The sequence below is a fragment of the Ancylobacter tetraedralis genome (genome assembly GCF_014195655.1).
Lineage (GTDB): Bacteria > Pseudomonadota > Alphaproteobacteria > Rhizobiales > Xanthobacteraceae > Ancylobacter > Ancylobacter tetraedralis.
In genome coordinates this window covers 230433-288103 of the sequence record NZ_JACICD010000006.1, presented here as the reverse complement: position 1 = coordinate 288103, position 57671 = coordinate 230433, and the positions used below count along the sequence as shown (strand labels likewise).

At 64.3% G+C, this 57671-nt stretch carries 46 protein-coding genes and 1 pseudogene; 30 read left to right on the top strand and 17 right to left on the bottom strand.

Annotated elements, in window-relative coordinates; genetic code table 11:
- Window positions 1–15 precede the first annotated feature (15 nt).
- The 6 genes from FHS55_RS16675 to FHS55_RS16650 all read right to left on the bottom strand — a co-directional run bounded on the left by FHS55_RS16675 (window position 16) and on the right by FHS55_RS16650 (window position 9671).
- Window positions 16–3666 (bottom strand): ABC transporter ATP-binding protein/permease, encoded by a 3651-nt coding sequence (locus tag FHS55_RS16675; RefSeq protein ID WP_183190899.1) that lies wholly within the window; start codon window positions 3664–3666, stop codon window positions 16–18.
- 80 nt (window positions 3667–3746) lie between these two features.
- A complete protein-coding gene (locus FHS55_RS16670; RefSeq protein WP_183190898.1) occupies window positions 3747–5192 on the bottom strand; it encodes an ATP-binding cassette domain-containing protein in 1446 nt (481 codons plus the stop codon).
- Window positions 5193–6050, bottom strand: coding sequence for an ABC transporter permease (locus FHS55_RS16665; protein WP_183190897.1), 858 nt, complete (start codon window positions 6048–6050; stop codon window positions 5193–5195).
- Complete coding sequence (locus FHS55_RS16660) at window positions 6047–7024, bottom strand: ABC transporter permease (RefSeq protein WP_183190896.1); 978 nt, start codon at window positions 7022–7024, stop codon at window positions 6047–6049. The genes FHS55_RS16665 and FHS55_RS16660 overlap by 4 nt, the downstream gene beginning before the upstream one ends.
- The gene (locus FHS55_RS16655) at window positions 7012–8571 is read right to left on the bottom strand and encodes an ABC transporter substrate-binding protein (RefSeq protein WP_183190895.1); all 1560 of its coding nucleotides are present in this window, start codon (window positions 8569–8571) and stop codon (window positions 7012–7014) included. The genes FHS55_RS16660 and FHS55_RS16655 overlap by 13 nt, the downstream gene beginning before the upstream one ends.
- A 257-nt stretch (window positions 8572–8828) precedes the next feature.
- Entirely contained in the window at window positions 8829–9671 is an 843-nt protein-coding gene (locus tag FHS55_RS16650; protein WP_183190894.1) for a MurR/RpiR family transcriptional regulator, read from the bottom strand.
- A gap of 1288 nt (window positions 9672–10959) precedes the next feature.
- Here FHS55_RS16650 and FHS55_RS16645 point away from each other — a divergent pair.
- Window positions 10960–11103, top strand: coding sequence for a hypothetical protein (locus FHS55_RS16645; RefSeq protein ID WP_183190893.1), 144 nt, complete (start codon window positions 10960–10962; stop codon window positions 11101–11103).
- A 342-nt stretch (window positions 11104–11445) separates the two neighbouring features.
- The gene (locus FHS55_RS16640; protein WP_183190892.1) at window positions 11446–11616 is read left to right on the top strand and encodes a hypothetical protein; all 171 of its coding nucleotides are present in this window, start codon (window positions 11446–11448) and stop codon (window positions 11614–11616) included.
- 275 nt (window positions 11617–11891) lie between these two features.
- Here FHS55_RS16640 and FHS55_RS16635 read toward each other — a convergent pair whose 3' ends face one another.
- From FHS55_RS16635 to FHS55_RS16620, 4 genes are all read right to left on the bottom strand, one after another.
- Window positions 11892–12986 (bottom strand): linear amide C-N hydrolase, encoded by a 1095-nt coding sequence (locus tag FHS55_RS16635; RefSeq protein ID WP_183190891.1) that lies wholly within the window; start codon window positions 12984–12986, stop codon window positions 11892–11894.
- Between the two features lie 339 nt (window positions 12987–13325).
- Window positions 13326–14285 (bottom strand): transporter YfdV, encoded by a 960-nt coding sequence (yfdV, locus tag FHS55_RS16630; RefSeq protein ID WP_183190890.1) that lies wholly within the window; start codon window positions 14283–14285, stop codon window positions 13326–13328.
- A gap of 145 nt (window positions 14286–14430) precedes the next feature.
- The gene (locus FHS55_RS16625; protein ID WP_183190889.1) at window positions 14431–15564 is read right to left on the bottom strand and encodes a cupin domain-containing protein; all 1134 of its coding nucleotides are present in this window, start codon (window positions 15562–15564) and stop codon (window positions 14431–14433) included.
- Window positions 15565–15702: 138 nt separating this feature from the next.
- Window positions 15703–16308, bottom strand: coding sequence for a hypothetical protein (locus FHS55_RS16620; RefSeq protein WP_343056210.1), 606 nt, complete (start codon window positions 16306–16308; stop codon window positions 15703–15705).
- Window positions 16309–16536: 228 nt separating this feature from the next.
- Here FHS55_RS16620 and FHS55_RS16615 point away from each other — a divergent pair, with 228 nt between their 5' ends.
- A complete protein-coding gene (locus FHS55_RS16615) occupies window positions 16537–16956 on the top strand; it encodes an aspartate-alanine antiporter-like transporter (RefSeq protein ID WP_246340205.1) in 420 nt (139 codons plus the stop codon).
- On the opposite strand, the gene FHS55_RS16610 is transcribed toward FHS55_RS16615, so the two are convergent.
- The 4 genes from FHS55_RS16610 to FHS55_RS16595 all read right to left on the bottom strand — a co-directional run bounded on the left by FHS55_RS16610 (window position 16937) and on the right by FHS55_RS16595 (window position 22648).
- Window positions 16937–17806, bottom strand: a complete 870-nt coding sequence (locus tag FHS55_RS16610; protein WP_183190888.1) for an efflux RND transporter periplasmic adaptor subunit — start codon at window positions 17804–17806, stop codon at window positions 16937–16939. The two genes, FHS55_RS16615 and FHS55_RS16610, sit on opposite strands and share 20 nt — an antisense overlap.
- Window positions 17803–18036: a DUF1656 domain-containing protein gene (locus FHS55_RS16605; RefSeq protein WP_183190887.1), complete on the bottom strand. Its 234-nt coding sequence runs from the start codon at window positions 18034–18036 to the stop codon at window positions 17803–17805. Before FHS55_RS16605 ends, FHS55_RS16610 begins: the two co-directional genes overlap by 4 nt.
- Entirely contained in the window at window positions 18033–20183 is a 2151-nt protein-coding gene (locus FHS55_RS16600; protein ID WP_183190886.1) for an FUSC family protein, read from the bottom strand. Before FHS55_RS16600 ends, FHS55_RS16605 begins: the two co-directional genes overlap by 4 nt.
- A 170-nt stretch (window positions 20184–20353) precedes the next feature.
- A complete protein-coding gene (locus FHS55_RS16595; protein ID WP_183190885.1) occupies window positions 20354–22648 on the bottom strand; it encodes an FdhF/YdeP family oxidoreductase in 2295 nt (764 codons plus the stop codon).
- Between the two features lie 434 nt (window positions 22649–23082).
- Here FHS55_RS16595 and FHS55_RS16590 point away from each other — a divergent pair, with 434 nt between their 5' ends.
- The 5 genes from FHS55_RS16590 to FHS55_RS16570 all read left to right on the top strand — a co-directional run bounded on the left by FHS55_RS16590 (window position 23083) and on the right by FHS55_RS16570 (window position 28389).
- Complete coding sequence (locus FHS55_RS16590; RefSeq protein WP_343056209.1) at window positions 23083–23961, top strand: ubiquinol oxidase subunit II; 879 nt, start codon at window positions 23083–23085, stop codon at window positions 23959–23961.
- Entirely contained in the window at window positions 23958–26087 is a 2130-nt protein-coding gene (locus FHS55_RS16585) for a cbb3-type cytochrome c oxidase subunit I (protein ID WP_183190884.1), read from the top strand. The genes FHS55_RS16590 and FHS55_RS16585 overlap by 4 nt, the downstream gene beginning before the upstream one ends.
- Window positions 26084–26716, top strand: coding sequence for a cytochrome c oxidase subunit 3 (locus FHS55_RS16580; RefSeq protein WP_183190883.1), 633 nt, complete (start codon window positions 26084–26086; stop codon window positions 26714–26716). Before FHS55_RS16585 ends, FHS55_RS16580 begins: the two co-directional genes overlap by 4 nt.
- Window positions 26713–27057 carry a cytochrome o ubiquinol oxidase subunit IV gene (cyoD, locus tag FHS55_RS16575; RefSeq protein ID WP_183190882.1) on the top strand — a complete coding sequence of 115 codons (345 nt, stop codon included), beginning with the start codon at window positions 26713–26715 and terminating at the stop codon, window positions 27055–27057. Before FHS55_RS16580 ends, cyoD begins: the two co-directional genes overlap by 4 nt.
- A gap of 171 nt (window positions 27058–27228) precedes the next feature.
- Window positions 27229–28389, top strand: a complete 1161-nt coding sequence (locus FHS55_RS16570) for a helix-turn-helix transcriptional regulator (RefSeq protein WP_183190881.1) — start codon at window positions 27229–27231, stop codon at window positions 28387–28389.
- 203 nt (window positions 28390–28592) lie between these two features.
- Here FHS55_RS16570 and FHS55_RS16565 read toward each other — a convergent pair whose 3' ends face one another.
- Window positions 28593–29468: a LysR family transcriptional regulator gene (locus FHS55_RS16565; RefSeq protein ID WP_183190880.1), complete on the bottom strand. Its 876-nt coding sequence runs from the start codon at window positions 29466–29468 to the stop codon at window positions 28593–28595.
- Window positions 29469–30236: 768 nt separating this feature from the next.
- On the opposite strand from FHS55_RS16565, the gene FHS55_RS16560 reads away from it, so the two are divergent.
- The 12 genes from FHS55_RS16560 (at window position 30237) to FHS55_RS16505 (ending at window position 40361) form a co-directional block, all read left to right on the top strand.
- The gene (locus tag FHS55_RS16560; protein WP_183190879.1) at window positions 30237–30539 is read left to right on the top strand and encodes an urease subunit gamma; all 303 of its coding nucleotides are present in this window, start codon (window positions 30237–30239) and stop codon (window positions 30537–30539) included.
- A 20-nt stretch (window positions 30540–30559) separates the two neighbouring features.
- The gene (locus FHS55_RS16555; RefSeq protein WP_183190878.1) at window positions 30560–30970 is read left to right on the top strand and encodes an urease subunit beta; all 411 of its coding nucleotides are present in this window, start codon (window positions 30560–30562) and stop codon (window positions 30968–30970) included.
- Between the two features lie 33 nt (window positions 30971–31003).
- A complete protein-coding gene (locus FHS55_RS16550; RefSeq protein WP_183190877.1) occupies window positions 31004–32722 on the top strand; it encodes an urease subunit alpha in 1719 nt (572 codons plus the stop codon).
- Window positions 32723–32783: 61 nt separating this feature from the next.
- Window positions 32784–33167: a fluoride efflux transporter FluC gene (locus tag FHS55_RS16545; RefSeq protein WP_183190876.1), complete on the top strand. Its 384-nt coding sequence runs from the start codon at window positions 32784–32786 to the stop codon at window positions 33165–33167.
- Between the two features lie 9 nt (window positions 33168–33176).
- Entirely contained in the window at window positions 33177–33560 is a 384-nt protein-coding gene (locus FHS55_RS16540) for a CrcB family protein (RefSeq protein WP_183190875.1), read from the top strand.
- A gap of 24 nt (window positions 33561–33584) precedes the next feature.
- Window positions 33585–34259, top strand: coding sequence for an urease accessory protein UreE (locus tag FHS55_RS16535; RefSeq protein ID WP_183190874.1), 675 nt, complete (start codon window positions 33585–33587; stop codon window positions 34257–34259).
- 41 nt (window positions 34260–34300) lie between these two features.
- Window positions 34301–34981 carry an urease accessory UreF family protein gene (locus FHS55_RS16530; RefSeq protein ID WP_183190971.1) on the top strand — a complete coding sequence of 227 codons (681 nt, stop codon included), beginning with the start codon at window positions 34301–34303 and terminating at the stop codon, window positions 34979–34981.
- Window positions 34982–35008: 27 nt separating this feature from the next.
- Window positions 35009–35656: an urease accessory protein UreG gene (gene ureG / locus FHS55_RS16525; protein ID WP_183190873.1), complete on the top strand. Its 648-nt coding sequence runs from the start codon at window positions 35009–35011 to the stop codon at window positions 35654–35656.
- A gap of 3 nt (window positions 35657–35659) precedes the next feature.
- Window positions 35660–36595, top strand: a complete 936-nt coding sequence (locus FHS55_RS16520; RefSeq protein ID WP_183190872.1) for an urease accessory protein UreD — start codon at window positions 35660–35662, stop codon at window positions 36593–36595.
- A 16-nt stretch (window positions 36596–36611) separates the two neighbouring features.
- Window positions 36612–37625 (top strand): urea transporter, encoded by a 1014-nt coding sequence (gene yut / locus FHS55_RS16515; RefSeq protein WP_183190871.1) that lies wholly within the window; start codon window positions 36612–36614, stop codon window positions 37623–37625.
- Between the two features lie 125 nt (window positions 37626–37750).
- Window positions 37751–38992, top strand: coding sequence for an ammonium transporter (locus tag FHS55_RS16510; RefSeq protein ID WP_183190870.1), 1242 nt, complete (start codon window positions 37751–37753; stop codon window positions 38990–38992).
- 130 nt (window positions 38993–39122) lie between these two features.
- Entirely contained in the window at window positions 39123–40361 is a 1239-nt protein-coding gene (locus FHS55_RS16505; protein WP_183190869.1) for an ArsB/NhaD family transporter, read from the top strand.
- 436 nt (window positions 40362–40797) lie between these two features.
- On the opposite strand, the gene aspT is transcribed toward FHS55_RS16505, so the two are convergent.
- Window positions 40798–42480 carry an aspartate-alanine antiporter gene (aspT, locus tag FHS55_RS16500; protein ID WP_183190868.1) on the bottom strand — a complete coding sequence of 561 codons (1683 nt, stop codon included), beginning with the start codon at window positions 42478–42480 and terminating at the stop codon, window positions 40798–40800.
- A gap of 351 nt (window positions 42481–42831) precedes the next feature.
- Between aspT and FHS55_RS23510 the strand changes: the two are divergent.
- From FHS55_RS23510 to FHS55_RS16455, 10 genes and pseudogenes are all read left to right on the top strand, one after another.
- Window positions 42832–43317 (top strand): annotated as a pseudogene (locus FHS55_RS23510) (transposase family protein); the annotation flags it as partial.
- Window positions 43300–45441 (top strand): sensor histidine kinase, encoded by a 2142-nt coding sequence (locus FHS55_RS23835; RefSeq protein ID WP_343056221.1) that lies wholly within the window; start codon window positions 43300–43302, stop codon window positions 45439–45441. The pseudogene FHS55_RS23510 and the gene FHS55_RS23835, both read left to right, overlap by 18 nt.
- Window positions 45438–46085 (top strand): response regulator transcription factor, encoded by a 648-nt coding sequence (locus tag FHS55_RS16490; RefSeq protein ID WP_183190867.1) that lies wholly within the window; start codon window positions 45438–45440, stop codon window positions 46083–46085. The genes FHS55_RS23835 and FHS55_RS16490 overlap by 4 nt, the downstream gene beginning before the upstream one ends.
- Before the next feature lie 74 nt (window positions 46086–46159).
- Window positions 46160–46558, top strand: a complete 399-nt coding sequence (locus FHS55_RS16485; protein WP_183190866.1) for a response regulator transcription factor — start codon at window positions 46160–46162, stop codon at window positions 46556–46558.
- 80 nt (window positions 46559–46638) lie between these two features.
- Window positions 46639–47403 (top strand): sulfatase-like hydrolase/transferase, encoded by a 765-nt coding sequence (locus FHS55_RS16480; RefSeq protein WP_343056208.1) that lies wholly within the window; start codon window positions 46639–46641, stop codon window positions 47401–47403.
- A complete protein-coding gene (locus FHS55_RS16475; RefSeq protein ID WP_183190864.1) occupies window positions 47400–48446 on the top strand; it encodes an HAD family hydrolase in 1047 nt (348 codons plus the stop codon). Before FHS55_RS16480 ends, FHS55_RS16475 begins: the two co-directional genes overlap by 4 nt.
- A 104-nt stretch (window positions 48447–48550) precedes the next feature.
- Window positions 48551–50092 carry an arylsulfatase gene (locus FHS55_RS16470; protein WP_246340218.1) on the top strand — a complete coding sequence of 514 codons (1542 nt, stop codon included), beginning with the start codon at window positions 48551–48553 and terminating at the stop codon, window positions 50090–50092.
- Between the two features lie 77 nt (window positions 50093–50169).
- A complete protein-coding gene (locus tag FHS55_RS16465; RefSeq protein ID WP_183190862.1) occupies window positions 50170–52533 on the top strand; it encodes a tetratricopeptide repeat protein in 2364 nt (787 codons plus the stop codon).
- A gap of 243 nt (window positions 52534–52776) precedes the next feature.
- Window positions 52777–55302 carry an arylsulfatase gene (locus tag FHS55_RS16460; protein ID WP_425485825.1) on the top strand — a complete coding sequence of 842 codons (2526 nt, stop codon included), beginning with the start codon at window positions 52777–52779 and terminating at the stop codon, window positions 55300–55302.
- Between the two features lie 159 nt (window positions 55303–55461).
- Entirely contained in the window at window positions 55462–56259 is a 798-nt protein-coding gene (locus FHS55_RS16455) for a hypothetical protein (RefSeq protein WP_246340203.1), read from the top strand.
- Window positions 56260–56886: 627 nt separating this feature from the next.
- Here the strand turns inward: FHS55_RS16455 and FHS55_RS16450 are convergent.
- Window positions 56887–57321, bottom strand: a complete 435-nt coding sequence (locus FHS55_RS16450; protein ID WP_183190861.1) for a lipid-binding SYLF domain-containing protein — start codon at window positions 57319–57321, stop codon at window positions 56887–56889.
- Window positions 57322–57671 lie beyond the last annotated feature (350 nt).

Sequence of the window (57671 nt, the reverse complement as noted above, 5' to 3'; positions counted from 1 at the left end):
TCATCAACGCCTCGGTCATCCGCGTCTCGTGGAACCTACCGAGCCGGCCTGGGAGCGGGCCTCAGCCGCGCGAGGACACAACGGGCGCATATGTCCGATCGGGCCCGCCGCCTGATGCGCGACCAACCGGGCATAGAACCCCTGCTGCCGTATAAGGTCGTCATGGGTCCCCATCTCGACGATCCGTCCGTCATGCATCACCAGAATCGCATCGGCCGCCCGGATCGTGGAAAGGCGGTGAGCAATGATGATCGTCGTCCGATCGAGCATCAGCTGGTCGAGGGCCGCGCGCACATGCGCTTCGCTGGAGGCGTCGAGATGGGAGGTCGCCTCATCGAGGATCAGGACGGGAGCGTTTTTGAGGAATGCCCTGGCGATCGAGATACGTTGACGCTGCCCGCCCGAAAGCTGGACGCCCCGCTCGCCGACATGGGTATCGAAACCGTTCGGCAGCGACGCTACGAAATCCGCCAATGCAGCCCGCTGAATGGCGAGGTCGAGCGCCGCCTGGGTCGCGTCGGGATGTGCAAGGCGAATGTTCTCCACCAGGGTTGCGTTGAAGAGATAGGTGTCCTGGGCGACGAGTGCGATGTGCCGGCGCAGATCGTCGAGCTTGACATCGCGCAGATCATGCCCGTCGATGGTGATCCGCCCCTCCTGAGGATCCCAGAACCTCAACAGCAGGTTGGCGATCGTTGATTTTCCCGCTCCGGATGATCCCACGAGGGCGATCCGCGCGCCTGCCGGCACATCGAGGTTTATGTGCTGAAGAACCCGGGGGCCTGCTGGATCATAGGCGAACGACACGTCGTGAAAAGTAAGCCGTGCGCCTCCCGCCGTTTGCGGCAGCCGTTCGGGTCCATCGGTAACCGGGATGGGTTCGGCGTACACGGCGTGAATGCGCCGGGTGGAGGCGATGGAGTCGGCCAGCTGCCGGGCTGCCTGGGCGAGTTCGGATACGGGGACGAATGCGGCGGAGGACAGCAGCGCGACCAGCGGCAGCCAGGCTGGGTCGAAGGCATGGGTGTTGATCAACAGCGCCGCCGTAGCCAGAACCGCCGCCGCGCCGAGTGTGGCAACGGCTTCCTGCTTGGCAACCTGAAAGGACAGGTCGGCATTGAGGTCGACACGCGATCGCTGATAGGCGGCAATCTGATCCTGGAAAACCATCCGGCGCGCCCCAACGGCGCGGAAGGCAATGAGCTCACTCATGCCCTGCACCGTGTCGACCACGAAGGCATTCAATCCGCCCAACTGCGCGCGGGCCCGGCTTCCCAGGGCATCGACCCTTCGCCTGTCGAAAACAGGCGCCAAAGCGGCATAGGCGAGGAATGGGAGCAGCGTGAGTGCCGTGGGCCACGCGATGAGCGACAGGGCCACTAGAACGCTCACCGGCACAAGCAGTGCCACGATGGCGGGCGCCACGACATGGGCGAAGAAATACTCGACCGTCTCGACATCCTGGGTCCCTAGAGAGACAAGGTCGCCCGAGCGGCGCTTCAGGAGATAGGCCGGGGCGAGCTTGTCGAGAGCGCGGTAGAGATCGACCCGCATCTGCGCGAGCAGCCGGTAGGCCATGTCGTGCGACCGCCAGGACTCGTTCCATTGCAGGAAGGCTGCGAGCGGCACCAAAGCCGCCATCCCGGCGATATAGAAGCCGAAGGGAGAGCCCGTCTTGATGGAAGCCACGATCAGCGCGCTCAGCGTGCTGACGCCGACAAGGGCATAGACGCGTCCGACACCGGACGCGACCGTGAGGATGAGTTGCCGACGCCACGGCACAATGAGATTGAACAGCGTCGCCAATGTCTGGAACGGGCTCAGCCCGGCCGCGATCCTCTCACCCTCGGTCATCTGCGGCGTCACCGAAGCCTCGCGTTCGGCGACGCAGTGATTTTCGTGTGACGCTGCGACCAGGTCGGCGCTGATCACACGGTCGATGTGACTGAGCTCGACCTGTTCCGCCATCAGCTTCTTATAGGGCCCGTCGCGGCCGATCAGTTCGGCATGTGTGCCGCTGTCGGCGATGCGGCCGTCCGACATCACGATGATCCGGTGTGCGTCGATCACGCTCGAGAGCCGGTGAGCCAGCACGATTGTCGTTCGCGTCCTCGCGAGATCGTCAAGTTCCGCCTGAATGAGGTTTTCGTTTTCGGCGTCGACCGATGACAAGGCCTCATCAAGAATGAGGATCGGAGCGTCGCGCAGGATCGCGCGCGCGATCGCGATGCGCTGGCGCTGTCCACCCGACAGCCTCAATCCCCGCTCGCCAATGACGGTACTGTACCCGTGCGGCAGGCGGGAGATGAAGCCATGCGCATTGGCCGCGCGTGCCGCGGCCTCGACTTGATCGCGCGTGGCGTCCGCACGGGCGATGCGGATATTGTCCTCGACCGAGCCGTAGAAGAGATAGGTGTCCTGCTGCACGACCGCGAACTGGTCGCGGATGTGATCGGCCGACAAGGTCGTGACGTCACGACCGCCGATCTGGACGGTTCCGGAATCGGGATCGTAGAAGCGCAGTAGCAGTTTCACGATCGTCGACTTGCCCGAACCGCTATAGCCGACGATGCCGATGCGCTCTCCCGCCTGGATCGCGAACGTGATGCCCTTAAGCGCCTCGCCGCGTTCATCGGAATAGCCAAACCGGACATCCCTGAAGGCAATCGATGCCGCGATGTCGGGCGTGGCAGGCGTCTCGAGCGGAGGCTTCGGCGGCTCCGCCTGCAGCAGGGCCTTGATGCCCGAAGCGGCGGCATTGGCCATCATGCCTCGATGAAGCAGCGATCGCAGGTCACGCAGGGGACGAAAGACTTCTGTTCCCGCCATCAGTACGATCAACAACGCCTCGATGGTCATCTGGCCATGGCTGACACGCCATGCGCCAAGCGAGATGGCCGCCGCCGCCCCGCCGGCGATGGCAAGGTCGGTGAGCGCGCGGCTCATCAGGCTGGCCTGCAGCACGAATAGGGTGCTTTCCGCCAGTTGCTGGGCCTTTTTGGCGAGACGATCGCCGAAGGCGGCGCTCTGGCCGAAGGCTTTCAGGGTAGGCAGGCCCTGAACGGCATCGAGGAAATCCTCGCCGAAGGCCTTGAAGGAACGCACGCGCCGCAGCGTCGATTCCTCCCCCATGCGCTTGAGCACCACAGGAAGGATCAGGGCGAGCACCGCCGCTGCCGAAATCACGGCGGCCACGGGAATGTCCCAGAAAGACAGGACGACAAAGAGAAGCACCGGCGCCAGAACCGCGATCGCTACCTGTGGAAGGAACTGACCGAAAAAGGTCTGCAACTGCTCGACGCCGTCGATGGTCGACAGGGCGATGCTTCCCGTGCGATGCCCGGCAAGCCAGGCCGGCCCCAGCCGTACGATCTGGTCATAGATGTCGAGACGCAGGCGATCTTGGATCCGGGAGGACGTGGCATGGGCGACGCGCGCCCTTGCGTATTCCAGGCCCATCCGTGCGAGAATCACGGCTACCAACGCCCCCGCAGCCTCGGCCAGCCCGGAAATGGCCGCTCCCTCGAAAAGGCGGGCGATCATCCAGCCGAGCAGGATGAAGCGGGCAACACCCAGCGCCAGGGAGAGAAAACCGAGCAGGATGGCGGCGGCGATCCGGGTACGAAACCCTTTGGTCGCCGCCCAGAGTTGAGCGTCGAAATGCATGGCTGTTCCGGTCAGACAGGCGATAGTAGTATATACTACGATCGCTCCGCGATAAGGTCCATATCGTAGTTATAGCTACGTTATGCCGTTGGAGCTTGAGGGGATCGCGTGACATCGCGCAGCCGGGCAGGACCGGTGTCCTGTGCTTCCAGCAGCATGCGCCGGTCCGCGATCGCATGAGCCAGATCGAGGTCGTGGGTGATCAGCAGGACGGCCAGTTCATCGATGTCGGCTATTGCGCGCAGATGCCGGATCACCTGCTCTTGAACCGGCGGGTCGAGACGTGATGTCGGCTCGTCGGCGATGAGCATTCTCGGCTTGAGGGCCAGTATCCGGGCAAGCGCCAGTCGTTGCGCCTCGCCGCCGCTAATCTGATGCGGTCGTCGCCCAAGCACGTCATCGCGTAGGCCGAAGCGTTGCATCAAGGCTGGCATCTGCCGCAGAGCTCCCTCGCCACCTGCGAGATACCGCATGTCCTCAAGGCTTCGCCCAACCGCCTGCCATGGCGAGAACACGCGGGTCGGGTCCTGATGCAGCTTCTGCAGCGCCGATCGCCCCTCCGCCTGCGGCCGACGGATGGTGCCCCCGAGCGGCCGTGTCAGCCCAAGCAACGTTCGGCCGAGCGTCGTCTTTCCGATCCCGCTTCTGCCGAGCAGCGCGGTGATGTGACCGGCGTGGCAATGAAAGGTCAGCTCATCGGCCAGCACCGTGTCGTCGATGCCGATCCGCAGCCGTTCTGCCTCCACCGTCTTGCCGGTGTACGATCGCCGATAGGGGCGCGCCGGCCAGCACGACGGGTCGCTTGCCACATAGCGGCGGGCATAGTCGGTAGATGGAGACGCAAGCACGCGTGCCGCCGGCCCGTTCTCGACAATCCTGCGTTCGTCGAGGAATGCCACCTGATCGGCGAGTGCGCGCACCAGGGCGATGTCGTGTGTGATCAGCAGGATGGCCCGGCCACTGGTGCGCAGCGTATCGAACACGCCGGCGACGACATGGCGACGGTCGACGTCGAGCCCCTTTGTCGGCTCATCCGCTAGGATGATGCCGGCGCGGGTGACCGACGCGATCGCCGCCATCACCCGCTGCGCCATGCCGCCCGACAGTTCGAACGGGCGCTTGCGGTGATGGTGTGGATCGACCTGCATGGCCGAAAGGGCGGCGCAGGCCTCCGCGCGGGGCCGACGCCCCCGGATCTGCTCGGCGACCTGAGCGTCGGCGCGCAGAAGCGGAGCCAGAGCGTTCAGCGGCTCCTGCGGCAGCAGGAATAGGTCCTTCGACCAAAGGGAGCGCAAACCGTCCCGGTCGGCGGCATCGAGGCTCCGGCCATTCACGACGATCCGGCCGGACACCGACACCCCGCGGGGGATCAGTCCCATGATGGCGCTGGCGACCAGACTTTTGCCGCTCCCCGTCTCGCCCAGAATGGCGAGGATCTCTCCGGACGACACGCTGAGGGTGACATTGTCGACGATAGCCCGGCCTTCCGTGGCAATTGTCAGGTTTTCGACGACAAGGCTCTTCACTCAAGCGATCTCCTCGATCCCCTGATGTCGGGCACTGTAGTATTCGCCGATCACGGTGGCCGACAGAGTGCAGATCAGGATAGCGCCGGCGGGTGCCAGCACCATGTGGGGCGATGTGCGGAAATAGGTCATGGTGCCCGCAATCATCGAGCCCCATTCGGCATCAGGGGGCCGAAGTCCGAGGCCGAGGAAGCCGACGGACGAAATCGTCAGGACATTCGCGCCCACCGTGAGCGCGCCCAGCGACGTCAGATAAGGCATGATCGCCGGCATCACATGCGCGCGGAAGATATAGCCAGGACGAAAGCCAAGCAGCCGCGATGCCTCGACATGGTCCGCCGCTAGTTCTTTCGACGCGACTGCCGCGGTGAGGCGCGCGAAGCCAGGCCATTGCGACATCCACAGCCCGAACAGGATGGCCCCAATGCCCCCGCCCAGAAGGCCGGACACGAGGATGACGAACAACAGGCTCGGGCAGGCAAGGATGACGTCGGAAAGCCGCATGACCACCTGCCGGACCCACCCCCCGTGGAATGCCGAGATGAATCCAAGCAACAGCCCTGTCGCCAACGAGGCCAGCACGCCGACGACGGCAATGCCCAGGGATATGCGCGCACCGGCAACAAGGCGCGCCGCGATCGACCGGCCAAGGTCGTCGGCGCCCAGCACGTATGCGGCCGATGGTGGAGCATAGGCGGCGGCAAGGTCCTGCCGGTTCGGGTTCGTTGTAAGGAGCCATGGTCCGAAGAGCGCGACCAGCAGCGTGATTGCCAGCGGCAGAAAGCCGAAGACCGAGACAAAGCCCGGCGGCCACCGCCGTACTCTGCCGGGCGACGACGCACGCATCGGCTGCGTCATGGCCAGAGCCTCGCCGTGGAAAGCCGAGGATCGAGCAGTTGCACCATGATGTCGCTGATACCGTTTACCGCCACGACGGACACACCGATCAGCAGCCCCGCGCCCATGGCCATCGGAATGTCGGCGGCCAGCACGCTATCGATCAGTCGGGTTCCGACTCCGTCGAGATTGAAGAGCACGTCGATGACGACGAGCCCGCCGATCGTGTGCGCCACGAGAGGCCCGAAATAGGCAACGATCGGCACCAGCGTTGGCCGGAACGCATGGCGGAACACAATCCGCGGCCAGCTTTGCCCCTTGATCCGCCCGTAGGTCGGGTAAAAGTCCTGCAGCGTCCGCACGACGGCATTTCGCGCGACGCGCGAGAGATCCGGCAGCAGCGCCAGGGCGAGGGTGCAGGACGGAAGGATGGCATATCCGGGCCGATTGTTGCCCGCCGCCGGCAGCCATCTGAGAGTGATGGCAAACAAGGTGATGAGCGCGATGCCGATAAGGAAGGATGGCACAGAGGACAGGATTGCGGAGGCGAAGAGGAAGGCTCGATCGAGGATCCGATCCTGCTGCATGCCGACTGCGAAGCCGATGATGAGGCTCATGAACAGGGCAAGGCCGACACCGGTGACCGCTACGCCGGAGGTGGTTTGGAAGCTACGCCAGACGTCTGGCATGACCGGGCGACCGCTGACCATCGAGCGTCCCAGTTGCCCGGTCAGTGAGGATTCGACCCAGCGCAGATACTGAACCATAACATTCTGGTCCATGCCGGTTGCGGCGCGCGCCTGATCCACCGTCTGCAGCGAAATCCTCTCGCCATAGCGCGCCTCGGCGATCCGGAACGCCACGTCGCCCGGCGCCATCTGCACGGCAACGAACGCAAGAGTGGCGACGGCAACGGCGACCCCCGCCGCCGCGAGCACATGCCCGATGAGGACGGCGCCAAGCCCGCGAAGGCGCCGCATGGTCAATCGGCCCATTTCACGCGGTCGATCCAGAAGCTCACTTCCAGAGCATCGACCGGTACGCTGTCGAAATCCACGCGATCGGAAATCGAGACGTTGTAATCGTACCAGATCAGCGGCAGGACCGGCAGATCGCTGTTGGAAAGCGCCATCAGCTCGTCGCGCGCCGCGGCGCGATCCTCGTCCCTGGTCGCGGAAACATAGCGTTGGAGGGCGCTCTCAAGATCAGCGTTGTGGTAGTTTATGCCGCCCCAGACGGCCTGAGCCGAGGTTGCCTCAGCGTAGTCCACCAGCAGTGTCGCCACCGGATCGGGCACCGCGGCGTAATTCCGGCGGGTGAAGCCGAAGACGAAGCTGCCATTGGCGACGGATTCGAGAACAGGCGCCTGGCTACCTTTCTCCAGAACGACCTCGATGCCAACCTCGGCAAGCTGTGCCTGAATTGCCTGAGCAAGGGGGGCCATTTCCGGCTGTTTGCCCACGAAGACGGGGAACGAGAAACGCGTGCCCTTCTGGACCAGAACACCGTCCGGCCCCGGCGCCCACCCGGCCGAGGCCAGAAGACGCTTGGCTTCCGCGAGGTTGCGCTCGATCGGTGGCAGCTTCGGATCGTGCCAGTCAGGGAGCGCCGGGGAAAAAAGCTGGTTGGCCGCGGCGTCAGGGTTCTTGAAAATAGCCGTCGCGATTCCCTTGCGATCGAGAGCGATGGAAACCGCCTTTCGCTCGGCGGGGTCATCGAAACGAACATCCTTGGCATTGTAGATCGGCCCGAGGATGCGAGCGGTCTGCACCGGCTTGATACGGACACCGCCGCTCGCCGCGACGCGATCACGCAGCGCCTGCGGCAGCCCGAGCACGAGATCCACCTGCCCGGCCTCCGCCATGTTGGCGATCGTATCGGGCGAGGTGGTGCCAGTGAAATGAACACGGCCGATCCGTGCCGGTTCGCCCCAATAGTCGGGGAAGGACTCCAGATCGACCGAAGCTTTTCCCTCGATCTTGGCGACCCGGTACGGCCCGGTGCCGATGATCTGCGTCACCGAACCATCGGCAGCAAACGAAGACGGCGCAAGGATGATGGCCGGCCCATCGGTGAAAAAGTCCGGCACGAGACCGAACGGCCGGGTCAGCGTGATCTTTACCGCCCCCCCGTCGACGTCGACGGACGAGATCGGCAGTTGCGAGACCATCTCGGTGTTGTTGCGCGACTTGCGCATCAGCTCGATGGCGTCCCGGACCCGCGCCGGGGTGAGTTCGGTTCCATCATGGAAGCGCACGCCGGAGCGGATGACGAAGGTCCAGACGAGGCCGTCATCGCTCACCGACCAGCTTTCCGCCAGTTCCGGAGCCAGCTTGCCCGCAGGGGTGATCGTCACCAGCGTTTCGGCAACGCGCAATCGCCGGAAGTGATAGCTGGTATCGGCCAGCGCGAGGCTTGTGATCTCGCGCGGCGATGTAATCTGCAGGATGCGTTGATCCTCGGCCCATGCCGATCGGCCCGTCGCGACAAACGAGACGCCGAGGGCGAGGGAGGCAGTGAGGATCGTTCTTCTGGAAATCATGAGATGCTCCCCGGACTTAACTCGGGCATGCATGCGGTGCCAGAAGTGAGCCGCAGCCACGGAGGCAGGTCGCAGAGCCCGAACAGTTCCGATGAATAGTTATCGTAGTGATGACTACCATTCATGACTTACAGATTCAAGGCCACCTCCGAAATATGACTCCATTTAATGCATAAGATAGTATTTAGACTAAATCTAAAGAGAAAATATCTGCGCGATGACCGAAATGTAATCTTCGCTACATAGCGAGGTCGATTTCATTCGCCGCGCTGCAGCTGCGCGCGGAGGTCGCTCAATCGCCGGGCTGCAGCCATTGAGCGCGCCGGATCCTCTTTGGTGAGGGAGAGGACGATGGTCTCCAGCGTCAAAAGGATCGTCCCATAGAGCATCATGTTGCCCACCTCGGTCCGTGGCACCTCAAGGACGACATCAGCGCCCCGGGCCAGACGGCCGTCCGGATTGTCGGTAATCACGACAAGCCTGCCGCCGATCCGTTGAAGTTCGGTCTTGATCAGCAACGCCTCTTTGAGAGCGGTGCCATAGGCAATGAGGATGACAGCGTCATCGGGCTGGAGCCCCATGATCTGATCCGCGAAGGCGTGACCGGAATCCTCCAGCAAAAAACTCGATCGGCCGATGCGCGTCAGATGCGTGGCGGCTTGCCACGCCAACCCGCCCGGCGGCCCGCCGCCATAGAGGCCGATCCGCTTCGCCTGGTTCAGCAGGCTTACCGCGACCTCCAGATCCCGCGGCAGCGAGCGCTGCGACAGCAGGGTGAGCATGGGAGCATAGGCTTCGAGCACGAGATCAAGCGGCGCGCGTTCGCGCTCCTGCGAGAGATGATTGAGCGTGACGCCCACCTTTTCCACGGGAGTGCGGACGCCTCGATCCAGCTTCTCCGCGATCACGGCCTTGAGGTGGGGTAAGCCGTCGAACCCGAGCGACTGGATGGCACGGATCACGGTGGCGTCCGAGGCATTGATGACCGCCGCCAGATCCATGGCAGAACTCACAAGGACGGCATTCGGATGCCGCTCGACATGAGCAAGGAGCCTCTGCGCAGCGGCGCTCAGCCGCTTTCCGTGGGGTATTTCGAGCATTCTACGACCCAGTGCATTGGCTCGGCGCGGAACGCCTGCCCCGCCAATGGCGGCATTTCAATTCGCCAGACTTATGGCGCGGCGAGGACGGCGCGCGCCGCCACACTATACGATGCCCATGCCACGATAGTGTCCTTCGGCGGTCTTTCCCGGCTGCTCCAAGGAAATCAAGCTGGCACCGAGGCCATCGGCCGAGCAAGCCGGCCCGATGACGAGATACTTAACGGGGTGGAGGACGCCATCGCAACGGACCTTGGCTGCTCAACCGGAGCGGACGCGTCATCGCACCCAAGGGGCGATCAAGCTTTCGCATCCCCACTTCCTGCGTTGGCATCGCGAGCGCTGCTTCAAGCAGTGAGGCCGACGGCATCGTGACGCCGCAACTGCATCAAGCGCGCAACATCCCTGCGGATGCGCCGCGGCTCCGGCCACGGGAAATGCCGCCCCTCCGCCCCATCAGCGCCGACGGCAATCAGCGCGTCGAGCTTCGCGGAGAGGCCACGCAGAGAACTGGCGTCCGCTGCAAAGAGCATTGCAATCAGGCGCCCTTCCTCGGCGGAGGCCGCCGCCTCTTCCTGTCGGGTGACGGAATAGCCGACGGCGCGATCTGCGTCGTCCCAGCGCCGCTCTCAGGAAAATCGGTCATCTCAATGAGTTTCACGGCTGGGTGGTCGGCCAAAACGTGGTCTCGTGCCAGCAAGGCGTAGCTTTCCGCCACAGTCATATTGGCGCGCCGCGGGCCGTGCGCCTGGCGGTTGCGCCAGCAGTCCCGTCTTGGGAGGCGCACGAACTAGCGCGATTTCAAGAACATAGGTGTTCGTAGTTCCACTCTGGTCGGTGCGCCAGCAACCTCAGGGGGGGCTTTGGACGAGGCGGAAGATCGCCATTTTCGTTGCCGAAATCGTGTCATTGGTTTGCGATGGTCGCGCGTGCCCTCGGTCGCTGGCGTTGGCGCGCGGGCCGTGTGCTGCAGCTGGTATGTTCCGAGCGGCTACATAGAGCGATTTTGCTGAGGTTGGGGGCGTGGGTTCGGATCCCATCGCGGGCTCCAATTTTTCCTAAAAGAATGAGATACATAGCGAGAGCCCTTCTGGGCGCTTTTTGCTTGCTGGCGGCAGTTTGATCTGCCTCGTAAGCGCTCGGTAGGCTTGTCAGGCGAAGCCTTGGCGAGCTCCAGCGTAGCTGACGGCCCGTTCGAGGCCGCGCCGAGAACCCGGGCAGGGCGGGCGCGATGGCTGGGCCTGTGAAAATCACTTGCGACAAGGCGCCCAGCTAAAGCATCGATCGGGTGAAGGCGGTCACCGCCGCCCACGGCTGGGCGCAGTTCTGGGACATGAAGGGTTTCTCCGGCGAACGCGCATTGCCGAAGAACCCGGCCAACCCGCTGGAGATCGCATTGCTGGTCGACGGTGTCGCGCCGGACAAAATCTAGCCCATCGATGTCGATCGGGCTTGCCCCCGCCTCGACACGATCAAGCCGAACGTCCATGTCTGGTGGGAGGCTGAAGCCGCACGCGCCGGTGCCGCTGGCCCGCCAGACGGCGCTGGTTCTGGCCCGCCCGAGCATGTCGTGGTGAGCGCCGGTGCCCGCCATCTCGCAACCGCTTCGAGGGCCGCCTTACCGCCTAGCTCTATGAGGGGTCCTCCCGTCTGGTCTCGCTCGATGTCGGCGGCATCGTGCTACCTGCCCGGGTGACGGGACTGGCGGAGGTCGGGGAGGGCGCCCTGGTCGAGATCGGGTGGTCCTCCCAGCCCACCCATGTGGTGGAACCCGATGGCCGCTGACGTCCTCGGCGCGACCGCCGCTCCCCGCACGGCGGATTCCGGACCCACGGTGCCCATCACCGCCTGGCTGCACGGACGCCCGCGCCTTGCCGCGCAGCTGCTCTGCGCGCTGGCGCTGGGCTTCCTCTCGCTGCTTTATCTGGCGCTCAATCCCATCTAATTCGCAACTGGCGAGCTTAAGCTTACTCAGCGTGCGAAATATACTACGAAACAGCAACCGAATAGCGGCCGCGGCCGCCCCCTTCAGCCCATGACGCGCTATGGCCGCTATAGGCTGTCACGGATCGCGTAGGCGGGCCGGCTGATGGCACCTGAGGTCGCGGCAGCCAGGTTCTGTTGCATCTGCCTCGCATGCCGTCGAGGGTTGATCTTCGCAACTGCAGATGAGTTCGGGGCCATGGCGGATGCGGCATCGCCCCGTAACCCGCCATGCGCTCAGCTCGTGGTGAGCGCGGATGTCACATCTGCCGGATTCGCCATGAGTTTCGCCATCGGCGTCGCATTGAAGCTGTTCGTGGCCAAAGCTCCGATGTCGAGCCGAATATAGTTCATGCCGCGACTGTCCCGCACGTAGAACAGGCCGCGCGTCAGGTCCGATATGCTGGTCCAGCTGGTGAACTCGGTCGGCACCGCGTCCATCTGTTGGCCCTGCACTTCCAGATGGTCACTTCCGAGTTCCGGCGGGTCGACCGTAATTCCGCGCGGACGGTCAAAATTGTTCATGATGTGGGCGACCATCTGCACGGCCTTGTCGGGATCCGACTGTTTCTCGGCGAACTGCGCATAGAAGGCGGCGCGGACGAAGCGGTCGACCGATGTGTCGGTTCCCGGCAACCCGGCCTTGGCGATGCCGGCTCCCGGCTGCACGGCCGTATAGCGCCCGAAATTCGCGCGAGAGCGATCTATATTGTTGAGGAACGTGTAGTTGTCCAGATTGGTCAGGTGCCAGGAGAATTGCGGCGCGTTGGTCATGACGCCGACGGGGTTGTCATAGATCGAGCGAACGCCCTTGTGGAATTCGATCACGAGGCTGGCACCGTGGCTGTCGTGCACGGAATAGTGAAACGGCATTTCGAGGCCGCCGAGGATCGGCACGGGTTCGAGACATATGGGCATGTCGGCAAGTGCGGCCTTGACGGCCGCGACGGTGGAAAACTGTCCCAGCACCCATGCACCGAGGTCGGCGGCGGACAGGACGGCGCGGCTGGCCTCGACAGGAGACTGGGGCCCGGCAGCCTGCGAATAGGACTGAACCGAGAAGGACAGGCCGGCGTCGTTCAGTCCCTCGATGATCTTGAGATCGCCGACGCCGGGTGTGGTCCCGGGCGCCGGCGGCGCCGCGGGCATCGTGATGGCGATCACCGCACGCTCCGTACGCCAGCGAAGTGACGGATGCCCCTTTGCCGTCGACGAAAGGTCAAGCCCCTTCGGCAGTACGGCAAGCTGGTAGGGGAGATCGACGCTGAGTTCCAGGGTTCGTCCGAGATAGGGGCGATCACGGGCATCGCGATAGAGAAGGGAGGTGCACATCACGCAGTCCGACGGTTGAAGGGCAGTTGGCGAAGAGTGTCAGGGAATTATAGCGACGCGCCTAACGGCAAGACCAGCTGTGTCCTTGCCAAGTGCCAACACTATTGAGGCGGCGAGCTTCTTCCCGTCGCCGAGATCGAGCGGACAGCCCCAAGGTCTAGCCCCAAGGTCTAGCGCCAAGGTCTAGAGGACGAGGGATGATGCGAGAGTGGATGTGTTCGACGACATCGGGCGTTTCCACAAGGACGGCGCCGGCCTGACCTGGGCTCGCTCAACCTCGCCTTCACACAAGCGGCAGCAGGCCCTCTCGTCCGCATGGATCTCCCCCGCGGGGGCCCTTCAGCTGCCCAAAAGCCTGGCGAGATAAACCCATGTCGGTGCGGCGACGATGAAGCCGAGCACGCTCACCGCGAGGGACGAGGTACCCGTCCGCGTGTAAACTTGAAACCGGCTGGAAATGATGATGCCGGAGAAGGCGGGCGGGAGGGCGACACTCAAGACGAGCATTTGCAGGATTTGATCGTCGAGCCCGCCGGCCCAGCCCGCGAGGAGAAAGACGCCCGGCAGGAAGACGAGCTTGAAAAACGTATTATACGCGACCTCCCAGTCGAGTTCGATCGCGTAGGCGGAAAGCGTCAGCCCAGCGGCAAATACCGCGACGCTTGAATTGGCCTTGGCCAGCAGGTCGAAGGTCGGGCTTACCTCGTCGGGCACCCGGATGCCGATGACCACCAGCGCCACCGCCAGGATGGGCACCCAAACAACGGGCTCCTTCATCGCGGAAAGCAGAGCGTTGCCCTTGGGGGCCCCATCCGCACCCGCGCCGCCGCCTGCATTGAGCAGATACAGGCCGATCGGGATCGTGACCGCGTTCACCACGATGGCGACGATGGCGATCACGAGGCCGGTTTCCACGCCCGTGCCATAGAGAGGATCCAGCACGGCATAGCCGAGAAAGCCGATGGTCGGCGACCCCGCGATAAGCGCGCAGACGGCTGCCTCGGGCTTGGTCCGCCTGAAGAACCACTGGATGGTGAAATAGGAAAGCATGAAGAGCAGGACCAGGCCCACCAGCGATATGATGCTGAGCGTGGCGTTCTCCACGAGCATTGATCGGTCGGCGCGCACGATGGAAACGAACAAAGCTGCTGGCAAGGCAAAATCGAGCACGAGCTTGTTGAGTATTCGAGCATCACCCGACTTGAAGTCGTTTGCCTTTCCGGCAAAGTAGCCAAGCGCCATGACAAAAATGATGGGTATCAGGTCCGATACCAGCATCTTCGAAATAAACTCTTCCATGCGAGCTCCTTCCCGGCGCCTTTGCGTGCACGGCGTCCCTGCGTGACGGCAGAATGCTGAGGTGCCGCGCGCTCGATCGGCTCGCGGCGGGAATCAGCCGAAAGAACTGAGGCGGAGAGCCGGTCGGGCTCTCCGCCTCAGAACATCAGCCCTTGACGACAGGTTGGCGGATGGCCCTCAGCGAAGACATCAATGGATCGCCCACGTCGAGATGCCCCTTCACCAGATGCTGCGGGGTGAGGGCGAGCCAGTTGTTCAGCGAAATGTCCCTGTATTCGCTGGTGTGGAAGACGTTCAGCACACGCACGGGCTCGTCACCCGTGTTCTCGATGTAATGGGCCAGAGTCTTGGGGACATAGCCGACGTCGCCGGCCACAAAATCAAAGGTACGGGCATTGCTGACCGCGTCGAACACGGTCATTCGCGCCTTGCCGGAGATGTAGTACTGAATTTCATCGGCGTCGGGGTGCCAGTGAATCTCTCGCATCCCGCCCGGCTCGAGATCAATGAACAGAGCCGCGAGATTGGTGACGGAGAAATTGCCGGAATCGACCACGGTCGTGGCGCCGCCGGGATAGGCGGTCGGCTGAGCCGCGCCGGCACGGAAGATGTATTTGTCCGTAAAGTTCACCGCGCCGAGCTCGGCGCGCACCTGCTCGATCGGCGGAGGCACAGGCTGGCGGAAGATGTATTTCTCTCGGGCGGGAATGCCGTCGAAGGCCTCGACGGGGACGCCGAAATTCTTCGCCAGAACCTCGCGCGGAACATGGGCGAACAGCTCGGTCACCAGCAGCGTCTGGTTCTCCGAGAAATTGCCGTCATTGAACACGAGAACGAATTCGGTGCCCTCTTCGAGGCCCTGGATGGCGTGAGGGAAACCCGCCGGGGCGAGCCACAGATCGCCCGGCCCGAGATCCTCGACCAGAGTCTGGCGCTGGTCGTCGATCAGATAGAACCGAACCCGCCCCTTGAGCACGTAGGCCCACTCGGCTTCCTTGTGCCAGTGCAGTTCCCGCACCACACCGGCCGGCAGGCGCATGTTGACGATGGCGAGTTCCTTCAGCGCCCCCATTTCGCGCTGAGTCACCTCGCGCGCCCAGCCACCATCCTCAAGGCGGTTATGCGCCATGGCGAACGGAAACTTGAGGTTGGGAATGCCGCCATTGTCGGTAAGGGGCGGCACCAGGATATCGGGATTCTGCGCCTCAACCGCAGGGTTGCGAGGGCCGATTATGGTTGCGCCCTTGGTGCCGACGATGGGCTGCTTCAGATCGTCCACGGGAAAACTCCATCTATGTGACTGTCAGACGAGCACAGATGCTGCGATGGGTTCGATCCAATCGCGCCTCTGCTTGCCGCCGCAATTCCGCTGCCCGCCCCCAGGATGCAGAGCGGGGCCGCTGCGGTCGGGATGGCTTCAAAAATGATACTGGTACGCTATGCCGATCAGATTATCGGCCACCTTCCCGTTTTCCCATTCGTGCAGATAGTTGAACGAAATAGAACTCGACGTGGAAAGCCGGAAATTGAGGGCGGATCCTAGGGCGGGAGTCACGAAATCATAGTCCGCATTGAATGCGTTTCGGTAGCGATAGGTCACCACCGACCATGTCGTGACATCCGTCAACTTCCAATCGACGGAACCGTGGATCGAGTAATAGGGGAAATCGACATCGTTGCTTTGCGCACGACTGCCAATCGACGCGATTCCAACGATGGAGAAAATGTTTGAGAACTCGTGCCTGTAACCGAGGCCAGCCTGAGAGTTCAGGCGCCATCCACCGTCGCCCGACAGGTCGAAATAGTGGATTGATGAGTCCAATACGACATTGTTGTCGAATGTATGCGTGTATCCAATGCCGGTGACCGTCGACACGTTCTTGTCGAAATCGCTGGGTTCGCGCTGCGTGGCGATGCTGACGCCCAGAACATTGCTTTCACCATACACAGGAGTGATGCCTGCATAAACCAGAGGCGACATGACGGCCCCCAGGGCGATGCCGCGACGAAAGAGCCGAAACACCAGTATCGCCTCCAATTGCGCGAAAAAATTCCAACAAAACGCAGACTATAGTCGTCATGTGGATCTGAAAATTAAATGAGTGTCGATTTTTAGTATCGTATTCACGATGAAATCTATATCTCCCAAATGGGATATATTTAAACATTCCGATCGATGCATTCGCGTCGTGCGTTGTTGCGATCGCACATCCACTCCGCCCTCCGTCAGGCCGACCGGAGCGAATGGACGATGTGGAACTGGATTTCGAAAACCCTGCGTGAGCCGCCGGAAATCGCACTGTTCCTGGCGATCGCGCTGGCCTATCCGCTCGGTTATCGCGGGTTCACCCTTGGAATGGTGGCGACGACATTGCGGGTCGGCCTGCTCATCGGCCAACTCGACATCGAGATATCCCAGGCGGTCGGAAGCGTGTTCTTTCTGCTGTTCCGGTTCGCCATCGGCTACGGCGTGGGTCCTCGGTTCGTGCGCGGCCTCAGGCGCGACGGGGCATCGCAGGCGCGGGCTGAGCACCGCCTATGGTGTGGCGCGGTTTGCTGGCCACGATGTCGGCTATGGGACCGGTTTGTTCGCCGGTGCGGCGACCGTCTCTTCGGCATTGGGGCTGTCCACCAATGCCGGCCGGACGCGACTACCGGACAGGCTTTATGACCACCGTGGCCGACATGCCGGCGGCGAGGCGGACATTCGGCGGCAGCGCTTCCAGTTTGATCCGCACCGGAAGGCGCTGAGCCAGGCGGATCCAGCTGAATTGCGGATCGACACGCGCCAGCAGGCCCGCCGCATCATCAGGATTGGCTATCGCGCGGGCGAGCCCCTCCACCACACCGTCCAGCACCACGCTGCCGGCCATCAGTTCCACCTGCGCCGGCGCGCCCTCCTGGATCTGCGGGACTTTGGTCTCCTGAAAGTAGCCATAGACATAGAACGAATCCGAATCGACCAGCGCCATCACGCCGCGACCGGCGCTGGCGTAGTCACCCGCGACGGCGGTCAGATTGGTCACATAGCCGCTCACCGCCGCATGGACGCGGCTGCGGCGCATGTTGATCTCGGCGATGTTGAACTCGGCCTGCGCGACATTAAGCGCCGCCTCGGCTTCGGCGGCCGTCGTCTGCATGCGTTCGCCGGCCTCGGCGGACAAGCCGGGACTGTCTTCGCGCTGCAGGGTTAGAAAGCGCTTGGCATTCTCCTGTGCGAGGCTCAACGCCGCCGCCTTCATCGTGACATTGGCCCGGGCGAGGTTCAGCGCGGCATGAAACCGTTCGGGATCGATCTCGAAAAGCAGGTCGCCTTTTTTGACCGCCTGGTTGTCGCGCACATGGATGGTGCTGATCAGCCCCGACACGTCAGGGGCGACCTGCTGGACATCGGCGAGCACCCGGGCATCGCGAGTCCAGGGCGACAGAAGGTAGTAGTTCCAGAACTGCCACCCGGCGAAAGCGGCAATGGCGACGACGGCGGCCGTCATCGCCACCCGGATCAGCTTACCCGCGCTCATGCCGGACCTCCTGTCAGCAGCGGCAGCCCGACGCTCAACCCGACCAGCACGATCACGTAGAGCGCGGCGTCGAAGAGCGGGCGGTGCCAGACGACATCATAGAAGCCGCACCACTGCGCCAGCCGGCTCAGGGCGAGGAAAGGAATGAACGCCGCCAGCGCCCAGAACAGGATCGGCGGCAGGTAGAAGCCGAAGAAATCGAGCGTATGAAACAGTGGATTCCAAGTCATAGAAGGCGCTCATCGATACGGGCAAGGTGGAGAAAGGCGTGATCGCGCGTGAGGCTCTCTTCGAGAAAACGAAGGCTGGTCGCGGTTTCCACCACAAGGCTGGCGGCACGAGAGCCGGGCCGGCGATCGGAGGCTTCCAGTGCCGACCACATGCCGGCAAGGGCGTCTCGCGCCACATCTCGCGCCACATCTCGCGCCACATCTCGCGCCACGTCCGGCGGCGCGGTTCGCGACGATGCGGCTTCCGATGGTGCGGCTTCCGATGGTGCCGAGGACGGCCATGCCGCGAAGAGCGCGGCCAGACGCTGTAGGCCGCCCTCAATCGCCCGGCGCGCGGGTTCGGGCAGCGCCGGATCGGTCGCTACCTGCCTCAGCCGGCCGAGTTCCCGCGCCACGGAGGCGCAGGCGAGCAGGCCGCGCAGCAGGCGGTCATGCTCGGCGCGCGCCAGAGAGAGCTGGGGCAAGAGCACCTCGACCAGATGGATGATCTCGCGGGCCACCTGCGAGGGCGCGCGCTCCCCATTCGCGGCTTGCGGAAGCAGGACGCACAGCGCGCGCCGGAGAGCCTTACGGCGATGCGCCCTGGCGGTCGCCGGCACAAGGCGCGCCACCATCAGGCAAACGAACATGCCGAAGACAAGACCGAAGCAGAAATTGGCGAAGGTGAGCGGATCGGGTGTGAAGACATTGCCGGTGGCGGCGGCGGCGACATAGAAGATGGTGAACGTTCCCGCCGACCGGGCGTAGCGCGGCGTGCCGATCAGCAGGCCCGCCGGCAGCAGCACAAGAAACAGGAATGCCGCCAGCGTCTCGAAGCCTTCGAGCCAGGGATAGATGAAGGCGATGGTGAAATAGGCGCAGAAGCAGGCGGCAATTACGGCCCGCAGATACGGCCAGCCGAGCCGGGTGGGATCATCCGTGTTCACGCACTGATAGTTCATCAGGGCGAGACCGGTGATGCCCGCGATGCCTTGATCCCATTGCGTCGCATGCCAGAACACGCAGAAGACCAGGAGCCCCAGTGCGGCGCGCGTTCCCTGCAGCAGGGCCGTCGGGTGGCCGGAGGCGGCGGCGCGGCGGCGCGGCGTCGTTCCGGTGCGGCTATGCCGGAAGGCCGCCTGTTCGGCGAGGGCGAGCAGCGACAGGTCGCGCAGCATCTCGGTCGCCTGCCGGCAGACCAGGATGGCGTCCGCTCGGGTGCCGAGCGGGAGATCGTCGCTCCCTTCGATGCGGCGGGCGAGCCCGGCGAGGTCGCGGCGGATGATGGCGAGATCGGCGCGCACGCGCGCGGGATCGCGCGGCATGGCGGGGTCGGCGCCGATGCGGCCCAACGCCAGGATCGCCGGCTCAAGCGCGGCGGTCAGCGGTTCAGGCAGTGCCGTGCCGCCCTCCTGCAGGGCGGCGAGGCGCAGATGAAGCCCCCGCGCGGCGGCAAGAACGGCGAGGAACTCCCGCGTGACGCCGTCCATCGCAACGGCGTCCGCCCGCATCTCCGGGGCCTCGAACCGGGTGTAGGAGCGCAGCGCGTCGAATTTCACCAGCTTGGGAAGGATGGTCCTGCGCTCGTCCATCAGGGCCTGGCCGCGGGTGGCGGCCCGCAGGGCGAGGGCGCAGTGATCGGCCAGCGCGCGAAAGGTGCTGGCCATCAGCGCCCGCAACTGCGTGCCGGCGTGATCGGGCAGCACCAGCGCGCCCGCCAGCGTGGCGCAGGCAATGCCGATGCTGATCTCGCTCACCCGATCCACCGCGACGAGCCAGGCGCCGCCGGGGTTCGCCGCACCCTGAAAAGTGACCAGCAGCCCGGTAAAGCCGGCAAGCATGAAGCCATAGGCGGCAAAGTTGCTCGCCCGCGCGGCGCCGTAATAGCAGGCGAACGCCCAGAGCATGGCGCTGCCGACCAGAAACAGCGGGTCCTGCGAGAACAGCTTGACGGCGGCGAGAGCGTAGGCCGCGGCGAGCATCGTGCCGAGCAAGCGGAACGACCCCTTGGCGAGCGCCGCTCCGGTCGAGGACTGGGTCAGCAGGTAGACCGTCAGTATAGCCCATTGCGGCTCCTGCAGTTCCAGCCAATAAGCCAGGGCAAGGGCGGCGATGGCAGCGGTGGCCAGACGCGAGGCGAAGACGATGTTGCGCCAGTTCCGATTCAAGAGATCTTTCGGTTCACCTACGCGACGCAGTGTTTGACTAAGAGGCACTCCAGCACCTGCCTGGAATGAGGAGAGGCGTGAGGGCCATTATAGTGATCCGGCCCCGCATGAACAGGCATCCGGCCGTCCTGAGACAGGACCCAGACGGCCGGGTGCGCCCCATAGGATGATTACTCCGCCTGCCTGTCCGCGGCGAGGTGGGCCCGCAGCTTGACCGGGATCGACTTGTAGCTGGGCACACCGCATTGACGGTCATAGTCGCGCGCATCGACCAGCAGGTTCGCCTCGGGATAATAAGCCGCGACCGACCCGCGGGCGATCGGATAGGCGACGGCGGTCTGCCTGGCCAGCACCCGGTCGTCACTTGCCACCACATCCACTGTGTCGCCATGCGACAGCCCGAGGGCGGCAAGGTCGTCGGCATTGACGAACACCACGTCGCGCCGGCCGCTAATGCCACGATAGCGATCGTTCAGGCCATAGATGGTGGTGTTGTACTGGTCGTGGCTGCGCAGCGTGGTGCACACAAGCGTGCCCTCGTCGAGCCCGTCATCCTCGTCGAGAGGTGCGCCGGCAAGGAAGTTCGCCTTGCCATTGGACGTATGCCAGACGCGCTCCGCGGCGCCATTGGGCAGGCGGAAGCCGCCCGGCACCGCTATGCGGGCGTTGAAGTCGGCAAACTCCGGGAACACTTCCTCGATCTTGTCGCGGATGCGGGCGTAGTCGTTGCTCAGTCCCTCCCAGTCGATCGGACACTGGGCAAGGGTGGCGCGGGCGATGCCCGCGATGACCGCGACCTCCGAGATCAACGCATCCGAAGCCGGCTTCAACGTGCCACGGGAGGCATGAACCATGGACATCGAGTCTTCGACGGTCATCGCCTGCTGCGTTCCGGCCCGCAGATCGCGCTCCGTGCGCCCGAGACAGGGCAGGATGTAGCTGTGCGTCGCGGTGAGCAGCGCCGTGCGGTTGAGCTTGGTGATGATCTGCACATTGAGATCCAGCCCCCGGAAGGCGGCGAAGGCGACCGCCGGATCCGGCATCGCCACCGCGAAATTGCCCCCGAGCCCGATGAAAGCACGGGAAGAGCCGTCCGCCATCGCCGCCAGCGCGTCCACCGCATTGTGTCCGTGCTTGCGCGGTGCGGTAATGCCGAAGGCCGCATCGAGGCGCTCCAGGAAGGCCTCGGTGGGAATTTCGGTGATGCCGACCGTGCGGTCGCCCTGAACGTTGGAATGACCGCGCAGCGGACAGATCCCGGCGCCGGACTTGCCCATATTGCCGCGAAGCAGCAGCAGGTTGACGATCTGGCGCACATTCTCCGTGCCGTGCCGGTGCTGGGTGATACCCATGCCGTAGCAGGCGATGACACGCTCGGCGTTCCAGTAGACTTCCGCCATGCTCTCGATCGCGGCGCGGGAAAGGCCGGAGCGACGCTCGATGGCGGACCAGGACGTAGTGTCGAGGTCAGCCCTCAGATCATCGAAGCCGACCGTATGTTCGGCGATGAACGCCCTGTCCAGCAGCCCCTCGCCGCCGCCGGCCCGAAGAGCCTCGTCCGCGGCCAGCAGCGCCTTCATCATGCCCTTCAGCATCGCCACGTCGCCGCCGACCTTGACCTGATGATAGGCCGAGGCAAGGCGGGTGGAGGACAGGGTGAGCATCTCCACCGGATCTTGCGGCGCCGCGAAGCGCTCCAGCCCCCGCTCCTTCAGCGGATTGGCGACGATGATCGGCACGCCACGCTTTGCGGCGGCCCGCAGGGTGGTCAGCATCCGTGGGTGGTTGGTGCCTGGGTTGTGACCGATGCAGAAGATCGCGTCGGCATGGTCGAAATCTTCGAGCGACACGGTACCCTTGCCGATGCCGATCGACTGCGGCAGGCCGATGCTGGTCGGCTCATGGCACATATTGGAGCAGTCTGGAAAATTATTGGTACCGAAGGCCCGCGCCAGGAGCTGGTACATGAAGGCCGATTCGTTCGACGCGCGGCCCGACGTATAGAATTCCGCCCTGTCGGGATGGTCGAGCGCGTTCAGGCGGGCGGCAATGCCGGCAAAGGCTTCCTCCCACGACACCGGCACGAAATGATCCGTTGCAGCCTCGTAGCGCAGCGGGGTGGTGAGGCGGCCGGCATCCTCCAGGGCATGGTCGCTCCAGCTCCAGAGATCGGAAACCGAATGCTCGGCGAAAAAGGCCGGGCTCGCCCGCTTCCCGGTCGCCTCCCACGTCACGGCCTTGGCGCCGTTCTCGCAGAATTCGAAGGAGGACGTGTGCTTGGGGTCCGGCCAGGCGCAACCCGGGCAGTCGAAGCCGTCGGGCTGGTTCATGCGCAGCAGGGCACGCGTATTGGCGACCTCGGTCTCCATCTCCTTGCGGACGGCCTGAGCTACCGCCGCCAGCGCTTCCCATCCGCCGGCCGGTCCGGAATACGGCTTCACTCCGTCGGGCGAATTCTCGGTCATCACCGCCTCTCCCTGCGTCACGGGGCTGGCAAGGGCCCATCATTTCCGTCGCCGCCCATGAGGTCAACTAGGGCGAAAATGTGTGTCCGGTCGATCTCCCATATGGAAGATGGACGACAGCCGGCGGGTGCGGCAATACAAAATCCAGTTCGATATCAGGCCCATGGGGATTCTGGATCCAGTAATTGAGCTGTGTTGTTTTTGACGCCGTTGGCGCGTGGAGGGAATCGTCGCCTTGCGATAGCCGTCGCGATGCCGCGAATTTTCCGCAATCTGCGCCGTGCCGCACGATGATATCCGTCGCGGTTCGTGCTTTCCTACCGGCAGGGGATCGGGCGGATGCCCTTAGGTGAGGGGCCGTGCACGGAAGGGCGCGCAACAGTCGCAAGGGGGTCTGATTGAAACCGAGCGCAATAGTCGGGGTGGTTGCGGCTGTGGTCCCGGGAGCCGCCTATGCCGGCAGCTTCCTTGAACCGGCGGGGCCGATCGCCTCGGCGCAGCTGTCGCATTTCGGGGTCATCAGCGCGCTGATGCTCATCGTCATCGTGCCGATGTTCGTGGCGTTGCCGATCGTGCTGTGGCGCTACCGCCGCGGCGGCAAGGGCACGTACCGCCCGGACTGGGAGTTCAACTGGGGGCTGGAACTGCTCATCTGGGGCATTCCGGTCGCGCTGGTGGCCGCGCTCGGCACCGCCCTGTGGAAGCACACGCTGAAGAACGATCCCTACCGGCCGCTCGGCCCGGCGCCCCTGGTGGTGGAGGTCGTCTCGCTCGACTGGAAATTCCTCTTCCTCTACCCCGAACAGGGCGTGGCGACGCTCGACCTGCTCGCCTTGCCGGAAGGCCGCCCGGTCACGCTGAAGCTGACCAGCGGGACGGTGATGCAGTCCTTCATCGTTCCGCGCCTCGCCGGCCAGATCTACGCCATGGCCGGCATGCAGACGAAGCTCAATCTGATCGCCGACGCGACCGGCGATTTCGTCGGGCGCAACACCCAGTATAACGGCCTCGGCTTCGCCTCGCAGTCCTTCACCGCCCGAGTGATGAGCCCGAACGATTTCGCGGCCTGGGTGGCGGGGGCGAAGGCCCAGCCGGCCGCGCTCGACGCCGCCGGCTATGCCGCGCTGCTGGCGCCCTCCGTGGCGAACGAGCCGGTGATCTATGGCCGGTTCACGCCCGGCCTGTTCGACCAGATCATCGCCAGCTTCGCGCCCGGCATGGCCGCAGGACATTCGGGCCACGCGCCGCAGGCCGGAGCGGACGCGCCCGCCGCCCATCAGCATAACGACCACACGCCGGAGGCCGCGCAATGAACTGGGAGCTGATCTTCGGCCAGATCAAATGGACCTCCTTCGTCTTCGCCGGAGCGATCGAGAATCCCTCGCTCAGCGAATTCATCGCCTCGGGCGCGGGATCCGTCGCGGTGCTGGGCGCGCTCGCTGCCGTCATCCTGCTGACGGTCAAGGGCTGGTGGGTGCCGCTGTGGCGGGACTGGCTGACCAGCGTCGACCACAAGAAGGTCGGCATCATGTATATCGCGATCGCGCTGGTGATGTTCGCCCGCGCGGTGATCGAGGCAGCGCTGATGCGCGCCCAGCAGCTCGCCGCCACGGATAGCGGCGGCTTCCTCTCGGCGGATCATTTCGGGCAGCTGTTCAGCACCCACGGCACGATCATGATCTTCTTCGTGGCGATGCCGTTCATCACCGGGCTGATGAACTATGTCATGCCGCTGCAGATCGGCGCGCGCGACGTGTCGTTCCCCCTGCTCAACGCCATCTCGCTGATGCTGACCATGGCGGGTGCCATACTCATCATGGTCTCGCTGGTGGTCGGCCAGTTCTCCACCGGCGGCTGGAGCGCCTATCCACCCTTCACCGGCATCGAGTTCAGCCCCGGCGAGGGGGTCGACTACTGGATCTGGGCGGTGTCGCTCGGCTCCATCGGCTCGACGCTGACGGGCCTCAACTTCGCCGTGACCATCTACAAGAAGCGCTGCCCCGGCATGACGCTGTTCCGCATGCCGCTGTTCACCTGGACGACGCTGTGCACGTCGATCCTGATGATCTTCGCCATGGCGCCGCTGACCGCCGCGACGGTCATGCTCGCCCTCGACCGCTATGCCGGCTTCCATTTCTTCACGAATGGCGACGGCGGCAACATGATGAACTACGCCAACCTGTTCTGGCTGTTCGGCCACCCGGAAGTCTACATCCTCATCCTGCCCGCCTTCGGCGTCTGGTCGGAAGTGGTGGCCACCTTCTCCAGCAAGCGGATCTATGGCTACACCTCGCTGGTCTACGCCACCATGTGCATCGCCGTGCTCTCCTTCGCGGTGTGGCTGCACCACTTCTTCACCATGGGCCAGAGCGCCAATGTGAATGCCATCTTCGGCATCGCCACGATGATCATCGGCGTGCCTACGGGCGTGAAGGTCTATGACTGGCTGCTGACCATGGTCGGCGGGCGCATCCGCTTCACCACGCCGATGCTGTTCCACATCAACTTCCTGCTCACCTTCATCCTCGGTGGCATGACGGGCGTGCTGCTGGCCAATCCCGGCATCGATTTCCAGGTTCACAACACGCTGTTCCTGATCGCCCATTTCCACAACATGATCATTCCCGGCGTGCTGTTCGGCATGTTCGCGGCGGTGCAGTTCTGGTTCCCGAAGGCCTTCGGCTTCCGCCTGCATGAGGGGCTGGGCCGGGCCTCGTTCTGGTGCTTCGCGCCGGGCTTCCTGCTGGCCTTCTTCCCGCTTTACTGGCTGGGGCTGATGGGGGCGACGCGCCGCACCTACATGTGGTCGGATCCCGACTACCTGCCCTGGCTCGCCCTTGCCATGGCCGGCGCCGCGCTCATCCTCGCCGGCTTCGCGCTGATGGTGATGCAGATCGTCGTCTCGGTGCGCCAACGCGAGCCTCTCGCCGCGCCGCTGGGCGATCCCTGGGACGGGCGCGCGCTGGAATGGTCGATTCCTTCCCCGCCACCGGACTGGAACTTCGCCGTGCTACCGGAAGTGACCGCGCGCGATCCTTTCTACGAGGCCAAGAAGGCGGGCACCGCCTATCGCTCGCCGGCCGCCTATGAGGACATCGAAGTGCCGCGCAACACCGCGACCGCGCCGTTGATCGGCCTGTTCGCCTGCGCCTGGGCTTTCGGCCTCGTCTGGCACATCTGGTGGCTGGCGATTGTCTCCTTCGTGCTGATCTGGGTCGTGGTCATCGCGCGCTCCTTCGCCACCGACACGGAGGAAATCATTCCCGCCGCGACGGTGAAGGCGGCGAACGAGGCCTTCCTCGCCGCCGTTCGCTCGGCGCCGGGCGTGACCCGCGACCGCGAGATGACGTCGGAGAACCGGGGACGGGCGATTCCGGAAGGGCTGGAAGGCCGCTCCGGGGCCGTCTCTTCCGGCGCCGCTGTGGAGGTGCTGTCATGAGCCTTTCCGAACGCCTCCATCCCGGCATCAATCTCGCCGGCACCGATCCCGAAAGCCATGAGGCGGCCGAAGAGGTCCTTTTCGGCTTCTGGATCTTCCTGATGAGCGATCTGGTGCTGTTCGCAGTGCTGTTCGCGACCTATGCGGCGATGAGCGTGCAGGGCATCGCCGAAGGGCCGGGGCCGGCGCAGGTCTTCGACCTGACCGCCGCGTTCGTGGAGACGCTGCTGCTGCTCCTGTCCAGCTTCGCCTTCGGCTTCGGCATGCTGGCGATGAAGTACCGCGAAAGCCGGCGAGCCGTGCTGGGCTGGCTGCTCCTCACCGGGGGACTCGGCGCCGCCTTCGTCGGCATGGAACTGCACGATTACTACGTGATGATCACCCAGCATGCGGCCCCGCCGCAGGCGAGCGGCTTCCTCTCCGCCTATTACCTGCTCACCGGCACCCATGCGCTGCATGTGTCCTCCGGGCTGGTGTGGATGGCGATCATGGCCGTGCAGGTCGTGGTCTTCGGCTTCACCACGCCGGTGAAGCTGCGGTTGATGCGGCTTGCGCTGTTCTGGCACATGCTCGACGTGGTCTGGATCGGCATCTTTACCTTCGTCTACCTGTTCGGGGTCGCGTCATGAGCAACCGGATTCCCGCCGACCTGCCCGCCGTCGACCATGACGAAGAGGGCCGCGAGCGCCGCTCCTATGTGATCGGCCTCGTTCTCGCTTTGGTGCTGACCACGGGCGCCTTCGCGGTCGTGTGGCTTGATCTGCTGAGTGGCGCCGCCGCGCTCGGGGCATTGGGGCTGCTCGCCCTGGTTCAGGCGGTGGTGCATCTGCGCTTCTTCCTGCACATCGACCTTCAGCGCTCGCACCGCGACGACCTGCTGCTGATCCTGTTCACCGTGCTGATCCTGCTCATCATGGTGTCCGGCACCATCTGGATCCTCTACGACCAGCACATGCGCATGATGCCCTGAAAAGACGATCGGTCGCCGGAGTGGCGGGCACGCAGCGGCCACCGGCTGACGGCTCTCCGGGATCGCCGGCGCCCCTCTCCGCTCGGCGCCGTGGCTCTCATGGCCCGCCGTCCCTCCGCCGAGCGACCTGTTTTTGGACTGACACCGTGACAATAGGCGTAGGAAAGAACCATGATTGATCCCAATTTGCCGCCTTCCGGCAGCACCCCTGCTGCGATGGGCGTCGATGGAGCAATCTACAGCCTTTACGAAGCCGCCTTGAACGCAGATCGCTGGACGTCGGCCCTGGAATCGGTCGCGGCGCTGTCCATGTCGGTCGGCGCGGTCATCTTCGCGAAGGCAAAGGAGGGCTGGACCTTTCCCTCCCATTCGGCCGGCATCGCGGATGCCGTCAATTCCTATCGGCACGAGGAATGGTCTCGACGCAATCCCTGGCTCGAAGGCAGGTTGCCAGCTGGCTTTCATGCCGGCGACGTCTATACGGAACAGGACATTCTCGATTTTTCGGAATTGTCCCTGAATGCCTTCTACAGGGATTTCCTTTCCCGGTTCGACATCTCCCATGTGATGGCCTCGATCATCCACTCTGAACTGGGAAGCCCGACCAGCCTCGTCGTCTGTCGGGCCGGTTCCGTGGGCCCATTCGGGGACGAGGATCGGGAGGCGCTGCTGCTGCTGGCGCGACACCTCGAGCAGTCGCTGAGAATCACGTCGGCCTATCTGAAGGCGAAGGCGACAGGCGATACGGTCGCTCAAGCGTTTGACAGGATGGACCAACCGGCTGTCATCCTCGACGGGAAGATGCGCCCTTTGCGCGTCAACCGATCTGCCGAGCCGCTGCTCGATCGTTATTTTGTCGACAGTGACGAAGGTCTCCGGCCCACCATGCGGGCCGATGTCGACGATTTCGTTTCGACCGTTCAACGTGCACAGACGGACGGTCGTCTCGACGGTCGCCTCCCCCACCCAGCCACCGTCTCGGATCCGGAGGGGAAGAAACGTCTTGTCGTGTGGACCGCACCGCTTGTCGGAACCTCGGCAGACGCTCTCGGACTGGTGAGCCCCGAGAAGCATGTCCTCATGCTGGCGAAAGACCTTGAAAACGATCAGATCATCGATCCAACGGTCATCCGCAAGGTTTTCGGACTGACAACGGGAGAAGCACGCCTGGCCTCGCTGATCGCGAGCGGACAGAGTGTCAGGGAGGCGGCGGGGGAACTCGATATTTCGGAGGGGACGGCCCGGTTTGTCCTTAAGCGCATATTCGCGAAACTCGGCGTAAGCCGACAGGCGGAACTCGTTTCCCGGTTGAGACGGTTGCTTCTGCGGTAAGGAGCTGGCGTCTCCGCAACGGTGACTAAGCACCTGGCCTTCTCGAGATGCCGGGCGGCCGCGGATCGGCGAGAAGCCCCGTCGCTTCTCGGTGGCAATCAACCCATGGACGCCATTAGCGCCGCTGAATGAGGCCACGTGACGGGTAAATCGCGCGAAGCATCTCGCAGCGGATGTTTCGAACTCGCTACCCGGAGCCCCGCTTAAAGCCCGGCGGTCGCGCGCTTCGCCACTTCACTGAGGACGTCGCGAAAGGCGTCTGCGGCGGAGCCGACATCGGCGGAGTTGCATTCGACGACATAGGTCAGCTTGCCCAGACCCGGCAGGCCCGCCTCGGCGGGCATCTCTTCCAGAACCGTTCTCCGAAAACTCTGGCCGATCGCCATGACGCCGAGGCCCGATCGCGCGGCAGCAAGCACACCAAGCAGATTGCTGCATTCCGCCACGTCGATCCACGGACGGCGGTTTGCCACGAGCGCGCTCTCCGTCAGCGAGCGGGTGAGGCTCGGCTTGAGGTAGGAGATGAGCGGTACCGGATCCGAAGGCTTCAACAGCAAGGAGTGGTGCCCGATCCAGACCAATTGCTCCTGCCACAGCGCGGTTTGATCCGGTTCGCCATGGCTCTTGCCCAGAATCACGTCGACCTCATGCGAGCGCAGCACATCGTGAAGATGCTCGTTGCGGCCGGTGATGAACTTCAAGCCGAAATCCGGGAATTGCGTGCGGAAGATGCCGAGGACTTCCGGCAGCCGGGTTCTGGCGAACTCGTCCTCGATACCAACCTTGAGGACGCCCTTCAGCCCGGGGCGGGTAAGCCGAAGACGCGCTTCCTCGGAAAGCGCGAGAATCGACCGGGCATAAATCAGCATGGCCTCTCCATCGGGAGTGAGGCTCACCTTGCGGGTGGTGCGGTGAACGAGCCTGCGGTTGAGCCGTCTTTCGAGGCGGGCGATCCGCTGGCTGACCGTGGATTGAGAGGTTCCGACGTCCACAGCCGCGAGGCTGAAACTGCGTCTCGTCGCCACAGCATCAAACGCCCGCAACTCATCGCTATCGATGAGATTGCCCTGCTTTTGCATGTTTCCAGCCTACACGTCGCTTACTTCTTGGCCGTTATGCAGCACCGATCACATCGATGACCAGTCAATGTGGAGTGAGATTTCTCACTTATCGCGATGCGACATAAATAGCCGCCTTAGAGACATCCAATCGAATGGGTCGCCATGCCGACCTAAATATGAATGCGGGTAGGATGTTGGCGCGATGATCCCGTGAAGGGCCTCCTTGCCTGGATGTGTGGGGGGCGGTTTGTCGGGATGCCCGACTACGTCGTGCCGCCGGACGCCAATTCCACGCGCGGGAAGAAGGTGGCCGCCGGTCTGTATCCGCCTGAGCCCTTTGGGTCCCACCGGCGCAAGAGTAACGCTCCCGGGTGGTCGCAATGAGCTACCGGAGTGGGCTGCTCCCCTGCGCCCGCCGCCGGTACCCAGGGTTGTCGGGATCCGCGCGGTCGCGAAAATGCGCAATCGCAACTGCGCTGGCAGCAGTGAAATCCACAAGTTGATATATCTTATAATACCTCCATGTTCAGCTGAATTAGAGAGGGTGACATTCAAACTAAATATATAACCCGGATTAATCGCGGTGCGCGCCTCGCTCACTCTTCATTGCGGATCCTGATATTTGAGCATGCTGCTTATTTGTATCTCGGATAATTTTCTGACTGCACTAGTTAAGGCTGGTGTCGCCGTAGGGGGGGCTGCTATCAAAGTTCACGATCTCGCAGATCGAGCCGGCGTTGCCACTACGGCATGGTCGGAGGACCGCGTTCGTCGAGGAATTGGCTCATGCATTTTACGCCCAGGGAAATCGACAAGCTCCTGATCTACACGCTCGCTCAGGTCGCGCAGAAGCGTAAGGATCAGGGACTGAAACTCAATCATCCTGAAACGGTGTCGCTGATCTCGGTTGCAGCGCTGGACGGGGCGCGCGCCGGCAAGACCGTCGAAGAGGTCATGGAACTGGCCAGCAAGGCAATCACCCGCGACGACGTCATGGACGGTGTCGTGGAGATGATCCCTTATGTACAGGTCGAGGCTGTGTTTACCGATGGCAGCCGTCTCGTCACCGTGCACAATCCCATCAAGTAGCAGCGGCGAGGGTTGTCATCATGAGCAGTGACCAGAAGAAGGCTCCGGTCGGCGGGCTCGTCCTCGGCAAGGGCGATATCGAGATCAATGCCGGCTATCCAACCACGTCCTTGAAGGTTCGCAACACCGGGGACCGTCCCATTCAGGTTGGATCGCATTTCCACTTCTTCGAGGTGAATGCCTCGCTCGAATTCGACCGTGAGCAGGCGTTCGGCAAGCGGCTGAACATTCCCGCCACCACGGCCCTGCGCTTTGAACCGGGCGACGAGAAGGAGGTCGTGCTCGTCCCCTTTCAGGGCAAGCAGCGCGTGCTGGGCTTCAATGGCCTCGTCAATGGCTGGGTGGGCGATGAGAATTACGACGATTACCGCCCGCGCCTGACCGACGCCCTGGAGCGCGCGAAGCGCTACGGATTCAAGAGCAAGTCGTGATGGCCCGCAACATTCAGGTAATGGAGCTCTGAGATGGCCAAGATCTCGAGGCAGCAATATTCGGACCTCTATGGTCCCACGACCGGCGACAAGATCCGTCTCGGCGACACCGATCTCTATATCGAGATCGAGAAGGATCTGCGCGTCTATGGCGAAGAGGCCGTCTATGGCGGCGGCAAGACACTTCGCGACGGCATGGGCTACGACAACGAGCTTACCAGCGCCGCGGGCGCTCCGGATCTCGTCATCACCAATGTCACCATCGTCGACGCGGTGCAGGGTGTCATCAAGGCCGATGTCGGCATCAAGAACGGCCTGGTTTGCGCCATCGGCAAGGCCGGCAATCCGTCCACCATGTCGGGTGTCACGCCAGGCCTCGCGCTCGGACCGGGCACGGATGCGATCTCGGGCGAGCATCTCATCCTGACGGCCGGCGGCATCGACGCGCACGTCCACTACATCTCGCCGCAGCAGGCGCAGGCTGCGCTCTCCAACGGCGTCACCACCGTGTTCGGTGGCGGCATCGGGCCGAGCGACGGCACCAACGGCACCACCATCACGTCCGGCACCTGGAACATCGAGATGATGCTCCGGTCGTTCGATGCCTGGCCGGTGAATGCCGGCGTGCTCGGCAAGGGCAACGGCTCGGCGCCTGTTCCGCTCGAGGAGCAGATCCGTGCCGGCGCGATGGGCCTCAAGATCCACGAGGACTGGGGCAGCACGCCGGCCGCGATCCGCAACGCGCTCACGGTTGCGGACAATTACGACGTCCAGGTCTGCATCCACACCGACACGCTGAACGAAGCCGGCTTCGTCGAGAACACGATCGCCGCCTTCGAAGGGCGCACGATCCATACCTACCACACCGAAGGCGCCGGCGGCGGCCATGCGCCGGACATCATCCGGGTGGCGGGACTCTCGAACGTCATTCCCTCCTCGACCAACCCGACCCTGCCTTACGGGATCAACTCCCAGGCCGAGTTGTTCGACATGACGATGATCTGTCACAATCTCAGCCCGAAGATCCCGACCGACGTCGCTTTCGCCGAGAGCCGCGTGCGGGCCGAGACCATCGCGGCCGAGAACGTACTGCATGATCTCGGGGCGATCTCGATCCTCTCCAGCGACAGCCAGGCGATGGGGCGGATCGGCGAGAACTGGACGCGCACGATCCAGACCGCCGACCTGCTGAAGCAGCGCATGGGAGCCTACAAGGGCGACACGTCCGGCAACGACAATGAACGTGTCCTGCGCTTCGTCGCCAAGGTCACGATCAACCCCGCCATCGCGCAGGGCGTCGCCCATGTGATCGGTTCCGTCGAGATCGGCAAGATGGCCGACCTCGTGCTCTGGGAGCCGGCATTCTTCGGCGCCAAGCCGAAGATGGTGATCAAGGGCGGCATGATCTCCTGGGCGCTGATGGGCGATCCGAATGCCTCGCTGCCGACGCCCCAGCCGGTGATCTATCGGCCGATGTTCGGCGCGATGGGTTCGGCACTGCCCAAGACCCGCGTGACCTTCACATCGCATGCGGCCTTCGAGGCCGGCATCGTGGATCGCTACGAGCTGAAGTCGCAGGTCGTGCCGGTCTATGGCACGCGCACGATTACCAAGAGCTCGATGGTGCGCAACACCGCCCTGCCGGTGATCGAGGTCAATCCCGAGACGTTCGCCGTGACGGTCGATGGCACGCATGCCACGATCGAGCCGGCAACGCGTCTCCCGCTCAGCCAGCTCTACTTCTTCAGTTGAGCCTTGCATCGGATTGTGGAGGGGCAGCGTCCCTCCACATCAACTCGATGGCATATAGCAGATGGACGCAATCGACATCCTGTGGGTGGGGCTGGGAGGCGGGATCGGCTCCCTGCTGCGCTGGCAGGTTGGCCAGTTCATAGAGCGGCGCATTGGTACCCCGTTCAAGGTGGGGACCTTCGTCATCAATGTCTCCGGCGCCTTCGTGATCGCCTATCTCGCCGCATCGCTCTCGCTGGGATGGGAGCACCGCTACGGCGACGTCGTCTCGTCGCTGGTTTTGACGGGCGTGCTCGGCGGCTATACCACGTTCAGCACCATGCAACTCGATGCCGTGCAGATGGCGGCGGCGAGGCGGCATGCCCTCGCACTGGCCTATCTGGTTAGCTCCGTTGGTGCCGGCCTTGTCGCCGCGGCGGCCGGCGTGGCGCTGGCGAGAGTGTAGGGCGCGGCGATGTGGCTGCCGGTGGTCAACGTGTTTGTGGGTGGGGGAGTCGGGGCGATTACCCGCGAACTGTCCATGCTCATGCTGGGGCGCTACAGCTCCGCCTTTCCCATCGACATCTTCGCGGCGAATGTTCTCGCGTCGTTCCTGCTCGGTCTCATCTTCGGACTTCATCGGGCCGGTCACGCGTCGAACAACGTCACGCTGCTGGTCTCGACCGGCTTTTGCGGCGGGATGTCCACCTTTTCGACCTTCATCTACGGGGCTTATTCGGAGATGGCGACCCCCGGTCAGCTGGGCCTTTCCCTGCTTTATGTCATCGCCAGTCTCGTCATCGGCTACAGCGTTACATGGCTCGGCCTTCGCGTCGCGACGCAACTGCGTCGCGCCTGAAGCCGAGTTTCCTGGGAGACACACATGATTCTCGTCGAGAGCACGCTCGGTAATCTCCGTGATCCGGTCTGGCAGGAGCGGGCGCGGTCTGCCGCGGTCGACCTATTGGTGCTGGAGCAGTGGGAGGCACCGAAGAGCCGGCTGCGCAAGGCAACGGGTGGCGGGGTGGAACTCGCCATCTCGCTTCCGCGCTCCGAGCACCTGCAGGATGGCGACGTCCTGCACTACGACGAGGCGGCGAAGCGGATCGTCGCGGCCCGGATCGCACTCAAGGACGTCCTGGTCATCGAGCTGGAAGGCCTCGAGAAGCTGTCGCCGACCGAGATCCTGCGCACCTGTTTCGAGCTGGGTCATGGGCTTGGAAACCAGCATTGGCCGGCCGTGATCAAGGGTTCCACGGTTTATGTTCCGCTGTCCGTCGACCAGAAGGTAATGGCGTCGGTCATGCGCACCCATGCCTTCGAGCATGTGAAGACCCATTTCGCGCCGGGTGAGGAGATCGCCGCCAAGCTGGACGCCCGGGAAGTGCGCCTGCTCTTCGCCGGGGCCGACGCGACGCCGCACCATCATCACGGTGCTCCTGCCGATGGACATTCCGTCGGTCACGCGCACGGCCACGACCACGACCATGGCCACCATCATGACCATGACCATGACCATCCGCACGCCGTCGGCCACACACATGCGCCGGTGAAGTGATGACGGACGGGGGCATGGGGAAGCTTGGCAATCCTTCCGGCATGGTGCATCTGGCGCGCCTGCTGCAGTTCTCGGATTCCACGCTGCCGATCGGATCCTTTGCCTTCTCCAACGGGCTCGAATCGGCCCTGCAGACCGGCGTCGTCTCCGACCCGGAGAGCCTGCTCAGATATGTCGACCTCATCCTGCGGCAGACGGCGCGCATGGACGGCATCGCGCTGCTGCATGCCCACCGCGCCGCGCTGTCCGGCGACTACGAGGCGATCCTCATCGCGGACAGTGAACTGTTCTGCCGCCGTGTCGGCGAGGAACAGCAGCTGATGCTGACCCGCGTCGGCAAGAAATTCGCCGAGCTGGTGCTGAAGATCATGCCGTCCCCCACGCTTGAGAGCTGGCTCGACGACATCAAGGCAAATGCGACGCCGGGCTGCCTTCCCATCGGCCAGGCGATTGCGCTCGCCCATATGGGCGTCGACGAGGTCGAGGCCTTCGTCATGCATCAATATGGCATTGCCTCGATGATCCTGAGCGCGGCGCTGCGGCTCATGCGTATCGATCATATCGACACGCAGCGAATCCTGTTCACGGCGCAGGGGCGCGTCGAAGGCGATTATCAGGCCGTGCGCGATCTCTCGCTCGACGAAATGGCATCCTTCGCGCCCGTCTTCGACGTGCTCGTCGCACACCACACGACCACCCATGTCCGCCTGTTCATGAATTGAACGCGGCATCGGCAAAGGAAGCGGCTCATGAAGAAAATCACGCGTATCGGCATTGGCGGCCCGGTCGGCTCCGGCAAGACCGCGGTCATCGAGACCATCACTCCGCGGCTCATCGATCTCGGCATCAAGCCGCTGATCATCACCAACGATGTGGTGACGACCGAGGACGCCAAGCAGGTCCGCCGCACCCTGAACGGCATTCTGGTCGAGGAGAAGATCGTCGGTGTCGAGACGGGCGCCTGTCCGCACACCGCCGTGCGCGAAGACCCGTCGATGAACATCGCCGCGGTAGAGGAGCTGGAGGAGAAGTACCCCGACAGCGACGTGATCCTGATCGAGTCGGGCGGTGACAACCTCACCCTTACCTTCAGCCCGGCGCTGGCCGACTTCTATATTTACGTGATCGACGTCGCGGCGGGCGACAAGATTCCGCGCAAGAATGGCGCCGGTGTCTGCCAGTCCGACATTCTCGTCATCAACAAGAAGGACCTCGCCCCCTATGTCGGCGCGAGCCTTGAGGTCATGGACCGCGATTCCAGGCTGATGCGCGGCAAGAAGCCGTTCATCTTCACCAACTGCAAGACCGGCGAAGGCATCGATGAGCTGATCCGTCTCATCCTCGACATGGCGCTGTTCGACGTGAAGGTAACGCCGCCCGCCAAGGTGGATGCCTGAGGCATGGCGCTCCACGAGCAACTCCGTCGCCTCGACGCGGCGCGCGAACTGCGCGACTTCAAGACGGAGCCGGCCCAGATGCGCGCCGCCGCGCCCGGAAAGGTCGGCGAGTTGCGTCTTGGCTTTTCGCTGCGCGACGGGCGATCGATTCTGCACGATCTTTACCGCGTGGCGCCGCTGCTCGTGCAGCAGGCGCTTTATTGGGACGAGGCGATGCCGGAACTGCCGATCTGCTCGATCATCTCGATCGGCGGCGGCATCCTCCAGGGCGACCGCTACAAGATCGATATATCCGTGGGCGAGGGGGCTTGCGCCCACGTGACGACGCAGAGCGCCAACCGTGTCCACCGGATGGATGCGAACTACGCCTCGCAACATCAGGCGGTGACGTTGGAGAGCGGTTCCTATCTGGAATATCTGCCTGATTTCACCATTCCCTACCGCGACTCCCGCTTCATCAACCAGACCGACATCGTCATCGCGGAGGACGCGACGCTGCTCTATGGCGAGATGATGCTGGCCGGGCGCAAGCATCACCATGTCGAGGAGCGATTCGGGCTCGATCTTCTGTCCGTTGCCGTCGCCGTGCGCCGGCCGGGCGGGCGCAAGCTCTTCGCCGAGAAGATCCTGATCGAGAAGGGCGATCCATCCGTCGACTATCCGGCGGTGATGCGCGGCTACGACGCCTTCGCCAACATCCTGTGCCTGACGCCGCCGCCGGTGGCCGCCCGCATCAAGGAGCGGTTCGAAACCAATTTTCCGGCCGAGGCGCCGCGCGCCATTTCGGGCGTCTGCCGCCTTCCCAATGACGCCGGCCTCATGCTGCGTGCGGTGGGCGTGGAGACCTATGACGTGCGCAACGAGGTGCGCCGGTTCTGGCGCATCGTCCGGGAGGAAGCGCGCGGCCGGACACTTCCGCAGGAATTTCTTTGGCGCTGACCGAAAGACCAAAGCCATGGCCAAACAGAAAAGCAACGTCGTAACCGAGATTCTCAAGGGGACCAGTCAGGTCTTCTTCATGGAGAATCCTGTGACGGGGATCCTGTTCTTCGTCGCGATGGCTTATGCGTCCTACGTCTCGGGCGTGTGGGCGACCACGATCGGCGCGGCGATCGGCGTCGTCGTCGCGACGCTTACGGCACGCCTGCTGGACTGCGACGAGAAATCGGTCGCCTCGGGTCTTTTCGGTTTCAACGGAGTCCTCGTCGGCGCCGCGCTGCCGACCTTCATCGCCGCCTCGCCCCAGCTTTGGGTCTATGTCGTGGTCGGCGCCGCCGCGAGCACGGTCATCACCGCCGCGTTCAGCGCAACGCTGACCGCGAAGTGGGGCATTCCCGGCTCGACCGGGCCATTCGTGCTGACGGGCTGGCTGATGGTCGCCGGCGCCTACTCCTTCGGCGGGCTTCACGTCACCGGCGATGCGCCAAAGCTCGCCACCGACTATGTGCAGGGGTTCGCGCCCCTTCCCCAGCCGCTCGAACTGGTGCAGATCTTCTTCCGCAACATCGGCCAGGTCTATCTGCTCGGCGATGAGATCTCCGGCGCGATCATCCTCGCTGGTATCTTCATCGCCTCGATTCCGGCAGGCATCGCCGCCGCCGCCGGCTCGCTCATCGCTATGGTGGTATCGATCGCCATGGGGGCCGACCCGGCCATCGTCAGCCAGGGTCTGTACGGGTTCAGCCCCGTGCTCACGGCCCTGGCCGTCGGCGTCATCTTCCTGAAGACCTCGCCGAAAGTGGTTGTCTATGCGCTGCTGGCGACCGTGACGACCGTCTTCGTGCAAGGCGCTCTCGACGTGATCGTCGCGCCGGCGGGCATTCCCTCGTTCACCGCTCCCTACGTCTTGACGATGTATCTGTTCATCGCGCCGAAAAAGCTCCTCGCCCCGCATCCGCACCAGCCGGTGGCAGGCCATATGATCGGCCATGAGCACGCGGAGGCGCCCCTGTCCACGAAGGCAACGTGATGGCGAATACCTAACGGCCGCGAGGCTTGACCCGATCGTCACGGCGGCTGCCTCAGCTGCCACAGGTTCTAGTGTCGCGCGGCCGGGTGGAGAGCCCGGCTGCGCATTGAAGAAGGGGAAATGGGATGCAAGCAATCAATGCGGGCGATACCGCCTTCATTCTCCTGTGCACCGCCCTGGTGTGCATGATGACCCCCGCGCTGGCGTTGTTCTATGGCGGCCTGGTCAAGCAGCGCGACATGCTGTCGATCATGATCCAGAACTTCGTCTGCATGGGCGTGGTGGGTCTGATCTGGGTGTTCGGCGGCTTCAGCCTCGTCTTCGGGCCGGACATCGGCGGCGTCATCGGCAGCATCGTGCCCTATTTCGGCATGTACCATGTCGGCATCCAGCCCAATCCGACCTACGGGCCGAACATCCCCTTCATCATGGTGTTCGCGTATCAGATGATGTTCGCCATCATCACGCCGGCGCTGATGACGGGCGCGTTCGTCGGGCGGTTCCGCTTCGGCGCCTATCTCTTCTTCATCGCCTTCTGGACCATCCTGGTCTACCTGCCGGCCGCTCACTGGATCTGGGGCGGCGGCTTCCTCGCGACGCTGGGTGTGGTCGATTTCGCCGGCGGCATCGTCATCCACACGGCGGCGGGCTTCTCCGCGCTGGTGACGGCGGCCTATCTCGGCAAGCGCAAGCTCGCTCCCGGCGAGAACGAATCCGAGCCGGCCAGCCTGCCGCTGGTGGCGCTGGGCGCGGGCCTGCTGTGGTTCGGCTGGTTCGGCTTCAATGCGGGTGGCGCCTATGCGGCGGATGCGCTGGCGGCCTATGCCTTCACCAACACCATGCTGGCCGGTTCCATCGCCATGCTCGTGTGGATGTTCTGGGAGTGGCGGGAGAGCGGCCGGCCTTCTTTCTCCGGTGTGCTGGTCGGCGCCGTGGCGGGGCTGGCCACCATCACTCCCGCCTCGGGTTATGTCGAACCCATGTCCGCCCTGCTCATCGGCGCCATCGGCGCCACCGCCTGCTATCATGCCAAGCATGTCCAGAGCTGGCTGAAGATCGACGATTCCCTCGAGGTCTGGCGGGCGCACGGCGTTGGCGGCATGACCGGTGCTCTGCTGATCGGCGTGCTGGCGAGTTCGCACATCAACCAGGTGTCGGCCGGCGTTCATCAGCTGGGCGTCCAGTTTCTCGCGGTCGTGGTCGTCGCGGCCTATGCCGGCATCGTCACCTATGTCCTGCTGAAGGTGCTGGATGGGCTGGGCGTGCTGCGGGTGCCGGATACCATTCAGCAGGAAGGGCTCGACAGGCCGCTCTATGGCGAGCGCGCCTTCAATTTCTGGAACATGGATCGCGGCAACCCGAAATGATCTCCGGCATGGGGAGGGCCATGTGTGCTGCTCCTCAACCGTGCCCCGGCATCGCTCGTGCCCGCTCTGGACCCGTTCCGGAGCGGGCACCCGTGTTTTACCCGTGCCACCGACCGATGCCCTTGCCCCCATGGACCTGACGCTCGCGATCTTCGTTCTGGTTTACCTCGCCATGGGCGTCGGCCATCTGCCGGGCTTTCGCCTCGACAGAACCGGTGCTGCCACGGTTGGCGCGATGGTGCTCATCGCGTTGGGGCAGATTTCGCCGGCGGCGGCGTGGGCCGCGGTGGACTATCGCGTGATCGGCCTGCTGTTCGGCCTGATGACGATTTCCGCAGCCTTCGTGGTTGCGGGTTTCTATGACTGGGTGGCCGTGAAAGTCGGCAACCTCAATGTCGGCCCCAAGGGGCTGCTGGCGATCCTGATTGCCGTATCCGGCGCCATGGCCGCTTTGCTGAACAAGGATGTCGTGGCGGTCGCGATGGCGCCGATCTTCTGCTCCATCTGCGTGGAGCGACGGCTCAACCCGCTGCCCTTTTTGCTCGGCTTCTGCTTCGCGGCCAACTTCGCCTCCGCGGCAACGATCCTCGGCAGTCCGCAGAACATGATCGTCGCCGAGACGCTGCATCTCTCCTTCGGCGGCTTCATGGCGGCCGCCGCGCCCGTGGCCGTGCTTGGCCTGCCCGTGATCTGGATCGTGATCGTGCTTTGCTATCGGGGCCGATGGGAACTCGCCGGCGACGCGCAACCCTCGACCGCCAGTGTCGCCACTGCGCCTGTCGCCCTCAATCGTGGCGAGACGGTCAAGACGTGCCTGGTCGCCAGTGCCGTCGTCGCAGCGTTCATCTTCAGCGACTTGCCCCATATGCTGATCGCCCTCATGGGCGCGAGTGTCCTGCTCGTCAGCCGGCGCTTCGCGTCGAGCAATCTGCTGCATCACGTCAACGGCGATCTCCTCCTCCTGCTGTTCGGACTGTTCGTCGTCAATGCGGCGCTCACGGCGACGGGGCTGCCGGAACAGGTTCTCGCCGGATTGCGGGGCATTGGCCTCAATCTTCACGACCCGCCGTCGATGCTGATCATCATGGCCGTGCTCAGCAACATTGTCGGAAACAACCCGGCCGTCATGCTGGTCGCCCCCTTTATCGGCGGCTCGCACGCGCCGGAAGCGCTGGGTGCGGCCATCGCGCTCGGCACGGGCTTCTCGTCGAGCGCGGTGATCTTTGGCAGCCTGGTCGGCATCATCGTCGCCGAGGAATGCCGCAAGCGCGGCATTGCGCTCAGTTTCGCCGAATTCGCACGCGCCGGCCTGCCGACATCCATTATCTGCCTGCTGATGGCTGCCGTCTGGATCCACCACCTCGGTTGAGGCCGATCGCCGGGCGTGACCCGTCGCGTGCGCTGCAGCCAGCTAATCGCGGCGCGCCACGTGCCGCCGCTAGGTCCGCACCACATAGACAAAGACAGCCATTGACCAACCGATCCTCGTGATGCCGCTTGTCGCGGTTCGCGGGGCGGGCAGGCGCGTGCCAATTTCCGGTTTGATCCGGCCCAATCCGAGCGTCGTGTTCATGATGAAGGCCGGACGACGCGCGGCGGCGTCAAGGTTCCCGGGTCTTCCAGACGCTGCGCCGGGCAGGGCGTATCCGCAGGGCGTGGCGGCAGGGCGTAGCGGTTCCTCTCGCGGCCTTCCTCATTGTCATCTGGCTGCCGCGAGCGTTTCAAGCCTGCCGTGCGCGGTGCGGCTGAACCGAGCCGGGCAGGAGACCAGACGAGACCGGTCACCCGGCGAGAGGCTCCTCTCTCTACAGCAGGGTCACGATGACGATGCCGCCGATGGTCAGCAGCGTGTTGGAGATGGCATAGGGAATTGTGTAGCCGAGCGCGGGAACCTGGCTTCCCGCCCGGTCGGCAAGCAGGCCCAGCGTCGCGGTGGAGGTGCCGGCACCCGCGCAGCAGCCAAGCACGAGCGCGTCATCGAAGCGGAACACGTATTTCCCTATCAGCAGCGCGAATACGGTCGGAACCGTCGTGACCAGCATGCCCCAGAGAAACAGGCTCGCTCCGACCTGCTGCACCCCGGCCACGAAGCTCGGTCCGGCAGTGATGCCGATCACGCCGATGAACAGGTTGAGCCCGACGACATTCATGAACCAGATGACGGCGGGAGGCACGTTCCCGAATGTGGGGAAGACCGACCGCTGCCATCCCGCCGCGATGCCGGCGAAGAGCACGCCGCCCGCGATCGACAAGGTCAGAGGCACCCCGCCCACAATTATGGCGGGCACGCCGATCAAGGCACCGGCAGCGATCATGAAGAACATCGCGCTGACATCGGTCTGATCGTCGGAAAAATCTGCCCGGCCGATCGCCCCTATCGATGCGCGTATCCGCTGCGGCTGACCGACGACCGTCAGAATGTCGCCCCGATGAATGGTCGTCTGGGGCAGGATCGGGATGTCCTCCCCCGTGGCGCCGCGGCGAATGCGGGTGAGGAAGATGCCGTGGGTCGGCGCCATATGTGCCAGTTCCGTCAGCGTCTTGCCATCGAAGGCACGCTTGGTGACCACGACGTCGACCCCGGCGACCGGCACGGCGAGAAGCTCCAGATCCTCGACCTCTTCCGTCCCGGTGGCAAAGAGGGCGCGGAGGCCGCTGCGGGAGCCGGCGACACTCACCACATCCCCCGTTTTCAATTCCGTCGCCTCCGTCGCGTCGATGACCTGCCCCGCGCGGCGGATCTGATCGAAGAAACAGCGGGAGCGGCCCGGGCCGGCCTCGATCTCCCCGACCGTCTGTCCGACCAGTGAGGAGGCCTCGCCTAGGCGATAGGTGCGCAGGACATAATGGTGCCAGGACGTTCCCGATCCGTGGCTCGTCCCTCCCATCCGCTTTTCATAGGCCCGACAGGCGGCCGCAAGATCGATGCGGAGCAGCCATGGTCCGATTTGGGAAATGATCAGGATCGGACCGATGGTGCCAAAGATGTAGGTCATGGCAAAGGCGGTGGAGAGCGCGCCGACCATGGACCGCGTCTCGTCCGGCGGCATGCCGAGAGCCTGGATCGCCGTGGTCGAAAGGCCGAGAGCCGACGAGGCGGTGGCCGCACCGGCGAACAGGCCGGCGCCGTAGCCGATGGAATAGCCAGCCAGCCGTGCCACGCCATAGGCGGTTGCCAGGGTGACCGCGCAAACGACCACGGCGAACAGCGCCTGCATCGCGCCGTCCTGCGCCACGCCGCGAACGAATTGCGGCCCGACGCGATAGCCTATTGCGAAGAGAAACAGCAGAAAAAAGACGATGGCGACGTTGTGCGAGATCTGGATGTGCAACTGCCCGACCAGAATGCCCACCAGCAGGGTGGTTGCGACCGTTCCCAGGCTAATTCCGCGATATTTGAAGGTGCCGAGCGGATAGGCGAGTGCCACGGTCAGAAACAGCGCAATCGCAGGGTGATCCCGCAATGTCGTTACAAACCAATCCCACATGCACGAAAGACCTACATTCTATGTCAAGAACCGTGTGAACAGATGAACGCATGGACGCGGGCTGCAACCGAGGCATGAGGGCGGGGAGCCGCGCCGGCGATCCTGCGGTGTCGCGGCAACGAAGTCAGTGAACTGCCTCAGGGCTTTCGCATCGACGTCCAAGAACGTGCGATTCTATCAGCAGCCGGACGCAGGGAAACCCGCGCACGGATCCAAAGTCGATATATCGCTGTTGGCGATATGTCCCGGCTCACGCCGCTGGCCTTCTGGTGCCCGAGCGGACCCGTGTTGAGAAGCCAGCCCGGCGAGTAAGTCTTGTTCCACATCACCTTCGCGCGGGTTGGCTTCGGCGAGTTCGCCTTCGTGCAGGTCGTCCGGAAAACAGGCCGGACCTCGGCGTCGGCCTTCCTCAGGGCCTTGATCCACGCGGTGCCGTACCCGATCCATACCGTTGTGACGGATGACGGTATCCAGTTCACCTTCCCGCCGCGCTATGCCGACGGGCCGATAGCTCGCCACATCACCCATATGTTCGACAGGCGATGCCGCGAGAACGGCTCCGAGCACCGCCTGCCGAAGGTGAAGCCCCCCCTGGACCAATGGCAGGTCGAGCGGATGAGCCGGACCATCCCGGAAGCGACCGTCACGCGTTTCCACTACGACCATCATCACCCGTTCGAAACGCATCTCGCCGACTTCGTCGCCGCCTGCAATTTCGGCCGGCGCCTGAAGATCCCGAGGGGCCTCACGCCCTACGAATTCATCTGCAAACGCTGGACTTCAGAGCCTTCGAAATTCATCCTCGATCCGATCCATCAAATGCCGGGACTGAACACCGAGGGCGCCGAACCCGGCGACAGCGCCTGTCGGCGTTCGTCGGTCGGTCCGAGAGCTGCTATCGTGCGCATCGGCCTGAGCGGGCATCACCAACGGCGCCAATGCATGATTGCCACGCGCACCTTCCGTGATCCGATAATCCATCCCCTGGTGGGCGAAGGAGTTCTGCCCCGGCCGGGAGGGTGTTTCCGGTTGGCTGGAAACGCCCTATGGCAGCGGCTTTCCTATCCCCGCGTGGCCAAGTCCAAGTACGGCGCGGTGACGCTGTTGGCTTTGCTGGCGGTGTCATCGGCCATCGTCGGCTCGCGCGCTTCGGCGGCCGAGCCGGCAAAACGTGTTCTGGTCCTCTATGACAATAACCGCCTGCTGCCCGCAAATGTGCTGGCCGATCAGGGCATCAACCAGGCGATTTCCGCCTCGAACGACAGCACGGTTGTCAGCGCCGAATTCCTCGACGCTCCCCAGTTCGACGGTGCGCCCTACAGGCGGGCCGTCACCACATTTCTCCGCGCCAAATACGCGGCGCATCCGCCCGATGTCATTGTCGCCGCCGGCGACGGCGCCCTGGGGTTCCTGCTCGATAACCGCCAGGAGCTCTTCCCGTCGGTGCCGCTGGTGCATATGGGCGTCGACGTGGCGTCGCTGCGCCGGAGGGAACCCCTGCCGGTCGACGTCGTTGGCGTGCCCGTCGCGTTCGACTTTACCGGCACGATCGAACAGGCGCTGAAATGGCACCCCAAGGCCAGTCGGCTGCTGCTGGTGACCGGCTCCTCCGAGCCGGATCGGCAATGGGAGGCGCGGCTGCGGGCCGGCGCGGGGCAATTCCAACAGCGGGTGTCGACCGAGTTTCTCGCCGGGCTGCCGACCGCTGTGGTGCTCAAACGCCTCGGTGAACTCAACGACGACGCGGTCGTATTCACGCCCGGCTATTTCCGCGATGGCTCCGGCCGCAGCTTCACGCCGCGCGAGGCGGCGGCGGAACTGGCATCCGTGTCGGGGGCGCCGGTCTACGGGCCTTACAACACCTTCATCGGCGCGGGTATCGTCGGTGGCTTCATGCCAAGCTTCGAGGAAATCGGGCGTATGGCGGGAACGGCGGTGGCGCGGCTGCTGGATGGCGCGGCGCCCGGAACACTGCAGCTGCCGAAGGTCATGCCGGTGGCGCTGAATGTCGACTGGCGGCAGATTCTGCGGTGGGGCATCGATCCGGATCGCGTGCCACGCGATGCGATCGTGCGCTTCAGGACGCCGACCTTCTGGGAAACCTACCGGGCGGAGGCGTGGATCGCCATCGGGCTGTTCCTGCTGCAGTCCCTCCTGGTAGCCGGGCTGCTGTTCGAACGGCGGCGAAGGCGGAAGGCCGAGGCTGCGGTCGACAAGCACCGTTTCGAGCTGGCGCATGCCTCTCGCCTTGCCACTGCCGGCGAGCTCACGGCCTCGATCGCCCATGAAATCAACCAGCCGCTCGGCGCCATCCTGAGCAATGTCAGCGCGGCCGAGCTCATGTTCGAGGCGGGCCCGGATCGCATCGACCTGGAGGAAATCCGGCAGATCCTCGGCGATATCCACCGCGACACCATCCGCGCCAGCGAGGTGATCCGCCGCTTGCGCGCCCTGTTGTCCAAGCACGACGTCGAGCGCAGGTTGATCGACCTCAACGAATCCCTCGGCGACATGGCGATAATCCTGCGGGCCGAGGCACAGCGCCGGAGCGTCGCGCTTGTCGTTCGCCCTTCGGCGCAGGCGCTTGAGGTTCTCGCCGATCGGGTTCAGGTCCAGCAGGTGCTGCTCAATCTCACGCTGAACGCCATAGATGCCGCCACCGGCGCAGCGGTCGAGCGCAGAACGGTCACGGTTTCGGCCGCGGAGCGGGCGGGAGTCGCGACGATAACCGTTCGCGACCGTGGCCATGGCATCGCCTCCGAGCATATGCCCCGGCTGTTCGATTCCTTCTTCAGCACCAAGCGCACCGGGATAGGGTTGGGCCTGTCCATCGTGCGCACGCTCGTCGAGGCGCAGGGCGGCACGGTCAGTGCTCGAAACGAGCCGGGCGGAGGCGCGGCCTTCGAGGTTGAGTTTCCCCTCGCACGCGCCGCCCCCGGCTCGCCGGGAGAGAGACCATGAGCGACCGCGCGCAGGTCCATATCGTCGATGACGATGCCTCGTTGCGCATCGCGCTCGGGCGTCTGCTGAATGCCGCGGGGTTCGACGTGCACGGCTATGCCTCCACCGGCGAGTTTCTGCTGAACCGGCCGGACAGCCGCCATGGCTGCCTGCTGCTCGACGTCCGCCTGCCCGGACCGTCCGGCCTCGACCTTCATGAGGCGCTGGCGGGACAGGGTATCGACCTTCCCGTCATCGTCATGAGCGGGCATGCGGATGTACCCTCCTGCGTGCGGGCGATGAAGGCCGGAGCGGTCGATTTCCTGGAGAAGCCCATCGCCTCTCAAATCCTGCTGGATGCCGTAGGCCGGGCCCTCGCTCTCGACCTCCAGAAACGTGCCGTGCGCGATGAGGAGAACCAGCTGGGCCTGCTCTTCGCGTCGCTGTCGCCGCGTGAACGCGAGGTATTCGAACGGGTGGTCGCCGGCAAGCTGAACAAGCAGATTGCCGACGAGCTTGGCATTGCCGAGCGGACCGTGAAGGCGCAGCGGGCCCATGTGATGGAAAAGCTCGGCGTCGGCTCGGCGGCGGAGCTCGGCCGTATCGCCGAGCGCATCCTTCACGGCCGCGACGAGACGGCGAGAGCGGGCGACGTGTTCCCTTAAGGGCAGGCGCCCATGCCCGCCGGCCCAATGGTCCAGTAATGTCAAAGCCGCGATGGTAGCGCCGGGAGGATCCCATGAGCGCTGCCGTGAAGGTGATCGTCATCGAGGACGATGACGGTCTGCGCCGTGCGTTGCAGCGCCTGCTCAATGCCGCGGGCTTCGAGTGCGTTACCTACGCCTCGGCGGAGGCCCTGCTGCATGAAACCCTCGACCCCCGAACCTGCTGTCTGGTCTGCGATCAGAATCTGCCCGCCATGTCGGGTCTCGAGCTGCTGGCCACCCTGCATCAGCGAAAGATACGGGTGCCGCTGGTGCTGATGACGGCCTTCGACACACCGGGTCTGCGCGCGCGGGCCGATCGCGGCGGTGCCGCCGGCTATCTCGTAAAGCCGTTCTCGCGTTCCGCGCTGGTGGAGGCCATTGGCTCGGCCATTGCCCTTTCGGGCAGCCCGGTTCGCCCGTCGGTCCAATAGCCGCGCGGATCGCCGCACGCGATGGTGCCGCCTGCGCCCTGAGAATGGGATGCGAGCGATACGGAACGTGGGAGGCCGGCATGGCCCATCTCTTCAAGCCCGCATGGCGCGATCAAGCGCTCGTCGGCCTCGTCCTCAAAAAGCTGGAGGACATGGGCCAGCTCGACAACACCATCGTCGTCTTCACCACCGACAACGGCGCGCCGCAGGTGACCTTCCCCGATGGCGGCGTGACGCCGTTCAAAGGCCAGAAGGGCGGCTCCTGGGAAGGCGGCTTCCGCTCGCCGATGATGAAGAAGCAGATCGAGGCGGGCGCCTATCCCGGCATCGTCAAGACCACGCTGGACGGCTTCGACCCGTCGAAGCTGCTGCTCGGCACATCGGACAAATCGGCCAGAGAGGCGTTCTTCTTCTACTCGGGCGCGACTCCCTCGGCCGCGCGCTTCAAGAATTGGAAGATGTACTACGACATGACGGAGGAAACCGCCGCCGGCTGGATCCTGCCGCGGGTGCCGTTTCGCATGACGCTCGTCCAGAACATCCAGCGCGATCCGTTCGAACAGGCGGTTGGCATTGACCAGAAGACGGTCAACGGCATCGGTGGTGCGCTCGGCAGTCCGCTCACGGCCTATATCTACGACTGGAACATCCTGCCGATCGGGCAACAGCTCTGGTGCACGGAACTGATGTCCTACAAGGCTTTCCCGCCCATGCAGGCGCCGGAAACCTCGAACCTCGACGGCCTACTGAGACAGGTGCAGTCCGCTGGCCACCCTAGCGACCGATCGACCCGTTCGGCAGGGCGCCCTTCATGGGTTGGCCAGCCCAACGCGAGGCGTTCATGAAGCCTTCTTCCATCTCACGCCGGTTCTTCGGGGGGCTGTTCGGGGCCGTCTGCGCGCTTGCCCTGTCGAGCCTGCCAGTCATGGCGCAGGACGGCGCGGCGCCCGATCCGCTGGCCTCGTGGAACGATGGCGCGGCCAAGCAGGCCATCACCGACTTCGTGCGCGACACCACCACCGCCGGGAAGCCGACATTCGTGCCGCCAGCCGAGCGGATCGCCACCTTCGACCAGGACGGCACGCTTTGGGTCTCGCACCCGATCTATACGCAGGTTGTCTACTGCCTCGAGCGCGTGCCGGCGGTGGTGGCGCAACGGCCGGAACTCCGGAACGTCGAGCCGTTCAAGACGGTGCTGTCGGGCGACCGCGCGGCGATCGCCCGGTTGTCCACGAAGGATCTGGAGAAGATCCTCGCCGCCACGCTGTCGGGCATGTCGGTGGAGGATTTCAACGCTGACGCGGCGGCCTGGATCGCCCGCGCGAAGCACCCCAGGTTCGACCGGCTCTACACCGACCTCGTCTACCAGCCGATGCTGGAACTGCTCGGCTATCTGCGCGCCAATGGCTACAAGACCTACATCGTCACCGGCGGCGGCCAGGATTTCGTGCGCGTCTACTCCGAGCGCGTCTATGGCATCCCGCCCGAGCAGGTGGTGGGCAGCGCCGGCGGCACCAAGTTCGGCTATCGGCCGGACGGAACGCCGTTCCTTACCAAGGAGCCGAAGCTCCTGCTCAACGACAACAATGCCGGCAAGCCCGAAGGCATCCACCTGATGATCGGCCGCCGCCCAATGGCGGCCTTCGGCAACTCCACCGGCGACCGACAGATGCTCGAATACACCACGGCCGGCCCCGGCGCCCGCCTCGGCATGCTCATCCTGCACGATGATGGTCCGCGCGAATTCGCCTATGGCCCGGCGCGGGGACTGCCGGACACCCGGATCGGAACTTTCCCGCAGGCGCTCTACGACGAAGCCGGCAAACGGGGATGGGTCGTCGTCAGCATGAAAAACGACTGGAAACGCATCTTCGCCTTCGAGCGATAGGGCGGGGGAGAAACGACATGAGGAGAACAACGATGAGAAACAGGCTCCTATCTCCCGCGCTAGCGGTGATCGCAACGGGGGCTGCGTGCCTCTGCGCGGTGCCGATGGCGCGCGCCGCCGATGCCAAGCCGAACATCGTCGTCATCATGGGCGACGATATCGGCTGGTCGAATATCGGCGTTTACAATCAGGGCATCCTGGCGGGCCGCACGCCCAATCTGGACCAGCTCGCCAATGAGGGCATGCGCTTCACCGACTACTATGCCGAAGCGAGCTGCACGGCCGGGCGCGCCAATTTCATCACCGGCGAGCTTCCCGTCCGCACCGGGCTGACCACGGTCGGACAGGCCGGCTCCCCGCTGGGCATCCCGGCCGAGGCCGTCACCCTCGCGCAGGTGCTGAAGGCCGAGGGCTACGCCACCGGCCAGTTCGGCAAGAACCATCTCGGCGACCTCAACAAGTTCCTGCCGACGGTCCACGGCTTCGACGAGTTCTTCGGCTATCTCTACCACCTCGACGCGATGGAAGACCCGGCGCATCCGAACTACCCGCAGGCGCTGAAGGATGTGGTCGGCCCGCGCAACATGGTGCATTCCTGGGCGACAAGCGTTGACGACACGACCGAGCAGCCGCGCTGGGGCAAGATCGGCAAGCAGAAGATCGAGGATGCCGGCACGCTCTATCCCGAGCGGATGAAGACGGTCGACGACGAGATCCTCGCCAAGACACTGACCTTCATCGACAAGGCCCGGGCCGACCGGAAGCCCTTCTTCGTCTGGCTGAACCCGACGCGTATGCATGTCGTCACGCATCTCTCCGACAAGTACGAGGCGATGCGCAATTCCGAGAATGGCTGGAGCGAGCAGGAAGCCGGCATGGCCCAGCTCGACGATATCGTCGGCTCGGTGATGAAATATCTGAAGGACAACGGTCTCGACGAGAACACCATCGTCGTCTTCACCACCGACAATGGCGCGGAGAACTTCACCTGGCCCGATGGCGGGCAGACCCCGTTCGCCGGCGGCAAGGGCACCGCGCTGGAAGGCGGCTTCCGCGTTCCCGCCATGATCCGCTGGCCCGGAAAAGTCCCGGCGGGCAGAATCGAGAACAGCATCGTCTCCGGTCTCGACTGGTTCCCCACCCTCGCGGCCGCCGCCGGCAACCCTGATGTGACCGGCGAATTGCTGCAGGGCAAGAAGATCGGCGACGACACCTTCAAGGTGCATCTGGACGGCTACAACCAGATGGACCTCATCACCGGCAAGGGGCCCTCGAAGCGGCATGAGATCTTCTATCTCACCGAGTCGACGCTCAGCGCCGTGCGCATCGATGACTACAAGTACCGCTTCACGGACCAGCCGCAGGGCTGGCTGGGCGCGACGGTGAAAGTGGACTGGCCGATCCTGGTCAATCTCCGGCTCGACCCCTATGAGCGCACGGGCATGCCGAACGGTGGCACCGCCGGTTCGCTCGCCTACTACAACTGGTTCGTCTACCAGTTCTGGCGCTTTGTCTTCGTCCAGCAGGAAGTCGGCAAGGCCGCTCAGAGCTTCATCGATTTCCCGCCCATGCAGAAGGGCGCGAGCTTCAACCTGCAGGCGGTGAAGGAGCAGATCGAGCGCGCAATCGCCGTGCAGAAGCAATAGCATCGACGTCACAGCCCCATCCCGCGGCGAGACATCCGCCGCGGGATGGTTCCTCCGCACCGTTTCGGGATCCCGCAATGAATCTCCTGCGCGCGGCGGCGCAATGGCTTGACGGCACGCAGGGCGCGGTGGCCGGTGCCGCATTCGCTTCGCTGATGATGCTGGCTGTCGGCTGGGCGCATGGACAGGTTGTTCCGCCTCCTCTCGCCCCCGGTGCGGTCGGCATTCTGTCGCCCTCGGCGCCGACCGGGACGGTCGGCTCGGGCGCCTGCGCGGCCTGCCATGCGGCGGAGACGACCGCCTGGCTCGGCTCGCACCACGCCAAGGCGATGGCGCAGCCGACAGCCGAGACCGTGCGCGGCGACTTCAATGATGTGCGGGCGGAAAACCATGGTTCCACTGCCCGCTTCTTCCGCGACGGTGCGCGCTACATGATCGAGACCGAGGGGCGCGACGGCAAGAACACGGTTTTCGAGATCAGCAACACCTTCGGCTGGGAGCCGCTGCAGCAATATCTCGTCACTTTTCCGGACGGCCGGGTGCAGGCGCTGCCCTGGGCCTGGGATACGCGGCCAGCGCAGGACGGCGGTCAGCGCTGGTTCCACCTCTATCCCGACCAGCCGATGCAGGCCACCGATCCGCTGCACTGGACCCGCTCCCTGCAGAACTGGAACTTCATGTGTGCGGAGTGCCATTCGACGACGGTGACGAAAGGCTACGACGCAACCGCCGACCGCTTTCACACGACATTCTCGGAGATAAGCGTCGGATGCGAGAGCTGCCACGGCGCGGGCGGCGGCCATGTGGCGTGGGCCCATGCCGGCGCCTCGCCGGATGTGGCCGGGCGCGGCTTCGCCTCGGTGGCGGCAAGCCGGCCGGCACCCGACTGGGCGCCGGACCCCGCGACCGGCAGTCCCGCCCTTGGCGTCAGCCGTCCCGCCGGCGACGAGGTCGAGACCTGCGCCCGCTGCCATTCCCGCCGGGGCACCTTCTCGGAGAACTGGCATCCCGGCCGCCCGCTGACCGACACCCACATGCCGGCCCTCCTCACGCCCGATCTGTTCGAGGATGACGGGCAGATGAAGGACGAGGTCTTTAACGACCACTCCTTCAAGCAGAGCAGGATGTACGCGAAAGGCGTGGTGTGCAGCGACTGCCACGATCCCCACTCCGGCCAGCTCAAGGCGCCGGGGGCGGCGGTCTGCGGCCAGTGCCATGCGCCCGAGCGCTTCGCCGCGACCGCTCATACCGGCCACCCGACCGGGCCGAAGGCGCCGGACTGCATCTCCTGCCACATGCCGGAGCGCACCTACATGGTCGTCGACCGGCGGCACGATCATTCGTTCCGCATCCCGCGCCCGGACCTGTCGGTGGCGTTCGGCACGCCCAACACCTGCAATGCCTGCCACGCCGACAAGACGGCCGGCTGGGCGGCGGAGGCGATCACGCGCTGGCACGGGCCCGACCGCAAGGGCTACCAGGGATGGACGCAGGCCATGCATCTCGCCCGCACCGGCAATCCGCTCGCGCGGGAGATGCTCATCAAGCTCGCCGCCAACCCAGACGTGCCCGCCGTGGCGCGAGCGACGATGATTGGCGAATTGCAGGCGTTTGTCTCGGTCGCATCGGATGAGGCGATACGGAAGGCATTGTCCGATCCCGATCCGCTGGTGCGCGTCGCGGCGTTGCGGGGGCTTTCCGGGCAACCGCTCGAGACACGCTGGCGCCGCGCCGCGCCCCTGCTCGCCGACCCGTCCGCGGCGGTGCGGATCGAGGCCGCGCTGCGGCTGGCCGATCAGCCTCCCGCCAGCTTGCCAGCTGCCGAGCGGACACGGCTGGAGGCGTCCTTCGCAGAGTATGAAGCGGCCCAGCGCCTCAATGCGGACCGGCCGGAAGCCCGCTCGAACCTCGGCAGCTTCTTCATCCAGCGCGGGGAGCCGGCCAAGGCGGAAGCCGAGCTGGTCGCTGGCTTGAGGCTGGAGCCGGGGGCGGCCCCGCTCGCCGTGAACCTCGCCGATCTCTACCGCGCGCAGGGCCGGGAGGCGGACGCCGAAAAGGTGCTGCGCCGGGCGATCGAGATGGCGCCGGAAGCGGGCGCGGCTCGCCATTCCCTCGGTCTCGCGCTGATCCGGCAGAAGCGCTACGACGAGGCGGTCGACCAGCTTGGACGCGCGGCGCGCCTCGACCCGGCGCAGGCCCGCTACGCTTATGTCTATGCCGTTGCCCTGCAATCGACCGGCAGGGCCGGCGATAGCCGAAACATCATCGCCGACGCGCTCGCCCGCAACCCCTATGATGCGGGACTGGTGACGCTGGCCCTGCAGGAAGCACTGCGTGCCGGGGACAAGGCCCGCGCCGCCCCGCTTGCCCGACGGCTGTCGGATCTCCAGCCGGACAATGCCGATATCGCACGCCTCGCCGCGCGGCTTGGTGCGCACTAGGACATATGCCGATCAGAATTCATGGCGTTCAGACCGGATAAATCGTTTTAGATCATTGAGGTGGAGCCTTATATTCTCGTTCTGAACGCCCAGCCGGGCGTAAAAATTCAAGGTGCACTGCAATACGTTTCGCGGTTTTATTTGCTGCAACACAGAAGAGAATATCAGCGTTCTTACGACTGCCGATCTTCAGGATTTCGCGATAGCCATTACTCGCTATGCCGGCATGAACAGGAAGGGGCGATGATGCATATGTCTCTGAGTCTTATGGGCCTTGTTCGGGCCGCCGTTGCGGCGGGGGTGCTTGTCGCGGGGCTTCCGGCAGACGCCCAGACCATCACCGGCACCCCGGGCTCGCCGGACGCGACCGTCACCATCGATGGGCGCTATCTGCCGAACCCGCCGCTGCCTTTCGGCGGCACGATCAACCTCAATGCCATCGATTCCAAGCCCTACTGGCCGGCCCGCGTGGTGCCGCCCAAAGGCGCGCCGAACGTGCTGCTGATCATGACCGACGACGTCGGTTTCGCCGCACCTTCCACCTTCGGCGGCGTCATCCCGACACCGGCGCTGGACGAGATCGCCAATAGCGGCCTGCGCTACACGCAATTCCATTCGACCGCGCTGTGCTCGCCCACCCGCGCCGCACTCATCACCGGACGCAACCACCATTCAGCCGGGTTCGGCGTCATCTCGGAGACGTCGACCGGCTTTCCCGGCTATGACAGCATCATCGACAAGAATACCGCCACCATCGGCCGCATCCTGCAGGACAATGGCTACGCCACGTCGTGGTTCGGCAAGAACCACAACACCCCCGCCTTTCAGGCGAGCCAGGCCGGGCCCTTCGACCAGTGGCCGGGCGGCATGGGCTTCCAGTATTTCTATGGTTTTGTCGGCGGTGACACCAGCCAGTGGGAGCCGAACCTCTTCCGCAACACCACGGCGATCTATCCCTATGTCGGCAAGCCCGGATGGAACCTCACCACCGCGATGGCGGATGAGGCGATCGGGCACATCAAGATGCTGAACGAGGTCGATCCGTCAAAGCCGTTCTTCGTCTATTACGTGCCCGGCGGCACCCATGCCCCGCACCATCCCACCCCGGAATGGGTGGACAAGATCACCGACATGCATCTGTTCGACAATGGCTGGAACGCCTTGCGCGACCAGATCTTCGCGAACCAGAAGAAGCTCGGCGTCATCCCGCAGGATGCCCAGATGACCCCGTGGCCGGACCAGTATCTCAAGAAATGGGATGTTCTGTCGGACGACGAGAAGAAGATGTTCATCCGCCAGGCCAATGTCTACGCCGCTTATCTCGCCTATACCGACCATGAAATCGGCCGCGTCATCCAGGCGGTGAAGGACGCCGGCAAGCTCGACAACACGCTGATCGTCTATATCTCGGGCGACAATGGTTCGAGCCCCGAGGGCTCGCCGATCGGCACGCCGAATGAAGTGGCGCAGTTCAACAGCGTCGAGGTGCCGGTCGCCGACCAGCTGAAGTACTTCTACGACGCATGGGGCAGCGAGAAGACCTATCCGCACATGGCGGTGGGCTGGACCTGGGCCTTCGATACGCCCTACCAGTGGACCAAGCAGGTCGCCTCGCATTTTGGCGGCACGCGGCAGGGCATGGCGATCTCCTGGCCCGGCCGTATCACCGACAAGGGCGGCATCCGCAGCCAGTTCCACCATGTCATCGACATCGTGCCGACCTTGCTGGAAGCCACCGGCATTCCCGCGCCGGTCTCGGTGGACGGCGTCGCCCAGAAGCCGATCGAAGGCGTCAGCATGGCCTACACCTTCGACAAGGCCAATGCGAACGCCCCGACAACGCACAAGACCCAGTATTTCGAGATGTTCGGCAATCGCGGCATCTATCACGACGGCTGGTATGCCAACACGACGCCGATCTCGCCGCCCTGGCTGCTCGGCGCCACGCCGAACCCCGATGTGGTGAATGCCTATAAATGGGAGCTCTACGACCTCGGCAAGGACTGGACCCAGTCCAACGACATCGCCAAGGACAATCCCGCGAAGCTGAAGGAGCTTCAGGACCTGTTCCTTGTCGAGGCGGCAAAGTACCAGGTGTTCCCGCTCGACAACTCGCTGGCCACGCGGATGGTGACGCAGCGCCCGAGCGTGACGGCGGGCCGCTCCAGCTTCACCTATAGCGGCTCTCTCACGGGCATTCCGATGGGCGACGCGCCGCAATTGCTGGCGACCTCCTACAGGATCACCGCCGATGTCGACGTGCCGGCGGATGGCGGCAACGGCATGATCCTGACCCAGGGCGGCCGTTTCGGCGGCCACGGCTTCTACATCCTCAACGGCAAGCCCGTTTATGTGTGGAACCTGCTGGATCTCAAGCGGGTGCGCTGGGAAGGCAAGGACAAGCTCACGCCCGGCAAGCACCAGCTGGTCTTCGACCTGAAATATGACGGCCTCGGCTTCGGCACGCTGGCCTTCAACAATACCAGCGGCATTGGCCGCCCGGCCTCGGCCACCCTCTCGGTCGATGGCAAGGTCGTCGACACCCAGAAGATGGAACATACCATCCCGATCATCCTGCAATGGGATGAGACCTTCGACATCGGCGCCGATACCGGAACCCCGGTCGACGACGCCGATTACAAGGTGCCCTTCGCCTTCAACGGCACGCTCAACAAGGTGACCGTCGATATCGACCGTCCGCAGCTCAGCGCGGCGGACGCGAAGAAGCTCCTCGAGGGAATGCAGCGGAGCAACACGTCGAGCGAATAGTGCTCTCGACGGGTCGCTTTCGACCATGAAGCTGGGACCGGCGGGTTTCCTGACGCAAAGTGTCAAGAGAGACCCGCCGTCTCGCCTCAGGCTTTGAACGAAGCCTGGTAATCCCGATGGCGAAACGTTGGGGCATTCAATACCGGTGGGGGAAATCGCATGCGTAACGTCTGTATCATCGGTCTTCTCGGCGCAGTTCTCATGGGCAGCACGGCGGGTGCCGCCGACATGGCGCAGGTTTCGCCCGTGGTGAAGGCCCCCGTCCCACCTGCCGACGACTGGCGCTTCCAGGCGACGATCTATGGCTGGGCAACGGGGCTGAACGGCAATGTCGGCGTGCGCGGCCTGCCGCCCGCCAGCGTCGACGTTTCGGCGATCGACGCCTTGACGAGCCTGGATGGCGCCCTCATGGGGTCGTTCTTCGCGCAGAAGGACAAGTGGAGCTTCCTGTTCGACCTCATCTATGCCGACCTCTCCCAGGGCGCCACCTTCGGCCCCCTGAGCGCCACGTCGGCCAGTCTGGGCATGACGCAGGTCATCGTGCAGGGCGTCGCCGCCCATGAGCTGCCGCTCGGCCTGCCCGACAATGTCGCGCTCAGCGGCACGGTGGGCTTCCGCTACCAGCACCTCAGCAGCGATTTCAGCCTATCCAATCCCTTCACTCCCTTGGGTGTCGACGTCAGCGGCACGAAGGACTGGATCGACCCGACTGTCGGCCTCTTCCTGCAATACAAGATCAACGACAAGTGGTTCGTGAACGCCCTCGCCGATGTCGGCGGCTTCGGGGTCTCGTCCAAGATCACCGCGCAGGGCTTCGCCTCGCTCGGCTACATGTGGACACCGGCCGTCTCGACGGCCCTTGGTTACCGTGCCATCTACACCGATTACGAGGACGGCGGCTTTGTCTACGACGTCACCCAGCACGGCGTGTTCATGAGCCTTGGCTATCATTTCTGATATCTGGTGAAGACTGGAGACCAATGCCGGCGCGGCCCGAGGGGCATGCCGGGTCTCAGTTGAATGCTCAACGGTTGCTTTGGCGCAACACGGCCGCTCGTGGCCTCGCTCGGCGTTTTCATCCACCGTCTCGACACGGTCTATGACGACAGCCCGGCGGGGCGGTATCCATTCCCCCGGCAGTATCTCAGCCGCGCAGCTCGGGCGAGAACTTGTTCGTCGTCTTGCCCGTCACAGCCCCATTCTCTCGGGCCCGTCGGGTGGCCGCATTGGCGGAAAATGCCTGTTATTTCGCGCCCGCTCCTCGTCCGCCCGAGGGGGCTTGGCGACACCTCAAGGTGCCGTCGGCCGTGCCCGTCATTCCTCGTATCCAACGTCGGGGAACGGAGCCACCCAAGCGCCAGAGGTCCCCGCGCTTACAGATGGGGCATGGACGCGCGGCCTCCCTTACGGCCATGAAGTGGTTGTCGGTGAGAAAAATAGTCTCACCGACAACCACTTCATGCGCCAATCGTTCTCGTCATCGTGCCCAGCGTGCGCTCGGAACCGCTGAACCGCAGGCGATGTCGATGGGCGGATGAGGCGTGGGCGGCGTTCATCGAGGGCGCCGATAGGCCATGCAAATCCTCACTTCAGCGACAAAGCCAGTCCGCTCAAATCAAGGCTGACGATGACGCCCTTTTGCTCGCCGGCTAGCTCCAGAATGGCGCCGTTCTGGTTCGTGAGGACGACGACTTGCGCGCCCTTTCCGAGGGCTGCGCCAGCGCCGCCCTGGGCATAGACCCCGGAAACGTCCGACGCACGTCGGATATTCTTGACCGTTCCATGAAGTCGCGTCTCGGAAGCGCCGAAGGTGAAGCCATAACTCAGCCCCCCCACCGAGAGGGGATATTTGCGGCCCTGAAACGTCAGTACGCCGTCTCCGGCGGATCCGCCGACCACGAACCCGGCCTTCAAGATACGGATGCTGATCGAGCCGTCAGCGGCGCTCGCCATCGATACGGCGCCGATGAGCGTTGCCAAGGCGAGGAGCCCGACCCTTAGTACCGACAAAGCTTTCATCGACGAGACCTCCCAAACTAGAGCGATGTGCCATGTTGCCCATCGTCAGATAACGCTCACACTGGCGTTTCGTTGCTCGACAATCAACCGGTAGATCGGACGCGTCTTCGGTGCGCCAAGGCGCATGCAGCGTGCCCGATTCCTACTCCGGCGGCTCGTCGGGGCATCGGTCCGCCGGCCTGCAGCGCACGCCACCATGAGCGAGCGGACCTGGCGGACGTCAGCAATGGGGCGGGACCGCCATAATCCCCACGAAGGAAGCCCTTCGGTTGCGGTCATCCGAGAGCGGCCAGCTGCGCGCGCTTCAGGGCAGGGGCCGATTACCCTCGAGCCAAGGGGCATGGTTCAGC

Bases quoted from the DNA above. Each gene is read 5' to 3' on its own strand.
- FHS55_RS16675 (WP_183190899.1), bottom strand. From the start codon at position 3,666: ATGCATTTCGACGCTCAACTCTGGGCGGCGACCAAAGGGTTTCGTACC.
- FHS55_RS16665 (WP_183190897.1), bottom strand. From the start codon at position 6,050: ATGACGCAGCCGATGCGTGCGTCGTCGCCCGGCAGAGTACGGCGGTGG.
- FHS55_RS16660 (WP_183190896.1), bottom strand. From the start codon at position 7,024: ATGGGCCGATTGACCATGCGGCGCCTTCGCGGGCTTGGCGCCGTCCTC.
- FHS55_RS16655 (WP_183190895.1), bottom strand. From the start codon at position 8,571: ATGATTTCCAGAAGAACGATCCTCACTGCCTCCCTCGCCCTCGGCGTC.
- FHS55_RS16650 (WP_183190894.1), bottom strand. From the start codon at position 9,671: ATGCTCGAAATACCCCACGGAAAGCGGCTGAGCGCCGCTGCGCAGAGG.
- FHS55_RS16640 (WP_183190892.1), top strand. From the start codon at position 11,446: ATGGCCGCTGACGTCCTCGGCGCGACCGCCGCTCCCCGCACGGCGGAT.
- FHS55_RS16635 (WP_183190891.1), bottom strand. From the start codon at position 12,986: ATGTGCACCTCCCTTCTCTATCGCGATGCCCGTGATCGCCCCTATCTC.
- yfdV (WP_183190890.1), bottom strand. From the start codon at position 14,285: ATGGAAGAGTTTATTTCGAAGATGCTGGTATCGGACCTGATACCCATC.
- FHS55_RS16615 (WP_246340205.1), top strand. From the start codon at position 16,537: ATGTGGAACTGGATTTCGAAAACCCTGCGTGAGCCGCCGGAAATCGCA.
- FHS55_RS16610 (WP_183190888.1), bottom strand. From the start codon at position 17,806: ATGAGCGCGGGTAAGCTGATCCGGGTGGCGATGACGGCCGCCGTCGTC.
- FHS55_RS16605 (WP_183190887.1), bottom strand. From the start codon at position 18,036: ATGACTTGGAATCCACTGTTTCATACGCTCGATTTCTTCGGCTTCTAC.
- FHS55_RS16595 (WP_183190885.1), bottom strand. From the start codon at position 22,648: ATGACCGAGAATTCGCCCGACGGAGTGAAGCCGTATTCCGGACCGGCC.
- FHS55_RS16585 (WP_183190884.1), top strand. From the start codon at position 23,958: ATGAACTGGGAGCTGATCTTCGGCCAGATCAAATGGACCTCCTTCGTC.
- FHS55_RS16580 (WP_183190883.1), top strand. From the start codon at position 26,084: ATGAGCCTTTCCGAACGCCTCCATCCCGGCATCAATCTCGCCGGCACC.
- cyoD (WP_183190882.1), top strand. From the start codon at position 26,713: ATGAGCAACCGGATTCCCGCCGACCTGCCCGCCGTCGACCATGACGAA.
- FHS55_RS16570 (WP_183190881.1), top strand. From the start codon at position 27,229: ATGATTGATCCCAATTTGCCGCCTTCCGGCAGCACCCCTGCTGCGATG.
- FHS55_RS16565 (WP_183190880.1), bottom strand. From the start codon at position 29,468: ATGCAAAAGCAGGGCAATCTCATCGATAGCGATGAGTTGCGGGCGTTT.
- FHS55_RS16560 (WP_183190879.1), top strand. From the start codon at position 30,237: ATGCATTTTACGCCCAGGGAAATCGACAAGCTCCTGATCTACACGCTC.
- FHS55_RS16555 (WP_183190878.1), top strand. From the start codon at position 30,560: ATGAGCAGTGACCAGAAGAAGGCTCCGGTCGGCGGGCTCGTCCTCGGC.
- FHS55_RS16550 (WP_183190877.1), top strand. From the start codon at position 31,004: ATGGCCAAGATCTCGAGGCAGCAATATTCGGACCTCTATGGTCCCACG.
- FHS55_RS16545 (WP_183190876.1), top strand. From the start codon at position 32,784: ATGGACGCAATCGACATCCTGTGGGTGGGGCTGGGAGGCGGGATCGGC.
- FHS55_RS16540 (WP_183190875.1), top strand. From the start codon at position 33,177: ATGTGGCTGCCGGTGGTCAACGTGTTTGTGGGTGGGGGAGTCGGGGCG.
- FHS55_RS16535 (WP_183190874.1), top strand. From the start codon at position 33,585: ATGATTCTCGTCGAGAGCACGCTCGGTAATCTCCGTGATCCGGTCTGG.
- FHS55_RS16530 (WP_183190971.1), top strand. From the start codon at position 34,301: ATGGTGCATCTGGCGCGCCTGCTGCAGTTCTCGGATTCCACGCTGCCG.
- ureG (WP_183190873.1), top strand. From the start codon at position 35,009: ATGAAGAAAATCACGCGTATCGGCATTGGCGGCCCGGTCGGCTCCGGC.
- FHS55_RS16520 (WP_183190872.1), top strand. From the start codon at position 35,660: ATGGCGCTCCACGAGCAACTCCGTCGCCTCGACGCGGCGCGCGAACTG.
- yut (WP_183190871.1), top strand. From the start codon at position 36,612: ATGGCCAAACAGAAAAGCAACGTCGTAACCGAGATTCTCAAGGGGACC.
- FHS55_RS16510 (WP_183190870.1), top strand. From the start codon at position 37,751: ATGCAAGCAATCAATGCGGGCGATACCGCCTTCATTCTCCTGTGCACC.
- FHS55_RS16505 (WP_183190869.1), top strand. From the start codon at position 39,123: ATGGACCTGACGCTCGCGATCTTCGTTCTGGTTTACCTCGCCATGGGC.
- aspT (WP_183190868.1), bottom strand. From the start codon at position 42,480: ATGTGGGATTGGTTTGTAACGACATTGCGGGATCACCCTGCGATTGCG.
- FHS55_RS23835 (WP_343056221.1), top strand. From the start codon at position 43,300: ATGCCGGGACTGAACACCGAGGGCGCCGAACCCGGCGACAGCGCCTGT.
- FHS55_RS16490 (WP_183190867.1), top strand. From the start codon at position 45,438: ATGAGCGACCGCGCGCAGGTCCATATCGTCGATGACGATGCCTCGTTG.
- FHS55_RS16485 (WP_183190866.1), top strand. From the start codon at position 46,160: ATGAGCGCTGCCGTGAAGGTGATCGTCATCGAGGACGATGACGGTCTG.
- FHS55_RS16480 (WP_343056208.1), top strand. From the start codon at position 46,639: ATGGCCCATCTCTTCAAGCCCGCATGGCGCGATCAAGCGCTCGTCGGC.
- FHS55_RS16475 (WP_183190864.1), top strand. From the start codon at position 47,400: ATGAAGCCTTCTTCCATCTCACGCCGGTTCTTCGGGGGGCTGTTCGGG.
- FHS55_RS16470 (WP_246340218.1), top strand. From the start codon at position 48,551: ATGGCGCGCGCCGCCGATGCCAAGCCGAACATCGTCGTCATCATGGGC.
- FHS55_RS16465 (WP_183190862.1), top strand. From the start codon at position 50,170: ATGAATCTCCTGCGCGCGGCGGCGCAATGGCTTGACGGCACGCAGGGC.
- FHS55_RS16460 (WP_425485825.1), top strand. From the start codon at position 52,777: ATGATGCATATGTCTCTGAGTCTTATGGGCCTTGTTCGGGCCGCCGTT.
- FHS55_RS16455 (WP_246340203.1), top strand. From the start codon at position 55,462: ATGCGTAACGTCTGTATCATCGGTCTTCTCGGCGCAGTTCTCATGGGC.
- FHS55_RS16450 (WP_183190861.1), bottom strand. From the start codon at position 57,321: ATGAAAGCTTTGTCGGTACTAAGGGTCGGGCTCCTCGCCTTGGCAACG.